Annotated in this window: 53 protein-coding genes and 1 riboswitch (2 of these 54 only partly in view); of the genes, 37 read left to right on the top strand and 16 right to left on the bottom strand. The window is 59.8% G+C overall.

What is annotated here, in order from left to right:
* Positions 1-79: riboswitch (cobalamin riboswitch) on the top strand (it extends 149 nt beyond the left edge of the window).
* 262 nt (positions 80-341) lie between these two features.
* From nrdH to LVY75_30355, 5 genes are all read left to right on the top strand, one after another.
* Entirely contained in the window at positions 342-563 is a 222-nt protein-coding gene (gene nrdH, locus LVY75_30375) for a glutaredoxin-like protein NrdH (GenBank protein ID XAZ23068.1), read from the top strand.
* 13 nt (positions 564-576) lie between these two features.
* Positions 577-978, top strand: a complete 402-nt coding sequence (gene nrdI / locus LVY75_30370) for a class Ib ribonucleoside-diphosphate reductase assembly flavoprotein NrdI (protein XAZ23067.1) — start codon at positions 577-579, stop codon at positions 976-978.
* Positions 957-3,125 (top strand): class 1b ribonucleoside-diphosphate reductase subunit alpha, encoded by a 2,169-nt coding sequence (gene nrdE / locus LVY75_30365; GenBank protein XAZ23066.1) that lies wholly within the window; start codon positions 957-959, stop codon positions 3,123-3,125. Before nrdI ends, nrdE begins: the two co-directional genes overlap by 22 nt.
* Before the next feature lie 16 nt (positions 3,126-3,141).
* The gene (gene nrdF, locus LVY75_30360) at positions 3,142-4,116 is read left to right on the top strand and encodes a class 1b ribonucleoside-diphosphate reductase subunit beta (protein XAZ23065.1); all 975 of its coding nucleotides are present in this window, start codon (positions 3,142-3,144) and stop codon (positions 4,114-4,116) included.
* A gap of 93 nt (positions 4,117-4,209) precedes the next feature.
* Positions 4,210-5,457: an adenylate/guanylate cyclase domain-containing protein gene (locus LVY75_30355; GenBank protein ID XAZ23064.1), complete on the top strand. Its 1,248-nt coding sequence runs from the start codon at positions 4,210-4,212 to the stop codon at positions 5,455-5,457.
* Here the strand turns inward: LVY75_30355 and LVY75_30350 are convergent.
* Entirely contained in the window at positions 5,454-6,506 is a 1,053-nt protein-coding gene (locus LVY75_30350; protein ID XAZ23063.1) for a LacI family transcriptional regulator, read from the bottom strand. The genes LVY75_30355 and LVY75_30350 overlap by 4 nt on opposite strands.
* Before the next feature lie 311 nt (positions 6,507-6,817).
* On the opposite strand from LVY75_30350, the gene LVY75_30345 reads away from it, so the two are divergent.
* The 4 genes from LVY75_30345 to LVY75_30330 all read left to right on the top strand — a co-directional run bounded on the left by LVY75_30345 (position 6,818) and on the right by LVY75_30330 (position 11,172).
* A complete protein-coding gene (locus LVY75_30345; protein XAZ23062.1) occupies positions 6,818-8,077 on the top strand; it encodes an ABC transporter substrate-binding protein in 1,260 nt (419 codons plus the stop codon).
* A 78-nt stretch (positions 8,078-8,155) separates the two neighbouring features.
* Complete coding sequence (locus tag LVY75_30340; protein ID XAZ23061.1) at positions 8,156-9,109, top strand: sugar ABC transporter permease; 954 nt, start codon at positions 8,156-8,158, stop codon at positions 9,107-9,109.
* Positions 9,106-10,053, top strand: a complete 948-nt coding sequence (locus LVY75_30335; GenBank protein ID XAZ23060.1) for a carbohydrate ABC transporter permease — start codon at positions 9,106-9,108, stop codon at positions 10,051-10,053. Before LVY75_30340 ends, LVY75_30335 begins: the two co-directional genes overlap by 4 nt.
* Before the next feature lie 3 nt (positions 10,054-10,056).
* Positions 10,057-11,172: an ABC transporter ATP-binding protein gene (locus LVY75_30330; protein ID XAZ23059.1), complete on the top strand. Its 1,116-nt coding sequence runs from the start codon at positions 10,057-10,059 to the stop codon at positions 11,170-11,172.
* Between the two features lie 25 nt (positions 11,173-11,197).
* Here LVY75_30330 and LVY75_30325 read toward each other — a convergent pair whose 3' ends face one another.
* The 3 genes from LVY75_30325 to LVY75_30315 form a co-directional block, all read right to left on the bottom strand.
* Complete coding sequence (locus tag LVY75_30325; protein ID XAZ23058.1) at positions 11,198-13,441, bottom strand: glycoside hydrolase family 2 protein; 2,244 nt, start codon at positions 13,439-13,441, stop codon at positions 11,198-11,200.
* A 104-nt stretch (positions 13,442-13,545) separates the two neighbouring features.
* Positions 13,546-14,544 (bottom strand): LacI family transcriptional regulator, encoded by a 999-nt coding sequence (locus LVY75_30320; protein ID XAZ23057.1) that lies wholly within the window; start codon positions 14,542-14,544, stop codon positions 13,546-13,548.
* Positions 14,545-14,554: 10 nt separating this feature from the next.
* Complete coding sequence (locus tag LVY75_30315; GenBank protein XAZ23056.1) at positions 14,555-15,559, bottom strand: Gfo/Idh/MocA family oxidoreductase; 1,005 nt, start codon at positions 15,557-15,559, stop codon at positions 14,555-14,557.
* A gap of 203 nt (positions 15,560-15,762) precedes the next feature.
* Between LVY75_30315 and LVY75_30310 the strand changes: the two genes are divergently transcribed.
* The 6 genes from LVY75_30310 (at position 15,763) to LVY75_30285 (ending at position 21,164) form a co-directional block, all read left to right on the top strand.
* On the top strand, positions 15,763-17,055 hold the full coding sequence (locus tag LVY75_30310; protein XAZ23055.1) for an extracellular solute-binding protein: 1,293 nt from the start codon (positions 15,763-15,765) through the stop codon (positions 17,053-17,055).
* Between the two features lie 87 nt (positions 17,056-17,142).
* Positions 17,143-18,030: a sugar ABC transporter permease gene (locus LVY75_30305; protein XAZ23054.1), complete on the top strand. Its 888-nt coding sequence runs from the start codon at positions 17,143-17,145 to the stop codon at positions 18,028-18,030.
* Position 18,031: 1 nt separating this feature from the next.
* On the top strand, positions 18,032-18,943 hold the full coding sequence (locus LVY75_30300; protein XAZ23053.1) for a carbohydrate ABC transporter permease: 912 nt from the start codon (positions 18,032-18,034) through the stop codon (positions 18,941-18,943).
* A 19-nt stretch (positions 18,944-18,962) separates the two neighbouring features.
* Complete coding sequence (ugpC, locus tag LVY75_30295; protein XAZ23052.1) at positions 18,963-20,045, top strand: sn-glycerol-3-phosphate ABC transporter ATP-binding protein UgpC; 1,083 nt, start codon at positions 18,963-18,965, stop codon at positions 20,043-20,045.
* A gap of 16 nt (positions 20,046-20,061) precedes the next feature.
* Positions 20,062-20,811 (top strand): ThuA domain-containing protein, encoded by a 750-nt coding sequence (locus LVY75_30290; GenBank protein ID XAZ23051.1) that lies wholly within the window; start codon positions 20,062-20,064, stop codon positions 20,809-20,811.
* 71 nt (positions 20,812-20,882) lie between these two features.
* Positions 20,883-21,164 carry a hypothetical protein gene (locus tag LVY75_30285; GenBank protein ID XAZ23050.1) on the top strand — a complete coding sequence of 94 codons (282 nt, stop codon included), beginning with the start codon at positions 20,883-20,885 and terminating at the stop codon, positions 21,162-21,164.
* A gap of 2 nt (positions 21,165-21,166) precedes the next feature.
* Here the strand turns inward: LVY75_30285 and LVY75_30280 are convergent, their stop codons facing one another.
* The 3 genes from LVY75_30280 to LVY75_30270 form a co-directional block, all read right to left on the bottom strand.
* Positions 21,167-22,078 carry an SMP-30/gluconolactonase/LRE family protein gene (locus LVY75_30280; GenBank protein ID XAZ23049.1) on the bottom strand — a complete coding sequence of 304 codons (912 nt, stop codon included), beginning with the start codon at positions 22,076-22,078 and terminating at the stop codon, positions 21,167-21,169.
* 108 nt (positions 22,079-22,186) lie between these two features.
* Positions 22,187-23,008, bottom strand: a complete 822-nt coding sequence (locus tag LVY75_30275; GenBank protein ID XAZ23048.1) for an SDR family oxidoreductase — start codon at positions 23,006-23,008, stop codon at positions 22,187-22,189.
* An 82-nt stretch (positions 23,009-23,090) separates the two neighbouring features.
* Positions 23,091-24,278, bottom strand: a complete 1,188-nt coding sequence (locus LVY75_30270; GenBank protein XAZ23047.1) for a phytanoyl-CoA dioxygenase family protein — start codon at positions 24,276-24,278, stop codon at positions 23,091-23,093.
* Positions 24,279-24,372: 94 nt separating this feature from the next.
* On the opposite strand from LVY75_30270, the gene LVY75_30265 reads away from it, so the two are divergent.
* Together LVY75_30265 and LVY75_30260 are read left to right on the top strand one after the other, a co-directional pair.
* Positions 24,373-25,395: a LacI family DNA-binding transcriptional regulator gene (locus tag LVY75_30265; protein ID XAZ23046.1), complete on the top strand. Its 1,023-nt coding sequence runs from the start codon at positions 24,373-24,375 to the stop codon at positions 25,393-25,395.
* A 71-nt stretch (positions 25,396-25,466) separates the two neighbouring features.
* Positions 25,467-26,684: an adenylate/guanylate cyclase domain-containing protein gene (locus LVY75_30260; protein XAZ23045.1), complete on the top strand. Its 1,218-nt coding sequence runs from the start codon at positions 25,467-25,469 to the stop codon at positions 26,682-26,684.
* Positions 26,685-26,769: 85 nt separating this feature from the next.
* On the opposite strand, the gene LVY75_30255 is transcribed toward LVY75_30260, so the two are convergent.
* The 4 genes from LVY75_30255 to LVY75_30240 form a co-directional block, all read right to left on the bottom strand.
* Complete coding sequence (locus LVY75_30255; GenBank protein ID XAZ23044.1) at positions 26,770-27,549, bottom strand: SDR family oxidoreductase; 780 nt, start codon at positions 27,547-27,549, stop codon at positions 26,770-26,772.
* A 77-nt stretch (positions 27,550-27,626) separates the two neighbouring features.
* A complete protein-coding gene (locus LVY75_30250) occupies positions 27,627-28,022 on the bottom strand; it encodes a DoxX family protein (GenBank protein XAZ23043.1) in 396 nt (131 codons plus the stop codon).
* 95 nt (positions 28,023-28,117) lie between these two features.
* On the bottom strand, positions 28,118-29,266 hold the full coding sequence (dgoD, locus tag LVY75_30245) for a galactonate dehydratase (GenBank protein ID XAZ23042.1): 1,149 nt from the start codon (positions 29,264-29,266) through the stop codon (positions 28,118-28,120).
* A gap of 61 nt (positions 29,267-29,327) precedes the next feature.
* A complete protein-coding gene (locus LVY75_30240) occupies positions 29,328-30,068 on the bottom strand; it encodes a FadR family transcriptional regulator (GenBank protein ID XAZ23041.1) in 741 nt (246 codons plus the stop codon).
* Positions 30,069-30,258: 190 nt separating this feature from the next.
* Here LVY75_30240 and LVY75_30235 point away from each other — a divergent pair, with 190 nt between their 5' ends.
* The 5 genes from LVY75_30235 to LVY75_30215 all read left to right on the top strand — a co-directional run bounded on the left by LVY75_30235 (position 30,259) and on the right by LVY75_30215 (position 37,916).
* Positions 30,259-30,690 (top strand): OsmC family protein, encoded by a 432-nt coding sequence (locus tag LVY75_30235; GenBank protein ID XAZ23040.1) that lies wholly within the window; start codon positions 30,259-30,261, stop codon positions 30,688-30,690.
* A gap of 148 nt (positions 30,691-30,838) precedes the next feature.
* Positions 30,839-31,447, top strand: coding sequence for a TetR family transcriptional regulator (locus LVY75_30230; GenBank protein ID XAZ23039.1), 609 nt, complete (start codon positions 30,839-30,841; stop codon positions 31,445-31,447).
* 50 nt (positions 31,448-31,497) lie between these two features.
* Positions 31,498-32,637, top strand: a complete 1,140-nt coding sequence (locus tag LVY75_30225) for an efflux RND transporter periplasmic adaptor subunit (GenBank protein ID XAZ23038.1) — start codon at positions 31,498-31,500, stop codon at positions 32,635-32,637.
* A 25-nt stretch (positions 32,638-32,662) separates the two neighbouring features.
* Positions 32,663-35,809, top strand: coding sequence for an efflux RND transporter permease subunit (locus tag LVY75_30220; GenBank protein ID XAZ23037.1), 3,147 nt, complete (start codon positions 32,663-32,665; stop codon positions 35,807-35,809).
* A gap of 193 nt (positions 35,810-36,002) precedes the next feature.
* Complete coding sequence (locus LVY75_30215) at positions 36,003-37,916, top strand: family 20 glycosylhydrolase (protein ID XAZ23036.1); 1,914 nt, start codon at positions 36,003-36,005, stop codon at positions 37,914-37,916.
* A 52-nt stretch (positions 37,917-37,968) separates the two neighbouring features.
* Here the strand turns inward: LVY75_30215 and LVY75_30210 are convergent, their stop codons facing one another.
* Complete coding sequence (locus LVY75_30210) at positions 37,969-38,880, bottom strand: ROK family protein (protein ID XAZ23035.1); 912 nt, start codon at positions 38,878-38,880, stop codon at positions 37,969-37,971.
* 261 nt (positions 38,881-39,141) lie between these two features.
* On the opposite strand from LVY75_30210, the gene LVY75_30205 reads away from it, so the two are divergent.
* The 9 genes from LVY75_30205 (at position 39,142) to LVY75_30165 (ending at position 49,036) form a co-directional block, all read left to right on the top strand.
* Positions 39,142-39,720, top strand: a complete 579-nt coding sequence (locus LVY75_30205) for an exopolysaccharide biosynthesis protein (protein ID XAZ25860.1) — start codon at positions 39,142-39,144, stop codon at positions 39,718-39,720.
* 98 nt (positions 39,721-39,818) lie between these two features.
* Positions 39,819-40,772 carry a sugar-binding transcriptional regulator gene (locus tag LVY75_30200; protein XAZ23034.1) on the top strand — a complete coding sequence of 318 codons (954 nt, stop codon included), beginning with the start codon at positions 39,819-39,821 and terminating at the stop codon, positions 40,770-40,772.
* 145 nt (positions 40,773-40,917) lie between these two features.
* Entirely contained in the window at positions 40,918-42,228 is a 1,311-nt protein-coding gene (locus LVY75_30195; GenBank protein XAZ23033.1) for a sugar ABC transporter substrate-binding protein, read from the top strand.
* 134 nt (positions 42,229-42,362) lie between these two features.
* Positions 42,363-43,235: a sugar ABC transporter permease gene (locus LVY75_30190; protein ID XAZ23032.1), complete on the top strand. Its 873-nt coding sequence runs from the start codon at positions 42,363-42,365 to the stop codon at positions 43,233-43,235.
* 1 nt (position 43,236) lies between these two features.
* On the top strand, positions 43,237-44,067 hold the full coding sequence (locus LVY75_30185) for a carbohydrate ABC transporter permease (GenBank protein ID XAZ23031.1): 831 nt from the start codon (positions 43,237-43,239) through the stop codon (positions 44,065-44,067).
* Between the two features lie 18 nt (positions 44,068-44,085).
* On the top strand, positions 44,086-45,084 hold the full coding sequence (locus LVY75_30180; GenBank protein XAZ23030.1) for an ABC transporter ATP-binding protein: 999 nt from the start codon (positions 44,086-44,088) through the stop codon (positions 45,082-45,084).
* Between the two features lie 106 nt (positions 45,085-45,190).
* Entirely contained in the window at positions 45,191-46,672 is a 1,482-nt protein-coding gene (locus tag LVY75_30175; GenBank protein XAZ23029.1) for a mannitol dehydrogenase family protein, read from the top strand.
* 91 nt (positions 46,673-46,763) lie between these two features.
* Positions 46,764-47,453 (top strand): HAD family hydrolase, encoded by a 690-nt coding sequence (locus LVY75_30170; GenBank protein XAZ23028.1) that lies wholly within the window; start codon positions 46,764-46,766, stop codon positions 47,451-47,453.
* Positions 47,453-49,036, top strand: a complete 1,584-nt coding sequence (locus tag LVY75_30165; protein ID XAZ23027.1) for an FGGY-family carbohydrate kinase — start codon at positions 47,453-47,455, stop codon at positions 49,034-49,036. Before LVY75_30170 ends, LVY75_30165 begins: the two co-directional genes overlap by 1 nt.
* 1 nt (position 49,037) lies before the next feature.
* Here the strand turns inward: LVY75_30165 and LVY75_30160 are convergent, their stop codons facing one another.
* Positions 49,038-49,892 carry a MurR/RpiR family transcriptional regulator gene (locus tag LVY75_30160; GenBank protein ID XAZ23026.1) on the bottom strand — a complete coding sequence of 285 codons (855 nt, stop codon included), beginning with the start codon at positions 49,890-49,892 and terminating at the stop codon, positions 49,038-49,040.
* 233 nt (positions 49,893-50,125) lie between these two features.
* Here LVY75_30160 and LVY75_30155 point away from each other — a divergent pair, with 233 nt between their 5' ends.
* Positions 50,126-50,839, top strand: coding sequence for a sulfate transporter family protein (locus tag LVY75_30155; GenBank protein ID XAZ23025.1), 714 nt, complete (start codon positions 50,126-50,128; stop codon positions 50,837-50,839).
* 50 nt (positions 50,840-50,889) lie between these two features.
* Here LVY75_30155 and LVY75_30150 read toward each other — a convergent pair whose 3' ends face one another.
* Positions 50,890-51,315 (bottom strand): VOC family protein, encoded by a 426-nt coding sequence (locus LVY75_30150; protein XAZ23024.1) that lies wholly within the window; start codon positions 51,313-51,315, stop codon positions 50,890-50,892.
* An 82-nt stretch (positions 51,316-51,397) separates the two neighbouring features.
* On the opposite strand from LVY75_30150, the gene LVY75_30145 reads away from it, so the two are divergent.
* Positions 51,398-51,982, top strand: coding sequence for a TetR family transcriptional regulator (locus LVY75_30145; protein XAZ23023.1), 585 nt, complete (start codon positions 51,398-51,400; stop codon positions 51,980-51,982).
* Here LVY75_30145 and nth read toward each other — a convergent pair.
* Positions 51,947-52,729: an endonuclease III gene (gene nth, locus LVY75_30140; protein XAZ23022.1), complete on the bottom strand. Its 783-nt coding sequence runs from the start codon at positions 52,727-52,729 to the stop codon at positions 51,947-51,949. The genes LVY75_30145 and nth overlap by 36 nt on opposite strands.
* 22 nt (positions 52,730-52,751) lie before the next feature.
* Between nth and LVY75_30135 the strand changes: the two genes are divergently transcribed.
* Positions 52,752-53,249, top strand: coding sequence for a DUF2244 domain-containing protein (locus LVY75_30135; protein ID XAZ25859.1), 498 nt, complete (start codon positions 52,752-52,754; stop codon positions 53,247-53,249).
* A 69-nt stretch (positions 53,250-53,318) separates the two neighbouring features.
* Positions 53,319-54,191: a bifunctional helix-turn-helix domain-containing protein/methylated-DNA--[protein]-cysteine S-methyltransferase gene (locus LVY75_30130; protein XAZ23021.1), complete on the top strand. Its 873-nt coding sequence runs from the start codon at positions 53,319-53,321 to the stop codon at positions 54,189-54,191.
* A 20-nt stretch (positions 54,192-54,211) separates the two neighbouring features.
* On the opposite strand, the gene LVY75_30125 is transcribed toward LVY75_30130, so the two are convergent.
* A complete protein-coding gene (locus LVY75_30125) occupies positions 54,212-55,195 on the bottom strand; it encodes a sugar-binding transcriptional regulator (GenBank protein XAZ23020.1) in 984 nt (327 codons plus the stop codon).
* Between the two features lie 446 nt (positions 55,196-55,641).
* Here LVY75_30125 and tal point away from each other — a divergent pair, with 446 nt between their 5' ends.
* Positions 55,642-56,607, top strand: a complete 966-nt coding sequence (gene tal / locus LVY75_30120) for a transaldolase (protein XAZ23019.1) — start codon at positions 55,642-55,644, stop codon at positions 56,605-56,607.
* A gap of 97 nt (positions 56,608-56,704) precedes the next feature.
* Positions 56,705-57,156, top strand: the 5' portion of a protein-coding gene (locus LVY75_30115; protein ID XAZ23018.1) for a DUF1345 domain-containing protein. The gene runs 217 nt beyond the window's last position; the window shows 452 of its 669 coding nt (coding positions 1-452); it begins with the start codon at positions 56,705-56,707; the stop codon falls past the right edge of the window.

Genomic DNA, 57,156 nt, shown 5'->3' with positions numbered 1-57,156 from the left:
GCATGAAGCTTTGGGAAGGCTGGGGGCAGGGTGCTTCGACCCGCGAGCCAGGAGACCTGCCTTGAACGAGGTATCCACGGGCGGGGTGTCCGGAAGGTCGCGTATACGCAGGCGGATCAAATCCGCGCCTGTTGCGCTGCCCCCGAATGTCCGCTGAACACTTCGGGGTTGAAGTCATGTTGAAAGCATTAAAACCGCCGCCCGCCCAGATCGTGCGGGGAAGAGTGTTCGGCGTGTAAAGCGCCAACTTTGTCAGATCAATACCAAGCGTTGCCTCGGACGCCGCAAGGCGCCCGATCCCAGTATTGCGTCCGGAATCCATTGACATCACGAGGAACATGATGAGCGTTACCGTTTACAGCAAGCCTGCCTGCGTACAGTGCACCGCTACCTACCGCGCCCTCGACCGTCTGGGCGTCGATTACCAGATCATCGATATCTCCGAGGATGCCGAGGCGCTCGATCGCGTGCGCGGCATGGGCTACATGCAGGTTCCGGTCGTCGTTGCCGGCGAGAACCACTGGGCGGGCTTCCGTCCCGACATGATCAGCGCGCTCTCCTGACCGGAGAAAAGCGGTGGGCCTGATCGTCTATTATTCCAGCCGGTCCGAGAATACCCATCGTTTCGTCGAGAGGCTGGGACTGCGCGCGGCGCGCATTCCCGCTGGCGCTGAAGACATCCACATTCGCGAACCCTATGTGCTGATCTCGCCCACCTATTGCGGGGACGGCGGAAAAGGGGCCGTGCCCAAGCAGGTGATTCGTTTCCTCAACGATGCGGAAAACCGCTCCAACATCCGCGGCGTCATTGCTGCGGGCAACAGCAATTTCGGCGAGACCTACGGGCTTGCCGGCGACGTGATCTCGCAAAAATGCCAGGTGCCTTACCTCTACCGGTTCGAGCTCCTGGGGACTGCCGAGGATGTCGCCAATGTCAAAGACGGGATGGGACGATTTTGGACACGGGGACAAATCTGACGCGGGATGCGGGCGTCAAGCCGCTCAAGGCCGCGGAAGCGCTGGATTATCACGCGCTGAACGCGATGCTGAACCTCTATGACGATGAGGGCAAGATCCAGCTCGACAAGGACCGCATGGCGGCCAAGCAGTATTTCCTGCAGCATGTGAACCAGAACACGGTGTTCTTCCATAATCTCCGGGAGAAGCTCGATTATCTGGTAACTGAAGGCTATTACGAGCGGGAAGTGCTCGACCAGTATTCCTTCAATTTCGTCCGCGACCTGTTCGACGAAGCCTATGCCAAGAAGTTCCGGTTCCCGACCTTCCTCGGCGCCTTCAAATATTACACCAGCTACACGCTGAAGACCTTCGACGGAAAGCGCTACCTGGAGCGTTATGAAGACCGTATCTGCATGGTGGCGCTCGCGCTTGCCAGAGGCAATGAACAGCTTGCCCGCGATCTGATGGAAGAGGTCATCTCCGGCCGTTTCCAGCCGGCAACGCCAACCTTCCTCAATGCCGGCAAGAAGCAGCGTGGCGAACTCGTCTCCTGCTTCCTTCTGCGTGTCGAAGACAATATGGAATCGATCGGTCGCTCCATCAATTCGGCGCTGCAGCTGTCCAAGCGTGGCGGAGGCGTTGCGCTGTCCTTGACGAACATCCGCGAGGCCGGTGCGCCGATCAAGCAGATCGAAAACCAGTCTTCCGGCATCATTCCCGTCATGAAGCTGCTGGAAGACTCGTTCTCCTACGCCAACCAGCTTGGTGCACGGCAGGGGGCAGGTGCCGTCTATCTCAACGCGCACCACCCCGATATCATGCGCTTCCTCGATACAAAGCGCGAAAATGCCGATGAGAAGATCCGCATCAAGACGCTATCGCTCGGCGTCGTCGTGCCTGACATCACCTTCGAACTCGCCAAGAACAATGAGGATATGTACCTCTTCTCGCCCTATGACGTGGAGCGGGTCTATGGCGTCCCCTTCACCGAGATATCGGTGACGGAAAAGTATCGCGAGATGGTGGCGGATGCCCGTATCACCAAGAAGAAGATCAAGGCCCGCGAATTCTTCCAGGTGATCGCCGAAATACAGTTCGAGAGCGGCTATCCCTACATCATGTTCGAAGACACGGTGAACCGGGCAAACCCGATCGCCGGCCGCATCAGCATGAGCAACCTCTGCTCGGAAATCCTGCAGGTGAGCGAGGCCAGCGAATTCAACGACGACCTTTCGTACAAGACGATGGGCAAGGATATTTCCTGCAATCTCGGCTCGCTGAATATCGCCATGGCGATGGATTCATCCGATTTCGGCAAGACGATCGAAACCTCGATCCGCGCGCTGACGGCCGTTTCCGACATGAGCCATATCTCTTCGGTGCCTTCGATCGAGAAGGGCAATGACGATAGCCACGCGATCGGCTTGGGACAGATGAACCTGCATGGCTATCTTGCCCGCGAGCGCATCCACTATGGTTCCGAAGAAGGCGTCGATTTCACCAATATCTATTTCTACACGGTGACCTATCACGCTCTGCGTGCTTCCAACCGCCTGGCGGTCGAGCATGGCGCAAGTTTCAAGGGCTTCGAGAATTCGAAATATGCCTCAGGTGACTATTTCGACAAATATACCGGGCAGGAGTGGAAGCCGGCGACCGAGAAGGTGCAGGCGCTGTTCGACGATGCCGGCATTCATATCCCGACGCAGGAAGACTGGCTGGAATTGAAGAAGGTCGTCATGTCCTCCGGGCTCTATAACCAGAACCTGCAGGCGGTGCCGCCGACGGGCTCGATCTCCTACATCAATCACTCCACCTCCTCGATCCACCCGATCGTCTCGAAGATCGAGATCCGCAAGGAAGGCAAAATCGGCCGCGTCTATTATCCGGCACCGTTCATGACCAACGACAACCTCGACTATTACGAAGATGCGTACGAGATCGGCGCGGAAAAGATCATTGATACCTATGCGGCTGCCACCCAGCATGTCGACCAGGGCCTGTCGCTGACGCTGTTCTTCCGCGACACGGCAACGACGCGCGACATCAACCGCGCCCAGATCCATGCCTGGAAGAAGGGCATCAAGACGATCTATTACATCCGTCTTCGCCAGATGGCGCTATCCGGCACCGAGGTGCAGGGCTGCGTCTCCTGCACGCTATAACCGACCGGAGAAAACCATGAACATGCAAGTCAAGCCGGTCAGCCGCGTGCGCGCCATCAACTGGAACCGCATCGAGGACGACAAGGATCTCGAGGTCTGGAACCGTCTGACCGGCAATTTCTGGCTGCCGGAAAAGGTGCCGCTGTCGAACGACATTCCGTCGTGGGGAACGCTGACGCCGGTCGAGCAGCAGCTGACGATCCGCGTCTTCACCGGGCTGACTCTGCTCGACACGATCCAGAACGGTGTCGGCTCCGTGAAGTTGATGGCGGATGCGGTCACCCCGCATGAGGAAGCAGTGCTTTCCAACATCTCCTTCATGGAAGCGGTGCATGCACGCTCCTATTCCTCGATCTTCTCCACGCTCTGCCTCACGCCCGATGTCGACGATGCCTATCGGTGGTCGGAAGAGAATGAGTTCCTGCAGAAGAAGTCGGCGCTGATCATGGAGCACTATGCGTCCGGCGATCCCTTGAAGAAGAAGGTCGCGAGCGTCTTCCTCGAGAGCTTCCTCTTCTATTCAGGCTTCTATCTGCCGATGTACTGGTCAAGCCGCGCCAAGCTGACCAACACCGCCGACATGATCCGCCTCATTATCAGAGACGAGGCCGTGCATGGCTATTATATCGGCTACAAGTTTCAGCGCGGACTGGAAAAACTCTCAGAAGAGCGCCGGCAGGAGATCAAGGACTTCGCCTTCGATCTGCTCCTCGAACTCTACGACAACGAGGCTAAATATACCGAAGCGCTCTATGATGGCGTTGGGCTGACGGAGGACGTCAAGAAGTTCCTGCATTACAACGCCAACAAGGCGTTGATGAACCTCGGGTACGAAGCGCTGTTTCCGGCCGAAGCCTGCAAGGTCAATCCGGCAATCCTGTCTGCGCTTTCGCCGAATGCCGATGAAAATCACGACTTCTTCTCGGGTTCCGGCTCCTCCTATGTCATCGGCAAGGCGGTGGCGACCGAGGACGAAGACTGGGATTTCTGAGGTTTATCTTTACGAAGCCTCTTATCATTCGGCCCGCTATCGCCCACATTCAGCCCGATGTGTTCGTTGAATGTGGCGTAGCGGGAGTTTTTCATGAGGCCCTCTTTCGAAGCGACTGATCCGGCAAGTGAAGATGCCGAAGGTGTCTGGCCAATCCGCAGGCGCCGAATTCTCGATTGGCTGATCAATGAGACCCGCGGCGAGCGTTTCATCGACAATATCCTGGTGGAGATGTGCAAGCGGCTGCTGGCAGCTGGCGTGCCGGTGAACCGCTCCAGCCTGCATTTCCGCACCAACCATCCGCAATGGATCGGCGCCCGCATCCTGTGGGTGGAAGGCATGGAAGAGGCGAAGATCAACACCTTTGCCTACGGGGTGGAAACCACGCCGCAATTCCTCAACAGCCCGGTCAACGAGATTCATAACGGCGCCAACGAGGTGCGGAAGAACCTGGAGGATTTGTGGGAGGGCGACGATTATCCCTTCTACCAGGAACTACGCGACGACGGCTATTCCGAATATATCGCCTGGCCGATCGATCATACGTTCGACAAGCGTCACGTCGTTACGTTCTCCACCAATAGGCCGGGCGGTTTTACCGGTGAGCACGTGGATTTCCTGCGCGATCTGCTGCCGGCTCTCACTCTCGTCAGCGAGATCAGGCTCAAGAACATCATGGCGCGCACTCTGCTGCAGACCTATGTCGGGCCGCATGCGAGCGAACAGATTCTCTCCGGCGTCATCACCCGCGGCAGCGGCACGACCGTCGGCGCGGCGATCATGATCTGCGACCTGCGCGATTTCACTGCGATCTCCGATCTCTGGCCGCGCGACGACGTCATCCAGTTGCTCAATGACTATTTCGATGCAATGTCCGATCCGATCGAACGGCACGGCGGCGAAATCCTGAAGTTCATGGGCGATGGACTGCTCGCCATCTTCCCGCTGTCGAAGCCTTCTGCCTGCGAAGACCTGCTGACGGCGATCCGTGAAGGGCAGGAGGCGATGGCGAAAGTGAATGAGCAACATCAGCGCCTGGGACGTGATCCACTGCGCTATGGTGTCGGCGTCCACGTCGGCGACGTTATGTATGGTAATATCGGTTCGCGCCGGCGGCTGGATTTCACGGTCATCGGCCCGGCAGTCAACGTCGCTTCGCGGCTTGAAACCTTGACCAAGGAAGTCAGGCGGCCGGTCCTGTTGTCTCGCGCTTTCGTTGAGATGGCGACCTGCACGGAAGAGATGGACAATCTCGGCACTTTTCCTCTGCGCGGGCTTGGGGAGCCGGTGGAAGTCTTCGCTTTCCGCGAAAAGCCGACAGCCGGTCGTGACGCAGCTTAGGCTACCGGAAAATTGATCTGCGGCGGCAGGAGCAGGCTCTGGCTCTCTGCTGACGGATTGCCGATGCGCTGAAGAAGCATCTGGCCGAGATGTTCGCCCGCCTCGACCAGATCCTCGTATATGGTCTCGATCTTCGGCTGCAGATGCGTGAGGAGATGCGACGTCTCCTTGGCGACGATGTCATAGTCCTCGGCCAGAATACTGCCCGCATCACCCATTGCGCTGACGAGCGCGAGCGCAGAAACCTCACCCGGACAGACGAAGCCATCGGGAACATCGGGTGCGGTGGCGCGCGCGCGGAAGAAATCTCTAATTTCATTGGCCGGTGAATCGAGCGTAACGGCTTCCGGTATCTCGTAGGCCACGCCAGCCTCGCGCACAGCGGTCATGAAGCCATGAAGGATATGCTGGCTGAAAGTCAGCCGCTTCGGCGGCATGACGACTGCAACCTTCTTCCTGCCCTTGGCGATCAGGCGCCGGGTGGCTTGGTAGGCGAAAGCATAATTGTCGTAATCGACATAGGCATGCGGTGTCGAAAACTCCGTGCGCCCGTGAGACACGAATGGGAAGCCGACCTCCTGCAGCATCCGCACCCTCGCATCGAAGGGTTCCGTCCGTGTGAAGATCAGGCCATCGGCGAAATTGTTGCGGACGATATATTCCGCCGCTTCGAGATCCGTCGTCGACAGGAAGTTCGGGGCGACGACGAGGTGATAGGATGTCTCCTTCAACACCTTGGCGATGCCGTACATGATGGCGGTGCCGAAGCCGACGACTTCCTGATGCGGATCGAGAAGGATGCTGATGACGTTTGTGCGGCCCGTCTTCAGGCGTTGGGCAGCCCGGTCCGGCAGGTAACCGATCTCGCGGGCAATGCGATGAACGCGTTCGCGGGTCTCGACCGATATTTGCGGAGCGTCGCTTAGTGCGCGCGAAACTGTCGTTACCGCGAGACCGGTCAATGTTGCGATGGTACGCAAGGTCGGCTTGCCGCGCTTTTGCGCGCCATCCGGATTTTCACCGCGTTGCAGTTGGGACGATTCGGTCACTGAGGACATTCCGTGCTGGATCGCGGCTACCATAACACGATGAAACCGGCATGCAATCGATCAATGCAAACGATTTAAATTTTTACAATTTGTTAGGCATTGGAAAAAAGTATAATAAAAACAACGGTGCTGTGAGTTAATCATATTTTTCTCGGGAGTCGAGGAAGGGCTTGACGTCGCTGCGTTTATAACGTTTTAAATTGTCAATCGCGCTGGGAGGCGCGGTGCGGTGTTTGATCGTCATTACGGGCGGAAGACATCGGGGTGGCTGAGGAGGGTCTCGCCGCCCACTTACGAACGGGAGGATATTCATGCGCAAGTTTTTGAGCTCGGCAGCTCTTGCTGTCGTGATGATGGCTGGTTTCGGCAGCGCCCATGCGGCCGATGTCAAGGAAGTTCAGATGTTGCACTGGTGGACGTCCGGCGGTGAAGCCGCGGCGCTCAACGTGCTGAAGGGCGACCTTTCCAAGGAAGGTTACGCCTGGAAGGACGTCCCGGTTGCCGGCGGTGGCGGTGACGCAGCCATGACCGCGCTGAAGGCGATGGTCGCGGCCGGTACCTATCCGACGGCATCGCAGATGCTCGGCTATACGGTGCTTGACTACGCCCAGGCTGGCGTGATGGGCGACCTGACCGAGACGGCGAAGAAGGAAGGCTGGGACAAGTCTGTGCCGGCGGCACTGCAGAAATTCTCTGTCTATGACGGCAAGTGGGTCGCAGCACCTGTCAACGTTCACTCCGTCAACTGGCTGTGGATCAACAAGTCCGTCATGGACAAGATCGGCGGCACGCAGCCGAAGACCTTCGACGACCTGACCGCCCTGCTCGACAAGGCGAAGGCAGCCGGTGTCATTCCGCTCGCACTCGGCGGTCAGAACTGGCAGGAAGCCACGATGTTCGACTCCATCGTGCTCTCGACCGGTGGTCCGGAATTCTACAAGAAGGCTTTCAACGACCTCGACGAGGCTTCGCTGAAGTCCGACACGATGAAGAAGTCGTTCGATAACCTTGCCAAGATCATCCAGTATGTCGACCCGAACTTCTCGGGCCGCGACTGGAACCTGGCAACCGCGATGGTCATCAAGGGCGACGCTCTGGTGCAGGTCATGGGTGACTGGGCGAAGGGCGAATTCGTTGCCGCCAAGAAGACCCCTGATACCGACTTCCTGTGCTACCGCTTCCCGGGCACCGACGGCAGCGTGATCTACAACTCCGACATGTTCGGCATGTTCAACGTTCCTGACGACCGCAAGGCCGCTCAGGTAGCGCTCGCCACGGCAACGCTGTCGAAGAGCTTCCAGTCCGCTTTCAACGTCGTCAAGGGTTCGGTTCCGGCCCGTACCGACGTTCCGGATACGGATTTCGACGCTTGCGGCAAGAAGGGTATTGCCGACCTGAAAGCTGCCAACGAGGGCGGCACGCTGTTCGGCTCGCTGGCACAGGGTTATGGCGCGCCTCCGGCTATCGCCAACGCCTATAAGGACGTTGTCTCGAAGTTCGTTCATGGTCAGATCAAGACCTCCGACGACGCTGTTACCCAGCTCGTCCAGGCCATCGACGACGCCCGCTAATATTCCCATCGACAACGGCTTTCCCGCGCGATGCGCGGGAAAGCCTCAGCCCCTGCGGGTGCTGGAGGAGATGATTTCATGAGCACAGTTGCGACCACAGACCCGATACTGACGTCGAAGTCCTCAAGCCGGACGTCCATTCGTGGCCGGCTGCAGGATGCGCTGCCGAAGATCGTGCTGGCGCCAAGTTTTCTCATCACGGTGATTTTCGTCTACGGCTTCATCGTCTGGACAGCCTATCTCTCCTTCACCAATTCCAAGACCTTTCCGTCCTATGCGCTAACGGGCACGCGTGCCTACGAGCGGCTCTGGCGCTGGACTTTCGAGAGCGACCCGCCGTCCTCGTGGTACACGTCGATTACCAATATGGGGATCTTCGGCTTCCTCTATATTTTCATCTGCCTTGGGCTCGGGCTGATGCTGGCGATTCTTCTCGATCAGAAGATCCGCGGTGAAGGCATCTTGCGGCCGATCTTCCTCTATCCGATGGCGCTGTCCTTCATCGTGACAGGCGTTGCCTGGAAATGGTTTCTCGATCCGGGCCTCGGGCTCGAGCAGACGCTGCACCATTTCGGCTGGACGAGCTTCCATTTCGACTGGATCAAGAACAAGGACTTCGTCATCTACACCGTCGTCATCGCCGGTGTCTGGCAAGCCTCCGGCTTCGTCATGGCGATGTTTCTTGCCGGCTTGCGCGGTATCGACGGCGAGATCATGAAGGCTGCCCAGATCGATGGCGCCTCGCCTTTCCAGATGTACCGCCGGATCATCATTCCGCTGCTGCGACCGATCTTCCTGTCGGCTTTCATCGTGCTCGCCCATATGGCGATCAAGTCCTACGACCTTGTGGTGGCGCTGACCTCCGGCGGCCCCGGTGGCTCGGCCTGGCTGCCGTCCAATTTCATGTACGAATACACGTTCAAGCGGAATGAAATGGCTGTCGGTTCTGCAAGCGCCATCATCATGCTGATGACCATCTCGGCCATCATCGTTCCCTATCTCTATTCCGAATTGAGGGAGAAGGGACGATGAGCAGCATTGCCTCTTCCGAAATCGCAACTTCGCATGGCGGCACTAGCGGTCGCTGGATCGGCCGTGTCGTCATCTACGGCCTGCTGTTGATCTTTGCCGTTCTTTACCTGATGCCGCTTTTCGTCATGCTGACGACCTCGTTCAAGACCATGGACGAAATCCAGAACGGCAATATGCTGGCGCTGCCGCAGTCGCCGACACTCGATCCGTGGTTCAAGGCCTGGGGCGAGACCTGTGTCGGCCTCACCTGCGCCGGCATCAAGGGCTACTTCTGGAATTCGATCAAGATGGTCGTGCCGGCCGTCGCGATCTCCACCATTCTCGGCGCGCTCAACGGCTACGTACTGACCAAGTGGCGCTTTCCTGGCGATACGCTGGTTTTCGGCCTGATGCTGTTTGCCTGCTTCATACCGTTCCAGTCCGTGCTGCTGCCGATGGCCACCATTCTCGGTTTTCTCGGCCGTTTTGGCACGACCCTTCAGAACGCGACCGGATTCAGCTTCGGCTTCGGCAATCCGACGGTGAACCTGGTTTTCGTGCATGTCGTCTACGGTCTCGGCTTCACGACGCTCTTCTTCCGCAATTTCTACGAAGCCTTCCCGACGGAGTTGGTGAAGGCAGCGCAGGTCGATGGCGCGAGCTTCTTCCAGATCTTTCGCCGCATCATGCTGCCGAACTCGCTGCCGATCATCGTCGTCACGGTCATCTACCAGTTTACCAATATCTGGAACGACTTCCTCTTCGCTTCGGCCTATGCCGGCACGGGCGAATCGATGCCGATGACGGTGGCGTTGAACAACGTCGTCAATACTTCGACCGGCGTCGTCGAATACAATGTCAACATGGCTGCCGCGATGATCGCGGCCGTTCCTACGCTCATCGTCTATATCCTCGCCGGCCGCTATTTCGTGCGCGGTCTGATGGCGGGCGCCGTCAAAGGGTGATCCATGGCTTTCCTTGAAATTTCCGGTCTCAAGAAGCGTTTCGGCGCCGTCGATATTCTCAAGGGGATCGATCTGGAACTCGAAAAGGGCGGCTTCCTGGTGCTGGTCGGTCCGTCCGGTTGCGGCAAGTCGACACTGCTCAACACGATTGCCGGGCTCGAGGCGATCACCTCTGGCGAAATCCGTATCGATGGCCGTGCGATCAATGATCTGCATCCGTCCAAGCGTGATATCGCCATGGTCTTCCAGAGCTACGCGCTCTATCCGAACATGACGGTTGCCGGCAACATCGCCTTCGGCATGGAAATCCGCGGCGTGCCGAAGGAAGAGCGCGAAAAGGCGATCAAGCAGGTCTCCGACATGCTGCAGATCGGCCATCTGCTCGACCGCAAGCCGTCGCAGCTTTCGGGCGGACAGCGTCAGCGCGTCGCAATGGGTCGCGCGCTGGTGCGCAATCCGCAGGTCTTCCTCTTCGACGAACCGCTCTCCAACCTCGATGCGAAACTGCGCGTCGACATGCGTACGGAAATCAAGCGCCTGCACCAGCGCATGGGAACGACGATCGTCTACGTCACCCACGACCAGATCGAGGCGATGACGCTCGCGACGAAAATCGCGGTGCTGAAGGATGGCGTGCTGCAGCAGTTCGGCACGCCGGCCGAGATCTACAACAGCCCAGCCAATGTGTTCGTGGCGGATTTCATGGGATCGCCGGCGATGAACCTGGTGAACGCCACCGTCGAGAATGGCGCCGGCGGGCTGCAGGTGTCGCTGGAGCGGCCGAATGGCGAGCCGCTGAAGCTGCCCGTCAATACCGGCAACAACAGCCTGACAGGCTATACCGGTAAGCAGGTCATTTTCGGGATCCGTCCGGAAGCACTGACGGATATTGACGGAGCTGACCGCAAGGCAAAGTCGGTCGTCCATGGCGATTGCGCCATCGAGGTCGTGGAGCCGGCCGGTTCAGATACATTTGCCGTCACCAAGCTCGGCGGCAAGTCGGTAGTGGCGCGCCTTGGAGCGGATACCGGCATCCTGCCGGGCCAGAATACCCGCCTTGCCTTCAATCTCGACAAGGCGGTCTTCTTCGATCCGGCCAGCCAGTTGCGGATCGCTTAGCCAGCAAAATATTCTCTGGCGGCCGTCAGACGGCCGCCACGGAAATCGTGACTGGTGCGAAGTGGCTCGAGGTCGCTTCGACGGTGATTTCGCCCGTCAGGCCTGTTGCCTCCAGCCAGAAGCCCGTCGTTCCGCCCTGGAGCGGTACGGCCGCTGGCCCGACGATCTTGCCAGGCCCCTTCACGGTCAAGGTTGCAACATCGTTGAGGAACGGCAGCCGCTGGCCGCGCTGGTCGAGCGCGCGGATGATGACGCGGGTCGTGTCGCGTTCGCGCGCCTTCAGCGTGGTGCTGTCGGGCACGACTTCCAGTGCGGTCGGCAGGGGATCGGCCGCGAGCGTTAGGCTGGCTACAGGCTCGCCGTTGACGAAGCCGGTGAATTCGCCGTCGATCCATTCCAGGCCCCAGCGGCCGAGTTCGTCCTGGGTGAAATGGCGGTGGTCGAGCACCACGGGCGGATGCGGCAGGTGCGGGTAGTTTTCGTGGTCCGGACCGATGCGCTTCGTCAGCGAACCGTATTTGAGCTCTACCTCATCGCAATTGGTCAGGATGATCAGTGGCAGCACGCCGCCGATGCTGCGCTCGCCGCGCGCCCAGAAGGTGACCGGCTTCATGATGACGTCTTCCGAAGGGTCGCACTGGCTGGCATAGACATAGGCCGCGAATTTCGGTTCGCGGAACATATCCATGACGCCGTGATAGCAGATGCGGTCGCCGGAGCCGAAATCCTTGTGCGTGTTATAGTCGAACATGCACCAGCCGATCGCGCCAGAAATATCCGGATCGCCATAGGCGGCGTTCAGCACTTCCAGATGGCGGCGCACATGCTCGGCCTGGCGCTGCTCTGCATCATACATCTTGGTCGGATGCATGTGGCCGTTGAATTCGGTGATGATGTACGGGACCTTGTAGGACAGGCCGGTATTTTCCTGCTGGCTGCGAAGGGCCGTGCGCGGACGGTTTGCACCCGGGAGTTCCTCATTACCGAGGATGAAGTCGTTCATCGTGTAGACGTCTTCGAGCAGCTCGCTTTCCGTCAGGTAACGAACGCCGCCGGTCTGGCGGGTGGAATCGAGTTCGTGGGCCAGGCGGTTGGTGGCGGTATAGAAGTCGTGATTGTCGAGCGATTCATTGATACGCACGCCCCAGATGATGATCGAGGGGTGGTTCCAGTCGCGCTCGATCATGCGGCGAACATTCTCGATGGACTCCTGCTGCCAGTCGAGATCGCCGATATGCTGCCAGCCCGGGATTTCCTCGAAAACGAGCAGGCCGATGCGATCACACTGGTCGAGGAACCATTTCGACTGCGGATAGTGCGAGGTGCGCACGATATTGCACTTCAGCACCGTCTTCATGATATCGGCATCGCGCTCCTGCGCGGAGCGGCCGGCGGCGTAGCCCACATAGGGATAGGCCTGATGGCGGTTGAGGCCCTGGAGCTTTACGGGGCGACCGTTCAGCAGGAAGCCTTCCGGGGTGAATTTGGCGGTGCGGAAACCGAAATGGCCGGTGGTCCGGTCGGCGCCATGTTCCGTCTTCAGTTCGACGGAGACTTCATAGAGCGCCGGGTTCGACAGATCCCAGAGCTCGATGTCGGTCAGGCCGCCGAAGGAAAGAGTGGTGCTGGTCCCGATCGTCTCGCCGGCAGCACTCGCCAGAATGTTGCCATGCGCGTCCCGCAGCGATCCGGTGACGGTCGCCGCATAGGTGAGGCCCTGCGGGTTGGCGATATCGACACGTACTGTCGCCGATTTCCTGTCCGAGAGGACATCATGCGTCTCGATCTTGATATTGCGGATCGAAATCCTGTCGGTGACCTTCAGCCAGACGTCGCGATAGATGCCGGCATAAGTCAGATAGTCGATACGGCCGCCGAAGGGCGGGATCGCCGGGTTCTCGCTGCCGTCGATCTTAACGGTGATCAGGTTGTCGCCCTTGATCAATTTGCCGGTAAGACGAGCTTCAAACGGCGTGTAGCCGTCCTTGTGGGCGATGATCTCTTCGCCGTTCAGATAGACGACGCTGTCAGCCATGGCGCCGTCGAAGAGGATGGAAACTTCGCGGCCTTCGAATTCCGGCAGCCAGCGCAGCACCTTCTGATAGGTGAAGGCGCGCTGATAACGCTTCTCGTCGAAATAGTTGAAGGGCAGCTCGACGGCGGTGTGCGGCAGATGGACCATCGCGGCGCCATCGAAGGCTTCCGTCAGGTTCTGGCCGAAGCCCTCGTGGAAGCTCCAGGATTCATTCAAGGAAACGACTGAGCGCATCTCATTCTCCCCGGCAGGCGGCAGAAGAGAGGTGGCGCCTGCTAGCGGCGCGGCAAAGGGTGATCATCGGTAGTCCTCCTCGAAGCGAATGAATGAACCGCCCCTCAGGCGGTCGAGCCCCAGCGGGGCGTGCAGGCAAGCGTGATGCTGTGCGGGCCTTCGTCGCCGGCCTCGTGGCGTTCGATCACTTCGACGACCGCATCCATGAAGGCTGCGTGGTCGAGGCTCAGCGTCGTCAGGTCGTTGCAATCCCAGGCGGCCATGGCGATACCGTCCTGACCGACAATGGCGATATCCTCGGGCGTATTCTTGCCGAGGACGCGGCGGGCGGCATCGCGCGCGCCGATCGCCATGACGTCATTGCCGCAGATGATGGCATCGACTTTCGAGCGGTGCAGCAGCAGGACGGCTTCCTTGAAGCCGGAATCATAGGAATAGTCGCCGAAGGCTTCCGCTTCGAAAGACAGGCCGTGACGCGCGAGCGCATCGGCAAACCACTTGCGGCGCAGCTTGTCGATCCAGCTTGACTTGGTGCCGGAGAGATAGGCGAAGCGCTTCTTTCCGTCGCCGACAACCTTGTCGATGATCTCGCCGGCGCCGACCGCGCCGTCGATGCGGATGTTGGATACATCCTCGTTTTCCAGCGGCTCGAAGGAAACGATGATCGGCTTGGTCGTGTGGAAAATATCGACCGCATCCTGCATCGAGACCATGTCGGAGAAGATGACGACATGATCGACCTGGTAGGTGGAGGCGAGTCGCATCAGCTGCAGGCGATCGGAGTGGTCGGCGCAACAGAGCAGGATCGGCAGGAGCTGGCGGGCCTGCAGGCGGTGGACGAGGAGCTGCTGCTCCTCGGCCTCGCAGGGGTTGCCGATGGCGTTGACGACGAGGGCGACCAAGCGCGAGCGCTGGTTGTTCAGCGAGCGGGCGATCGCATTCGGCTGGTAGCCATATTCGCGAGCAACGGCGAGGATGCGGTCGCGCGTGGCGCTTCCGATCCTGGAATCCGGCGAGAAAGCCCTCGAAATCGTCGCCGAGGACACACCAGCGAGTTTCGCCAGTTCCTTCGAGGTGATCCGCCGTCTGTTCGTTCCGCTCATTATTTTGCGCCTATCCGGCGATCCTGACGGGGGTGCCGTCGGCTGCTGCCGATTCCTTGATTGCATCCCAGAGCCTAGCGAATCTGAGACCCATTTCAACGGAGCCGGAGTTTTCCATCGTTCCGGCACGGATGGCGAGGAAATTCTTCATCGGATTGCCGAGAATCTCGGCTTCTTCGCGCGGTTCGCTGGTGCGTCCGATGCTGATTTCCCGCCAGCCGCCCCAGGCGTCTATGCGGACGATCGCCTTGGAATAGAAGAAGGTGATGTAGGATGCGCAGCCGGGAGGGCCTTCGCCGGCGGCCGTCAGCGTCGCCAGCGCGCCATTCTTCAGGCGGGCGGAGACGGCGGTGGCGATATCCACCTTTTTGCCGTGGTTGTTCATATAGGCGGAAACGCTGTCGAAATCGGAATTGGCGAGCAGGCAGACGGTGTTCATCATGTGCGCGCCGGTATCGAACATGAAGCCGCCGCCGGAGATTTCCGGCTGCTGTTTCCAGTGGCCGTCATAGTTGGAAGACCAACTTTCCCAGATCATGCCGGAAATGGCGATGAGATCGCCGAATTCACCGGAGAGAGCCCGTTTGCGGGTATCGAGCACAAGCGGCGAGAGGCCGCCCTGGAAGGCGGTGACGATAGTGACGCCGCTTTTCTTCTGCGCCGCGATCAGCGTTTCGGCCTCGGCGACGGTCGTCACCATCGGCTTTTCGAGGAAAAGATCGAGGCCGGCTTCGGCAACGGCAGTCGCCTGCTCGGCATGGAACGCGTGCGGGGTGGAGACGTAGATGATGTCGAGTTCATCGCGGCATTTTACGAGCATGTCGCGGTAGTCCTCGAAGCTTTTCGGCTCCGGTGCTCCGGCTGCGGTGCAGACGTCGATGAGGCGCTTTCTCGAGGTTTCCGTCGTGTCGGCGAGCGCTACGAATTCGATTTCCGGCATCTTCGCCCAGCTCTGAGCATATTCAGCCGCCTTCAAGCCGGCGCCGATGACGCCGAGGCGCAATTTCTGAGACATCGAAATCCTCCCTGATATCGTTGTGCAAACGATTACACAAACGTCACCATTGGTGCAAGTTATAAATAACTCAATAAAATCAATATTGTATATTTGAGTTGGTTGCGGCTTTAAAAAATCATCTTGTCAGCATTCAGAATGCGTGTACATTTTCCTCGCCGGTGCTGGAGGGCGCCGTGGCTCTAAAAAAGGGAGGACTTCCGTTGAAGAAGACGGTTATCGGTGGCCTGTGCGCCATCCTGCTCAGCGCGGTTTCGACGCTGGCCCATGCTGAAACAATTCGTATCGCCAATCACGGTCAGGCCGGCATCGACGCGATGAAGTCGACCGTCGAGCGGATCGAGAAAAAATATGGCGTAACGGTTGAGGTCGTCGAATATCCGGCGCCCGACAAGGATTATCTCACCAAGCTCCTGACTGAGCTTGGCGCAGGCAACGCACCCGACCTCTTCTCCATCCCGACGACGGCTGCCGTTGCCGACATGGTCGAAGCCGGCTACCTCGCGCCTGTTTCCACCGAGTTCAAGGCCTGGGATGGTTACGCCAACCTCTATGACGTCGCCAAGCAGCTTGCTGTCAGCCCTGACGGCGAAACCTATGTGATGCCGTTCATGCTCGGCATTCAGGAAATCTATTTCCGCAAGGACGTTCTCGAAAAGGCTGGCATCTCCACCGAGCAGCCGAAGACCTGGCAGGAGCTCCTGGATCGCGCCGCCGAAGTCAAGCAGAAGACCGGTTCCTACGGCCTACTCTTCCCGGCCGGCGTTTCCTGGGGCAGCGGCGCCTTCGACGAAGGCTTCCAGCACCTGCTCGTCGGTTCCAAGACGCCGCAGCTCGTCGGTGCCGATGGCAAGCTCGACCTGAACGGCGAAGGCGTCAAGGATGTCTTCAACGTCTACAAGACGCTGATCGACAAGGATCTGATGCCGGTGCAGCCGCTGCTCGGACCGGAACCCTGGGTCGTGCCGAAGTATGAAATGTTCCCGGCCGGCAAGCTTGCCGCCACCACCTGCGGCTCCTGGTGCTACATTTTCGACTGGGGTCGCGAGAGCAAGAACCCGATCCCCGACGTGACCAAGATCGTCGGCACCTGGACTGTTCCGGGTCAGAGCGGTGGCCAGTACGTGCTTGCCAACCTCGCTGCTCCGTGGGCCGTCAACTCCAAGTCCGCCAATGTGGAACTGGCCAAGAAGGCGCTGATGGAAATCGGCTCGGTCGAAACGCAGGTTTCCTATGCTGCCCGCATCGGCAACATTCCGGCCAGCAAGGATGCTGCCAAGGATCCGGAATTCCAGAAGCTGACGGAACTCGTTCCGATCCATGCGGCTGCCGGAAACGGCGTCTTCCTGAAGCAGGCTTCCGGCTTCGGCACGGTTGCCGAAGGTGTGGCGCGCGCCACCGAAGCCCTGCTGCGCAAGGAAACCGATGCGGCCGGCGCCCAGAAGATCCTTGTCGACTACGTCAAGGAAACGCTCGGCGACGACATGGTCAAGTAAGCCACTGATATCTTCCTCCCGCCAAGACGGGGACGCGGCATTCTCGCCGCGTCTTCCCGATTTCATTCGATAAGGTTGTGAGCTTCAATGGCCCGAAACTCTCATGAAAAGCGAACCGAGCGCCAACTCCTGCTGGTTCTGCTGCCGTCGCTGGTCCTGCTTCTGGCCTTTGTGATCTATCCCGCCCTTTATTCCGTCTACCTGAGCTTCACCAATGAGGCGCTGACGGGAGCTGCGGCCCTGCGGCCGCGCTTCGTCGGTATCCGCAACTATGTGCGCCTCTTCAACGATGCGAAGTTCTGGAATTCGCTGTTCGTCACCTTCGTCTTCGTCATGGGTTCTGCCGTCATCGGGCAGTTCGTGCTCGGGCTGATTTCGGCAATGGCGCTGCGCCGGCCGATCCGTTTCCGCCAGTTCTTCTCTTCGATTATTCTTCTGCCGAATGCCGCCCCGGAAGTCGTTGCCGGCTTCATGTGGATCTCGATGCTGGCGGGCGGCGAACATGCGACGCTCTCGCGCATCGTTGCCTTCTTCGGCATTGATCCCGCTGACTGGCTGAACGCCTTCCCACTGTCGATGATTATCATCGTCAATACCTGGCGCGGTATCGCGACCGCGATGATCCTGCTGACGGCGGGCCTCAGCACCATCCCCGCCGAGATCTACGAGGCGGCGCGCATGGATGGCGCGACACCGTCGCAGATGTTCCGCCGCATCACCCTGCCGCTGATGATGCCGACAATCCTGCTCTACATGCTGATCTCGGCCGTCTCCACCATCGCCGTCTTCGGTCTCGTCTACGCGCTAACGCGCGGCGGCCCGGGCGGGGCGACGGAGGTCGTCAGCATCTACATCTACAACCAGTCCTTCACGGCCTTCCAGCTCGGTTACGGTGCTGCGGTCGCGGTCGTCGCGCTCATCATCTCGCTGATCCTCGGCATCGGCTATGTCCGAGCCATGAAAGTGGAGGTCTGACATGACCGCTATTTCCCCGAGCGAAGGGGCAAACAAGACCCGCTCCGACCTGCTTGCCTACGCAACATTGACGATCATCTCGATCTTCTGCGCTGTGCCTTTCTTCTGGGTGCTGCTTGCCTCCTTCGACGGCAATGCGCAGCTCTTCCTGCGCTGGCCGGAGCAATGGACGCTTGCAAACTATGTGCGCGTCTTCACCAAGGAGGATGGGGCGAAGTGGCTGTTCAACTCGCTCTTCGTGGTCGGCGGAGCGACGCTTATCGTCATGGTTCTGGCGGGGCTCGGCGGCTATGCGCTGTCGCGCACGCGGGCCTGGTGGAAGCTGCCGTTCCTTTACGCGATCCTGCTCATCCGCGTGCTGCCGCCGACCGCGCTCGTCGTGCCGCTCTACAAGTTCCTGCTGACGCTCAACAATGCGGAAGGCGCGATCCTGCGCCCGATCTTCGGCAGCTATGCCCGCGATATCATGCGCTGGACCGGGTTCATCGACGGCTATCTCGGTATCATGCTGGTGCTCGCCACCATGCAGTTGCCGCTGGCGCTCTGGATCATGAAGACCTTCTTCGACGGCCTGCCGCGTGACTATGAGGAAGCGGCCGTCATGGACGGGGCGACGATGATGCAGCGCATCCGCCGGGTGCTGATCCCGCTTGCCATGCCTGGGCTCGCGGCCGCCGGTCTCTTCGCCTTCATGTCGGCCTGGGGCGATTTCCTGCTGCCGCTGATCTTCCTGTCGTCGCCAGAGCTGCAGACGCTGCCGCTCGGCCTCTTCCGCGCCTTCCTGCGCATCAACGAGATCGATTACGGCCTGCTGACGGCGCTCGCCTTCATTTACCTGCTGCCTGCCGTCGTCGCCTTCGGCTTTGCGCGGCGCTTCCTCGTCCAGACCTTCTCGGGCGGTGTGAAGGGCTGAGATCAAGAAAGAGAAACGAATGATCAATCTCAGAAACGTTCGCAAATTCTACGGCGCGCTCGAAGTCATCAAGGGCGTCGATATCACGGTGGAGGATGGCGAATTCGCCGTGTTCGTCGGCCCGTCGGGCTGCGGCAAGTCCACGCTGTTGCGTATGATCGCCGGCCTCGAAGGCATCGATGAGGGCGATCTGGTGCTGAACGGCCAGCGCATCAACGACGTGCCGCCGGACAAGCGCGGCATCGCCATGGTATTCCAGTCCTATGCGCTCTATCCGCATATGACGGTCGCTGAAAATATCGGCTTTTCGCTGAGCCTCAAGAAGGTGCCGGAAGCCGAAATCAAGAAGCAGGTCGAAGGCGTCGCGGAGATCCTGCAGCTGACTGACTATCTCAGCCGCAAGCCGGGAGCACTGTCCGGTGGCCAGCGCCAGCGCGTGGCGATCGGCCGCGCGATCATCAAGAAGCCGTCGCTGATCCTGTTTGACGAGCCGCTGTCGAACCTCGATTCTGCGCTGCGCGTGCAGATGCGCGCTGAGTTGCAGCGCCTGCATCGCGAGCTGAAGGCAACCGTCGTCTATGTCACGCACGACCAGGTCGAGGCGATGACGATGGCCGACCGCATCGTCGTTCTGAACAAGGGTCTCGTGGCTCAGCAGGGCGCGCCGATGGAACTCTACCATCAGCCCGAAAACGAGTTCGTCGCGACCTTCATCGGATCGCCGAAGATGAACGTGCTGCCGATGACAGCAACACGCCGGGATGCCGGCAAGGTGCATCTGGAAAGCCCGCTCGGGCTTGCGATCGATTTGACGGATGCAAACGGTTCCGTGCCGCAGGGTGAGGCGAAACTCGGTATCCGGCCGGAGCATCTGAAGCTCGCGCCGCAGGGGCAGGGCGATTTTTCGGCCGAGGTCGTCATCGTCGAGCGGCTTGGTGTCGAGACCTATCTGACGGTCGGGTCGCAGCAGCAGCCGATCGTCGTGCGCACAGAAGGCGACATGACCATTCGGCCCGGCGATCGCGTTTCGCTCACAGCGGAACGCGCCGCTTGCCATCTGTTCGATTCCGCCGGCCGGGTTCTCCGTTCGGCTCAAATTTGAAACATCGAGGAATAGCATGACAATCAAGGTCACGATCTGGAACGAAGGACGCCACGAGCAGGTCCACAAGGAGGTCCAGGATATTTATCCCGATCGTATCGACGGCGCGATCGCTGCCGGTATCGCCCATCCCGATTTCGATATCCGCCGCGGCACGCTCGACGATCCGGACGAAGGCCTGCCGGATTCGGTGCTCAACGATACCGACGTGCTGCTCTGGTGGGGCCATATGGCGCATGAGGAAGTCAGCGACGGGCTGATCGACCGAGTGCAGCAGCGGGTGCTGAAGGGGATGGGCCTTCTGGTCCTGCATTCCGGCCATCACTCAAAGCTTTTCCGCCGGCTGATGGGCACCAATGCCAATCTCTCGTGGCGCGAGACGCCTGAGGGAGATCTGGAGCGCGTCTGGGTGGTCAACCCCTCGCATCCGATCGCCGAGGGCCTGCCGCCCTATTTCGAGGTCAATGCCTCGGAAATGTATGGCGAGCCCTTCGACATTCCGCAGCCGGACGAGCTGGTCTTCATCTCCTGGTATTCGGGTGGTGAAGTGTTCCGCAGCGGCTGCACCTTCCAGCGCGGCCGCGGTCGCATCTTCTTCTTCAGCCCCGGCCACGAGACCTATCCGATCTATCACGACAAGACCGTGCACAAGGTCATCTCGAACGGCATCCGCTGGGCGCAGCAGAAGCACACCGACGGCCGCATCCTCGAAAACTGGCACCGCAAGGAGCCGCTGCACGGGCGGCCGGACAAGGTGAAGGCTTAAACAGTTCCTCCCGTGGGGGGCTGGGCCATGATGATCCTGGCCTCCACGGGCGGTAAACGATGGAGGCTGGAATGCAGACTGTTTCGATGAAGGCCGACGGAGATGCCTTTCTCAGCAAGGCATTCTGGGTTTCCATCCATCGCGATCTGCCGCAACGGCTGGATGCGCTGGCGCGGCTCGCCGCCGAGAGGCCCGATGTGTTCGCTTTCGAAAGCAGCCAGAAGATCGCCGAGCGCTGCAATGTTTCGCAGACCAGCGTCATCCGCTTCGCGCATCATCTCGGCTTTGATGGTTTTGCCGAGATGAAGCAGGTTTTCCAGCAGGCACTCAGAGCGGCAGCGCGCAAGGCATAGGCTTACGGGTACTGCGCGCCGTTCGTCGTCGTGTAGATCGAATAGAGCGATTGCGTCGCGGTGATGAAGAGACGATTCTTCTTCGGGCCGCCGAACGTGACGTTGGAGACGGTCTGCGGCACCTTGATCTTGCCGAGCAGCGTCCCGTCTGGGGCAAAGCAGTGCACACCGTCGGCGGCACTGGTCCAGAGATTCCCCGAGACATCGAAACGGAAACCATCCGGTATGCCGTTGTCAATCGAGCAGAAGTAGCGGCTGTTTGTCAGCTTGCGGCCATCCACGACGTCGAAGACGCGGATGTGCCGCGGGACATCGTGATTGGCAGAACCGGAATCGGCGATGAAGAGCTGGCGCTCGTCCGGCGAAAAGGCCAGCCCGTTCGGCTGGATGAAGTCGGTGACGACAGCTTCGATATCGCCGGTTGCGGCATCGATGCGATAGACGTTGCGGCTTTCCTGCTCTTCCGGAGATTTGTGGCCTTCGTAATCCGACATGATGCCGTAGCTCGGATCGGTGAACCAGATCGAGCCGTCGGACTTCACAACGACATCGTTCGGGGAGTTCAGCCGTTTGCCATTGAAGCTGTCGGCCAGCACGGTGATGCGTCCATCAGGTTCGGTGCGGGTCACACGGCGACCGCCATGTTCGCAGGAGACCAAGCGGCCCTGCCGGTCGCGGGTATTACCGTTGACATAGTTGGACGGTGAGCGGAAGACGGAGACCGAGCCATCCGGTACCCAGCGCATCAGGCGTTCGTTCGGAATGTCGCTCCAGATCAGGCAGTTCAGATCGGAAAACCAGACAGGTCCCTCAGCCCAGCGGCAGCCCCTGTACAATTCCTCCAGCACCGCGCTGCCGGCGATCAGCGCTCCAAAGCGCTCATCCCTGATGTCATAAAGCTCGCTTCCAGCCATGCCCGATTCCTCCCAGATCGATATTGTTTCTTCGTAGCGGGAAACGAAGCAATCTGCCAGAGCCCGGAGGCGGAAAGGCGCCGGGCTCTGGAGCGTCACAAAGGCACGTCAGAGCGCGGCGACTGGATGCGGCGAGCCGTCATAAGCGCCCCAGATCGACTGATCGAAGCAGATGACGGAGCCGGTCATCAAGCCAGATTCGCCGGACGAGAGATAGGCACAGGCGCGGGCCACTTCTTCGGGATCGACAAGCCGGCCGAAGGGCTGGCTTGCGGCAGCCTTGGTGAGCCAGTCGTCGTCGGCCTTGTGAAATTCCCTCTGGATGCGATCTTCACCTTCGGAGGCCATCCAGCCGATATTCAGGCCATTGACCCGGATACGATTGCGCAGCAGCGCGTAGGCGGTGTTCTTCGTCAGCGTTTCCAAGGCGCCCTTGGAGGCGCAATAGGCAGCGATGAAGGGCTGGCCGGCCTTGGCGGACATGGAGCCGATATTGACGATCGTGCCTTCGATCTTCTCGCGGCGCATGACCTTCACCGCCTCCTGCATGAGGAAGAAGGGGGCGCGGACATTGATGGCGAACATGGCGTCGAAGAGCTCGGGGCTGGTATCGAGGATCGTGCCGCGGTCGGTGATGGCGGCGGCATTGACCAGCGCATCGACGCGGCCGAAGGTCTGGTCGCAGACATGGACGACATTCCTGGTATCCTCGACCTTGGCGAGATCGGCCTTGACGTAGACGACCTTCGCGCCGGTCTTTGCCGATATCTCCTCCGCCTTCGCCTTGCCCTTGGCCTCGTTGCGGCCGCAGATGATGATGCCCTTAGCGCCGCGTTCGGCAAAGAGGCGGGTAATGGTGGCGCCGAGGCCCTGTGTGCCGCCGGTGACGATGGCGATCTTGCCGTCGAGGCGAGCGTAATCCGTGCTCATGTGTTTTTTCCTCCTGATGACATGCGAATGGCCCCTTACCAGCGGCAAGGGGCTCTTGGATGATGGTATTGTGATGGCCGCGTCAGCTCAGCTTCCTGGCTGCCTGTTCGGCAAGGGCTTTGCTGAAGGCGTCGTCGCTCCAGTTTTCGGCGAGTGCCTCGTGCATGAGCTGGGCCTGGGTCTTCGGCGCGAGGCCACCGAGTGGCGGATCACGATCGAGGTTGGTCGGGAAGGAATAGCCTTCGGCGCAGGAGGCGACGGCATTGGCGATCTCGCCGGCTGAAAGCTTGGCTTTCAGTGCCTTGAGGGCGGGGAAGAGCCTTGCGCTCATGCGTTCGCGGTTGACGGTTTCCATCGCCCGGCCGAAAGCCGAGGAGACCTGCAGCAGGTTTGCGACGCGCTTGATGTCTTTCGAGCGGTTGGTACCGGCGGCATGGAAGAGGGCGGGGTTGAAGAAGACGACATCGCCCTTTTTCAGCGACAGCTGGATATGGTTCTGGTCGAAATAATCCTTGAATTCCTGGCGCTTGAGCGCGAGGTAGCCGGGCTCATAGGTCTGGCTGTGCGGCAGGAAAAGCGTCGGGCCGCTCTCGAGCGGCATGTCGCAATGGGCGACCGCACCCTGCAAGGTCAGCACCGGCGAAAGGCGGTGAACATGGGCTGGGAACTGTTCGATCACCTTGGAGGACTGGAAGCCGAGGTGATAGTCGCGGTGGGCCGATTGCGCGGCACCGCCCGGGTTCACCCGGTTGACCTGCGCCGTCATCTGGTAGTGCGGGCCGAGCCATGCCTCGCTTGCCAGCGCCACGATGGCATTGCCGTAGTAGCGGGCGAAATTCTCGGGGTCGGTAAGGCAGTGCTTTTCGAGCGAGTTCCAGATGCGGTCGTTTGCGCCAGGCTTGGCGAAATGGTCGCCGCCGCCGGTCGAGCTGCGGTGCTGCTCCTCGATGATCTCGTCGAAGATCGTGCTCGCCCTGTCGATGATGCCGGTGTCTTCGTAGGCATGTTTGAAGACGACGACGCCGGGGCCGATGCCGAAGGCTTCGCAGATTTCGGCGAGAATGGCGCGGCGGCCTTCCGGCGTCGAGGCTGCCTCGATCACCTTGCGGCTGTCATAGATCAGCACGTTCTTCTCGACGGCTGAGGCCGAGGGATAGTCGGCAAGGGCCGTGGTCTTTTCGGCGAGTGCGCGGAAATCGTTGAGATCGCAGGCGTCTTCGGTGAGCCAGACGCGGTTGGCGCGCAGTTTTTGCTGGTTGTCTGATTTCATCGGGTGCTCCTCCATGTCCGATGAAGGGACTATACGCCGCCGGCGATCCTGATATAGATCAGGAATCCATCAAAAATCCATCAGAACAGCAAGCATGGCTCATCCCTTTCTCGTCAAGGATATCGCTTTTCAGGCAGGTCTCAGCACTGCCACAGTCGATCGCGTGCTGAACGGCAGGCCCGGTGTGCGGCGGCAGACCGAGATGCGGGTCAAGGCGGCAATCGCCGAGCTCGAGAAACAGGCGGGTGCCGATGTAGCCGGTCGCAAGCTCACGATCGATATCGTCATGGAAACGCCTGACAGGTTCAGCACGGCGGTGCGGGCCGCCTTCGAAGCGGAGGTTGCGACCTTCCTGCCGACCGTCTTCCGCTGCCGGTTTCATTTTGCCGAGGTGATGCGGGCGGCGGAGTTGGTGCAGCTTCTCGACCGGATCCGACTGCGTGGCACACATGGCATCGTGCTGAAGGCGCCCGACGTGCCCGACATCGTCGCGGCCGTCGCAAGGCTCGATGCCGCCGATATCCCGGTCGTCACGCTCGTCACCGACCTGCCGAATTCCGCCCGATCGGCCTATGCCGGCGCCGATAACCGAGCGGCGGGGGAGACGGCAGCCTATCTCATTGGCCGGCTGCTCGGGGCCTCCGGTGGCAAGGCGCTGGTGACGCTGTCAAGCGGCCGGTTTCGTGGCGAGGAGGAGCGGGAGATCGGCTTTCGCCGGGTGATCCGTGCGCATTATCCTCTAATCGGCATTATCGAAGTGAGCGAAGGGCATGGCACGGATGCCGCGACGGGTACGCTCGTTGCCAAGGCCCTTGCCGATGATCCCTCGATCAATGCGGTCTATTCGGTCGGCGGCGGCAATCGCGCGGTGCTTGCGGCTTTCAAGGCTGCCGGCAGGCCGGTCTCGGTCTTCGTGGCGCATGATCTCGATGCCGACAACCGCGCTTTACTAGCCGAACGGCGGATCGATTTCGTGCTGCATCACGATCTCAGAACCGATGCGCGCGCCGCTTTCCGTGCAATCATGGCCTATACCATCCCCGTCAGCCGGACGGCGCCGGTGTCATTTTCGGCCGTCGAAATCGTTACGCCCTATAATATGCCGACAAGCCAATAGTCTGTTCGGGTTGATTGTCTTTTCATCTGCGGCAGATTCACGTTACAGCTTGCGGATCGTGAGGAGAGCGCATGGATCACAGCGACGTCGGCACAATCGCAGCATGGGTGACAGAACAGGGCTTGAACGGTGCGACCGAAGCGGAGCTGCTTGCCGGCTTCTGCGAAGCTTGCCGCAATGCCGGCATGCGGCTCGATCGCGCCATGGCGCTGATGGACACGCTTCATCCCGTGCATGAAGGCCGCGCATTTCGCTGGGATAGCGTTGAGGATTTTGAGGGCGAGTTCGAATATGGCCCTTCGGGTGAGGGCCAGGGGCTGGATACCTGGCGTCGTTCGGCCTTCTACCATCTCTGGACCAGTGGCGATCGAGAGGTGCGGCGCCGGATCGGCTTCGGCGATCCGACCGATTTCATCATGCTGGACCAGATCTACAAGCTCGGTCATACCGATTACGTCGCCATGGCGCATCGCTTTGCCGAGGCCGGCACGATTGGCGAGATGGATTGTTTTTTCTCGCATTTCTCGACGAAACATCCCGAAGGCTTTTCCGACCAGGATCTTGCGATCCTGCGCAAACTTGTGCCGGTGCTGGGACTGGCAATCAAATGCGTGGCTCTTGCCCGTATCGCCCGCACGATCGCCGAGGTCTATCTCGGTGAGGATGCAGCCCGCCAGGTGATGGACGGCAAGATCTCGCGCGGCAAAACCGAGCGCATTTCGGCAGCGCTATGGTTCTCCGATCTGTTGAACTACACGAAGATCTCGGACAATTCGCCGCCGGAAGAGATCATTCCGTTGCTCAATGAATATAGCGAGGCGGTGATAACAGCGATCCATGAAGCCGGTGGGAATGTTCTGAAGCTGATCGGCGACGGGGTGCTTGCTATCTTCAAGGGCGAGGAGCCGGCGGAAAGCTGTTCTGCCGCGTTGACGGCAGAGCGCCTGCTCCGCCAGAAGCTTGCAGTACTCAACGCTGCACGCGAGGTGGACAGGCGGCCAACAACTGATGTCTATATCGGACTGCATATCGGCGATGTCTTCTACGGCAATATCGGCAGCCAGGACCGTCTGGACTTCACGGTCATCGGGCCGGCGGTCAACGAGGTGAGCCGCATCGCCTCGATCTGCCGTTCAGTCGATCTCAATGTGCTGATGTCGTCGGATTTCGAAGCGGCAATCCCTGAAGCTGAGCGCAACGTCCTCGCTTGTATCGGCCGCTATGCTCTGCGCGGTGTCAAACGGCCGCAATTGCTTTACACGCTGGAAAGCGCGCGGCTAAACGGGTGACCGGCAGGGCCGTTGCTGCAACTGCATATATGCGCGCTGATGATCTGGTCGAGCAAAGGCAATCGTCGCACGACGCAGAAGCGGCCTAACGCAGCAATCCCTGTCCACCGTCGATCCAGACAGGCGTGCCGGTAATATGCCGGGCGCGCTCGGAGGCAAGGAAGAGGATCGTCTCGGCTACATCGTCACTAGACCCTGCCTTGCCGCCAGTGATCGGGATTTCGCCCTTCGGCCAGATGACGGGCACTTCGGTTTCCTCGCGATGGCGCGACGTTGTGTTGGCGGAAATGCTGGTGTCGATCGCGCCGGGGCAGACGGCATTGACGCGAATGCCATGTTTGCCGAGTTCGAGTGCGAGCTGCTGAACCATGGCAACCTGGCCGGCTTTGGTCGCGGTATAAGCGGTGGCGCCTGGCGTGGTAAAGGTACGCGTGCCATTGATTGACGAGACCACGACGATCGAGCCGCCTTTCATCTTCAGATAGGGCACGGTGAGATGCAGGGTCATGTATGTGCCGCGCAGGTTGACGGCCATGGTCCGATCCCATTCGTCGGGCTTAAGGTCATCGATCGGCGCCCAGACGCCATTGATGCCTGCATTGGCCACCACGATATCGATGCCGCCGAAATTCTCTGTCATCTTGTCGACGGCCGCGCGCATTTGGGCCTCGTCGCTCGTATCGGCGGTCAGTTCGATCGACTGACCGCCAGCGGCGATGATCTCCTGGCAGGTTTCTAGCACCTCGCTCTCGGTGCGGCTCAGCACGGCGACCCTGGCGCCTTCAGCGGCGAGCTTCAGCGCAGTCGCCTTGCCGATCCCGGAGCCTGCGCCGGTCACCAGTGCGATCTTTCCCTGCAACTCCATGAGCCGCTCCTCTTTGCGGTTGCCGGTAAAGGCAATGATCGGGGCGGCTCTTGGTTCCGGAGCGTGTGGCGTTGAGGTTATTTCAGGAGGCTATGGCGAAGCGCCCACCGTTCCGGTCCATGAACGGCGGCGACGAGCAGACCGGCCAAGAAGGTGAAGTGATCGACGAAGAAGCCGAATTCAGCCTGGTTCTGCTGCCATTGCGACGGGCCATGGAAGGCAAAGGCCAGGAAGATCACGTAGATGCCGGCAAGCAGGCTCGCCTCTGTGAAAAAGGCGCCGGATATGAAGGCAAGCGCCAGTGCGATTTCGAAAAAGGCGGCGATCCAGGCAAGGAATGTGGCCGCCGGAAAGCCTGCCGCGGTGATGTAGGCGGCCGTCGCGCCGATATCGGCGAACTTGAAGCCGGCGGCCATGAAAAAGATGAAGCTGAAGATGATGCGGGCAATAATGATTGCGATTGCTCTGGCCATGTGAAATCTCCTCCTTGAGCTTTCACAATGACGAATGAAGTGTCCGATATCCTACACGGAGAATGTAAAAAGGGCCGCTTTCGCGGCCCTTTCGCTTACCATTCGGCAAAGCTGCCATCCTCGTGGCGCCAGATGGGATTGCGCCAGCGGTGGCCTTCCTTGGCACGCTCGATGACATAGGCCTCGTCCACTTCGACGCCGAGGCCAGGCCCCTGCGGAATGGAGACGAATCCGTCCGCATACTGGAAGACTTCCTTGTTTGAGATGTAGTCGAGAATGTCGTTGCCCTTGTTGTAGTGGATGCCGAGGCTCTGCTCCTGAATGAAGGCATTGTAGGAGATGGCGTCGACCTGCAGGCAAGCGGCAAGCGCGATGGGGCCGAGCGGGCAATGAGGTGCCAGTGCCACGTCATAGGCTTCAGCCATGGCGGCGATCTTGCGGCATTCGGTAATGCCGCCTGCGTGGGACAGATCCGGCTGGATAATATCAACATAGCCGTCCGACAGGACCGACTTGAAGTCCCAGCGGGAATAGAGGCGTTCGCCGAGCGCGATTGGCGTCGAGCAATGGTTGGCGATTTCCTTCAGGGTTTCGCGGTGTTCGGAGAGAACCGGCTCCTCGATGAACATCAGCTTGTAGGGTTCGAGTTCCTTGGCAAGAACCTTTGCCATGGGTTTGTGGACACGGCCGTGGAAATCGACACCGATACCGACATGCGGGCCGATCGCCTCGCGGATCGTCGCGATGGTCTCGACCGCCTTGTCGATCTTCTCGTTGGTATCGACGATCTGCATTTCCTCGCAGCCGTTGAGCTTGATCGCCTTGAAGCCGCGGGAAACGACGTCCTTGGCGTTGCGGGCGACGTCGGAGGGGCGGTCGCCGCCGATCCAGGAATAGACCTTGATGCGGTCACGCACCTGGCCGCCGAGCAGCGAATGGATCGGCTGGCCGAGCGCCTTGCCCTTGATGTCCCAGAGTGCCTGGTCGATGCCGGATATCGCCGACATATGGATGGCGCCGCCGCGATAGAAGCCACCGCGATACATCACGGTCCAATGATCTTCGATGAGGAAGGGATCCTTGCCGATGAGGTAGTCTGCGAGTTCGTGGACGGCCGCCTCGACGGTCAGCGCGCGACCCTCGACAACGGGTTCGCCCCAGCCGACGACGCCTTCATCGGTTTCGATCTTCAGAAACAGCCAGCGCGGCGGGACGATATAGGTGGTCAGTTTGGTGATCTTCATGACAGTCGCACTTTCGTTTCGCTTCGTGTTCCCATCGACGGCCGTGGCCGCTGATATCTTATCATTTCGTCCGGCCGGCGGCGGTCAGGTCGCGTTTGGCGAGGTCGAGAATCCGGTTGACGCAATCGCGCGCGCCAGCGGCATCGCGCAGGCGCAGGGCTTCGACCACCTTGCCATGCAGGGCCAGGGCCTCGCGGTGATCGGGCATGGCGACGTTGGAGGCGTGCAGCGCGTATTTGAGCGCAGCGTGGATGGCGCTGGAGAGACGGCGAAAGACCTGGTTGTGGCTGGCCTTGAGCAGCACGGTATGGAAGAGCAGATCGGCCTCGGTGAAGGCCTCGGCATCATCGCTCGCCGCTTGCATGCGCTGCCAGGCCCCTTCGAGATCGGCGATTTCCTGCGTGCTGGCGCGACTTGCGGCATATTCGGCCGCTGCTGGCTCGATCGTGCGGCGGGCTTCGAGGATGCTGGCAAGCAGGTCGAAATCGCCGAGATGCGGCCCCATCCATTCCAGTAGGTCCTGATCGAGAATGTTCCACTCGTCCTTGTCGCAAACTGTGGTGCCGATGCGTGGTTTGCCGCGTACGAGCCCCTTGGATTCCAGAACCTTCAGGGATTCGCGGATCACGGTACGGCTGACGCCATAGAGCTCGCAGAGGTCGTTTTCGCGTGGCAATAGCGTGCCTGCAGGGTAGCGGCTGGCGCAGATATCCTCGGCAATCGCCGCCGTAACGCTACGGCGGACGCGCGGCCGGCGCTCGGCCGCTGCGGTTTTCTCATCGCGTCTTGTTGCGGGCTGCATCTGAAAGTTCCTCTTGGTCAAGTCTCTTAACTTAATCATCATACACAGGCAATCTTCTTGTATGATGATTTGCCTTCAATCTGGTGTCGTCTTCCGCGGATAGAGGACTATATTGCCGGTCGGAAGGGCAGAACGCTCTTCGCGGCGGAGCGGCGCAACGCTTCAAAATTCAATCGAGCAGGAGGACGGCATGCAGATCAATCGTACAGCTTCGGCCCATTGGTCAGGTGGTCTCAAGGACGGAAAAGGTCAGATCACGACCCAGAGCGGCGCGCTGAGCAATTATCCCTACGGCTTTGCAAGCCGCTTCGAAGGCGTTGCCGGTACCAATCCGGAAGAGCTTATCGGTGCTGCCCATGCAGGCTGCTTCACCATGGCGCTGTCGCTGATCCTCGGCGAAGCCGGACTGAAGGCTGACCATATGGAAACCTCCGCCAAGGTGACGCTGGAAAGCGTGGAAGGCGGCTTTGCCATCACCGCCATCCACCTGTCGCTGTCGGGCAGCATTCCCGGCGCCGACCAGGCAAAATTCGAAGAACTGGCCGGGATGGCAAAAGCCGGCTGCCCGGTTTCCAAGGCTCTTTCTGCGGTTCCGATCACGCTCGACGTCAAGCTCGTCTGATCCTTCCAGCCTTTCTCGATCTGATGCCGCAGCCTGCCCGGGCTGCGGCATTATTGTTTGCATCGCAAAATCATTGACAAGTGAAGGATGATATTTTACGACTGACGAAATTCAAAATTCGTCAGTCGTAAATATCGGGCCTGAAACCATGAATGACCTCGCGGAAACCACGCTGGACGTCACACGGCAGGAAAATATCACCCGCATCCTGGATGCGGCCGAGCGGCTTTTCCGCCACTACGGCTATTCCAAGACGACCGTCGCGGATGTGGCCCGCGACCTTGGCATGTCGCCTGCCAATATCTACCGTTTCTTCGCCTCCAAGGTTGAGATCCACCAGGCGATCTGCGGACGCATGCTGGCGATGAGCTATGAGCTTGCAGCCAATGTCTGCCGTCAGAAGATCAGCGCTTCCGACCGGTTGCGCCAGTACGTGCGCAGCCAGTACCAGCTGACGCTCGACACCATGCTCGATCAGCAGAAAGTGCATGAGATGGTGATCGTCGCGATCGAACGCGACTGGCATGTCATCGAGAAGCACATCGACTCCATTCACGCATTGATTGCCGACGTTATCCGCGAAGGCATCGCCTCCGGTGAATTCGCCGACCAAGACCCCGAGGTCGCCTCCCGCTGTTTCGGAGCGGCGACCATCAATCTCTGCCACCCGCAAATGGTTGCCCAATGTCTTGCCAAGACAAACCGTGCGGCCGTGGACGAACTGATCGAATTTGCGATCAGGGCACTTAGAAAATAAGCGCGGCCAACGTCGCCCAAGAAAACCCTAGATAATCAGGAGTGCGAAAGATGTTTTCGCTCAAGACCTTCAGCAATCGCGTGCCGTCCGTCATGAGCCTCGCGCTCCTTGGTGCGGTCGGGCTCGGCGTTGCCGGCTGCACGGAAGAAAAGGCAGAGGTCAAGGAAGTCATCCGTCCGGTCAAGGTGGTCGAGATCGCCAAGGCCGGTGATACCCGTACGCTCGATTATTCCGGCTCGGTGAGGGCGCGTACGGAAATGAACCTCGGGTTTCGTGTCAACGGCAAGATTACCGAACGTCTCGTCGATATCGGCGAACGGGTAAAGCCCGGCGATATCCTCGCCCGCATGGACTCGACCGATTACGAACTCGCCGTGAAGACCGCCGAAGCCAATCTCACTGCTGCCGAAAAGGCGGTTGAAACCGCCGATCTCGTCAATCGTCGCGCCGAACAGCTCTTCGACAAGAACGTCGCGCCGAAATCGCAGGTCGAGCAGGCGTCTCTCAGCCATGATCAGGCAATTTCGACTCGCGATGCTGCCGTCTCTGCGCTCGATCAGGCGAAGAATCAGGTGAGCTATACCGAGCTCAAGGCCGACCACAATGGCATCGTGACCACCATCAATGCCGATGTGGGTCAGGTCGTCGGCTCGGGAACGCCTGTCGTCACCGTCGCTGTCGACGGCGAGAAGGAAGTGCAGATCGCGGTGCCTGAAAACGATATCGCCCAGTTCAAGCCGGGCAAGACCGTGAAGGCGGGTTTCTGGGCCGATAGCAAGCTGGTGCTTGACGGCACCGTTCGCGAAGTCTCCGGCAGCGCCGACCAGCAGTCCCGCACCTTTGCAGTACGTGTCAGCCTGCCGAATGATCCTCGTGTACTACTCGGCATGACGGCGTCCATCGAGGCCAACGTCAGCAATAGCGATAGCTATGTTTCCATTCCGCTGAGCGCATTGGCGCAGAAGGACGGCAAGCAGGTCGTCTGGACTGTCGATCGTGGTACGGAAACTGTTCACGTCAGGGACATCGAGGTCGCGGATTTCACCGGCGATGGCGTGCGCGTCACCAAGGGGCTCGATAGCGGCGATCTCGTCGTCGCCGCCGGCACGCAATTCATGAGCGAAAACCTGCAGGTCAAGCTTCCCGACCAGCAATCGGCTTCGGCTGAAACGGACGCAGCCGTCCGCTGAACGGCCAGGGAGAGGGGACAGGATCATGGACAACGCCACTACGGAAAAGCGCCCGTTCAACCTTTCGCGCTGGGCAATCGGTCATCCGAGCATTGCGCGCTTCCTTTTCGGGCTGATCCTCATCACGGGTGTGCTCGGCCTGACCCGCATGGGCCAGAAGGAAGACCCGGATTTCACATTCCGCGTTATGGTGGTGCAGGCGCTCTGGCCTGGAGCATCGCTGCAGGACATGGAAGATCAGGTCACCAACAAGATCGAGCGCAAGCTGCAGGAAACCCCGCATCTCGACTGGGTGAAGTCCTATACGCGGGCAGGCAGCACGATCATCACCGTGCAGGTGAAGGGTGATACGAATTCGGCTGATGTTGCCGACGCCTTCTATCAGGTGCGCAAGAAGGTCGGCGACATCAACAGCGATTTGCCGCAAGGTCTGCTCGGCCCTTATTTCAACGATGAATTCGGCGACACGTTCATCACGCTGCATTCGATCAGCGGCGATGGCTATTCCTATCCGGAACTGAAGAAGTTCGCGATCCAGGCGCGCGACATGCTGCTGACGACGCCCGGTGTAGAGAAGGCCGTCATCATCGGCGACCAGCCGGAAAAGATCTATATAGACGTCTCCTCCAAGGCGCTTGCCGAACGCGGCCTGACGATCCCCGATCTGCAGAACGCCATCAAGGGCCAGAATGCCGTCGATCCGGCAGGCAATGTCGATACGGGTCTGCGCTCGGTGCGCATCTCGGTCGAGGGCAATGTACACAAGGTCGAAGACATCAGGGAACTGCGCCTGCGCTCCGGCAATCAGGTGACACGCCTCGGCGATATCGCCACCGTCACGTCCGGGCTCGAAGACCCCTATCAGCGCAAATATCGCTTTAACGGTCACGATAGTGTGCAGGTCGGCGTCGTCATGGCCAAGGGTTACAAGGTCACCGATGTCGGCAAGGATGTTGAAGCGACCTACAAGCGCTTCGAGGACTCGCTGCCCTACGGTGTCGCCGTCGATCAGATCTCCAACCAGCCCGATGTCGTGACAGATGCGGTCAGCGAGTTCATGCATGCGCTGGGCGAAGCCCTTGCCATCGTGCTCGTCGTCTCGTTCCTGTCGATCGGCTGGCGCTCGGGTCTTGTCATCGCCATCGCCATTCCGCTGGTCCTGGCTGCGACGTTTGCCATCATGTACGAGCTCGGCATCGACCTGCAGCGCATTTCGCTCGGCGCGCTCATCATCGCGCTCGGCCTGCTGGTCGATGATGCGATGATCGTCGTGGAAATGATGGAGCGAAAGCTCGAGGAAGGCCTTGTCAAGATCGATGCAGCGAGCTTTGCCTATTCCTCGACCGCCTTCCCGATGCTGACGGGTACGCTGATCACGACCGCCGGCTTCATTCCGGTCGGCTTTGCGGCATCGACGGCCGGCGAATATGTGCGTTCGCTCTTCTATGTCGTCGGCATCGCGCTGGTGACCTCATGGTTCGTGGCGGTCTATTTCACGCCGTGGCTCGGCTACATGATCCTGAAGCAGCGTCACCATGCGGGCGAGCATCACGACGTGTTCGACACGCGCTTCTATCGCGGCCTGCGCCACACGGTGGGCTGGGCGGTGCGCCATCGCGTCATCGTGCTTGCGCTGACGCTCGGCACGTTCGTCGCGAGCCTCTGGAGTTTCCAGTTCATTCCCCAGAACTTCTTCCCGCAGTCCTCGCGTCCGGAAATCCTCGTCGATCTCTGGCTGCCCGAGGGGACCAGCATCAAGGAAGTGGAAGTCCAGGCCAAGGCGCTGGAAGCCAAGATGATGGACGATCCGGACAAGAAGTTCATCGCCACCTATATCGGCGAAGGCGCGCCGCGCTTCTTCCTGCCGCTCGACCAGCAACTGCGCAACCCGAACTATGCGCAGCTCCTGATCATGGCGAATGACGAGCCAGCGCGTGAGCGTCTTATTACCAAGCTCCGGACGATCCTGGCGGAAGACTTCCCGTCCGTCCGCGGCAAGGTCGACCGTCTCTTCCTCGGTCCGCCGACGGGCTGGCCGGTGCAGATGCGCGTCATGGGTCCGGATCGTGCGGAAGTGCGCAAGATTGCCGATCAGGTGAAGGACCGCTTCACCAGGGATCCGATGCTCGGTGCCATTCATGACGACTGGCTCGAGCCGGTGCCTGCCATGAAACTGGTCATCGATCAGGATCGTGCCCGTGCTCTCGGCGTCACTTCGCAGCGTGTCCGCCAGATGCTGCAGGCCGCCATGTCCGGCGCACCGCTCGACGATTTCCGCGATGGCGAGGAAACGGTTTCGATCGTCGCTCGCGAGCCGGATGCGAACCGATCACTGCTCTCTGCCGTCAATTCGGTTTATGTGCCGACGGATTTCGGCGGCTTTGTCCCGGTCTCGCAGATCGCCAAGGTCGTGCCGTCGATGGAGCAGGGTGTCGAATGGCGGCGCGACCGCCTGCCCACGATCTCGGTGCGGGCAACGCTGCCTGACGGCGTCCAGTCGAACGACGTTGTGACCAAGCTCTACAACGACATGAAGGACCTGCGCGACAGCCTGCCGGCCGGGTACAAGATCGAGATCCAGGGCGGAGCCGAGGATTCGGCTGAAAGCCAGGCCTCGATCGCCGCCAAGGCACCGATCATGCTCGTCGTCATCATGATCCTGCTGATGGCCCAGCTGCAGCATTTCGGCAAGGCGATGCTGGTCTTCGCCACCGGTCCGCTCGGCATCATCGGCGCGGCTTCGGCCCTGTTGATCAGCGGTGCGCCCTTCGGCTTCGTGGCGATCCTCGGTGTCATCGCGCTGCTCGGCATCATCATCCGCAACTCGATCATCCTCGTCGACCAGATCGACCAGGATATCAAGGCGGGCATGCACCGGCAGGAAGCGATCGTTGGTGCTGCGGTACGCCGCTTCCGGCCGATCATGCTGACGGCGCTGACGGCCGTGCTGGCGCTGATCCCGATCTCGCGTGGCGTCTTCTGGGGTCCGCTCGCCTACGCCATGATGGGCGGCATCCTCGTCGCCACGGTACTGACCATCCTCGTACTGCCGGCCGGCTATGCCCTGTTCTTCGGCCGCGAACCGAAGGCCAGAAATGACGAACATGCCAATGCCAACCAGGAAGAGGCGGATGGGACCATTCATCATCCGCCGGCATTGGCAGCCGAATGAGACAATGGCGCGGTCGAGGCCGCGCCATTTTTTGTTTCAGCTCATCTTTTATTTCAGACCACTAGTTTCGTCAGGTTGCCGGTTGTCTCCGGCGGCCTCGACGTCTGCGGCAGTAGCGCGAAGGCGCGCGAGAAGACGATGGCCTGAACGGGAGTAAAGATCGCCCTATATTCATTGGAGGGAGGATCTGACTGTGGCCGATTACCGTTTGGAAGCGAGCTGGAGTCCTGTCGAAGGAAGCTTTGGACGCTTTACCTTCACGCTCTTCAATCTTTCCGCCGAACCGCTCTCCGGTTTTACGCTCGCCTGTACGTCCCTCACCCGCGTGGCGGACGTGCACGTGGCTGAAGGCGCCACGCTCAAGCGGCGCGTTGCAAATTTTCACGAATATTCTCCGCCCGAGGGTCTCATCGTCAAGCCGGGCGGCAGCTGGCGGTTCACAATGGAAGGGCTGACGAATGGCCCGAAGCATGTCACGGCCGGCATCAAGTCCGCCTACCTCACACTTGGCGATGGCCGGCATGCACCCGTCAGTTTTGGCGATCTGATGCTTGATGGCATGGAACAGGGGGCGTTGCCGGAGCTTCTGCCGAAGGGTGAAGTGAGCGAGCCATATTCGCTGCTGCCCTGGCCCTTGCACCAGGCGTTACGGCCGGGCGATATGCCGCCCATCGCACTCTATCCGGCAGCCGGCACCAGTGCCAAGAATACCAGGGCCGTGGCGAAAGTGCTCGCGCTTTACCAACGGCTCTTTCCTGACGACGACGTGCCTTTCGCGCTTCAGCCGGTTGAGGGGGGACGGCAGATCCGCTTCAAAGGGGAATCCTCGATCATGGATGCGGCCTACGAACTGCGTTTCACGGGGAAGGAGATTATTCTTGGCACCGACGATGCGAGCGGCCTGCTTTATGGGTTGATCAGTCTTGCGCAACTGCTGCACGGAGCACGTCACGAGCCGGAAACCTTCCAGTTTCCGGTCTTCGGCACCATCGCCGATCAGCCGCGTTACGAATGGCGCGGCTGTCATCTCGACGTCAGCAGGCATTTCTACCCGGTTGCAGATGTCAAACGGCTGATCGATATCCTTGCCTGGAACAAGCTCAATATTTTCCACTGGCATCTGACCGACGACGAAGCCTGGCGGCTGGAGATCAAGGCCTATCCTGAGCTTACAAAGATCGGTGCCAAGCACGGACCTGACGAAGTGCTTCTACCGCAATTCGGCGACGGCGCGGAGCCTCATTCGGGATTTTACAGCCAGGATGATGTCCGGGAAATCGTTGCTCATGCGGGCATGTTGCGTGTCGACGTCGTGCCGGAGATCGATATACCCGGTCACAGCACCGCAGCACTGCTCTCCCTGCCACAACTCGTCGAGCGACAGGAAGCGCCGGGCGGCTATCGCCCCGAGCCGAACAATCCCAACAATGCGCTCAATCCGGCGGTCGAATTCACCTACGAGTTCCTCGGCAAGGTGTTCGACGAGATGCTCCAGCTCTTTCCGTCCCAATATATCCATATCGGCGGGGATGAGGTGCCGCACGGTTCCTGGCTTGCCTCGCCGCTCTGCAAAATGCTGATGGAGCGTGAGAAGCTCGCAGATACGGCCGAACTGCAATCCTATTTCCTCCGGCGGATCAAGGCGATGCTTGCCGAGCGCGGCAAGAAACTTGTCGGCTGGAACGAGGTCTCACATGGCGGCGGTGTCGATCGCGACGGCACGCTGCTGATGGCCTGGGAGAAGCCGGAGGTCGGTATCGAGCTTGCGGGTGAGGGCTATGATATCGTCATGACGCCTGGGCAGGCCTACTATCTCGACATGGCGCAGGGCGAAGACTGGGGAGAGCCCGGCGCGGGCTGGGCCGGCTTCACGCCACCGGAAAAGACCTATGCCTACGAAGCCGAAGGCGAATTGCCGGAGGAGCTCAGGGAGCGGATGCACGGTATCCAGGCCTGCATCTGGGGCGAGAATTTCGCCTCGCGGAGCTATTTCAACCGGCTGGTCTTTCCGCGGCTGTCGGCCGTCGCGGAAGCAGCCTGGACGCCCTTTCTGCGAAAGGATTGGCTGCGCTTTGCCGCGATCGTCCGGATGTGGCCGACGCTTTAGAAATCTGTTCTGCCGCAATCCAAAGTCGCGGCAGGATTTTATTGGAATTGCGCTATGCGGCTTCGGCCTTGAGGCCCAAAAGGGCAGCACCGATCAGGCCCGGCTCGATACGGCATTCGCTACGCACGATCAACGGGCGGTCGAATTTACGCAAGATGCGGGCGCGCACCGCATGATCCAGTTCCGCCAGAAGCGGCTCGACATTCGAGAGGCCGCCGCCCACGGGCACGATGGTTGCGCCTGTGATGTTGATCGCGAGCGCCAGCGGCGAGGCGACGAGATCAACATAGACGTCGATCGTGCGATTGGCCTTTTCCTCGCCGTTACGCCAGTCGGTGATGATTTCCTCGCTGGAGAAATCGCGGTCGTGCAGCGTTTTATGCAGGCGTTCCAGACCCCGAGCACCGCCGACGGTATCGACACAACCTTTCTGGCCGCAGCCGCAGGCATAGGCGGGGATGGCGACCGGCGGAGTGCCGGCATGTGATGCGATGATCGGGCCATGGCCCCATTCGCCGGCAAAGCCGCCTGAGGCATTGATGAGACGACCATCCGAGACGACGCCGCCCCCGACGCCCGTGCCGAGAATGGCGCCGAAGACGATGCGGTGGCCGCGACCGGCGCCAAGTTCGGCTTCCGCCATGGCGAAACAATCGGCGTCATTGGCGATCAGTACGGGCAGGCCGAGCTCGCGCTCCAGGTCGGCGGCAAGGTTGCGGTCGTGGATGCAGGGGATATTGGCGACGATGAGGCGCTGCGTATCCGGGTCGACAACACCGGCAATCGAGAGCGCAATACGCGAGGGGCGCTCGCCAGCCTCGGCGATGAAGCTCCTCAGTGTCTCGACGAAGGCCGGGAAATCATCCTTCGGGGTCGGGCGGCGGCCAAGCGGTACGATGTCGGATTCCGAACGCGCAATCCCGCCCTTGATGGCGGAGCCTCCGATATCGAATGAAATAATCATCTGATGCCTGCAAATTGTCTGTGCTTGGCGTCTGCTCGCACTCCTGGCGGCGAATTACAAGGATTATTCGATAAATGAATTAAGGCTGATCCCCATCAGGCGACAATTTCGTCCGACAAGGTCATGCTATTGGCATATTGCATGGGCAAGCTCTGCACCATTCACCCTTCCGACGCCGGATTCATGACAATCGAAAATACCGAAACTCGCAGAACCACCGCCCGCAGGCCGCGTCCGAAAGGCCGGCGCCTGTCCTCTATCCTGCGACAGATGGCGGCGGATCGAAGCCGCGAACGCGTGTCGATCGGCGACCTGTTCCAGACGATGGGCGACCGGGCGATCGGCGCGCTGATGCTGATTTTTGCGCTGCCGAACGCTTTTCCGACGCCGCCGGGCACCTCGTCGCTGCTCGGAGCACCGCTGATCTTTCTTGCCGCCCAGCTTACCTTCGGCCTGAAGCCGTGGCTGCCGAAGGCGATTGCGGCGCGCTCCATGCGGCGGGAGGATTTCGAGACGATCGTCGGGCGCATTCACCCCTGGCTCGCCTGGGCAGAGCGCATGCTGCAGCCACGATTGAGCATTTTCGTCGAGCCGCCGGCGGAATATCTGGCGGGCTTCTGCTGTCTGGTGCTGGCGATTGTTCTCGTGCTGCCGGTGCCGCTTGGCAATATCCTGCCGGCGATTGCGATTTCGCTCTTTGCCTTTGCGATTCTCGGTCGAGACGGACTGTTTTCACTTCTCGGTTTTGCGGTGACAGCCATCTCGCTCGTCGTTGCCGGCGGGGTGATCTACGGTCTCGTCAAGGCGGCCATCTACATCGTCATGCGGTGGTTTGGATAAGGAAGCGACTGCTTGCTTTTTCAACGCCCTCGACATTTGCCCGATTTTTGTTTTGATCTGCGCCAGATAGACTCAAAAAAATTAATTGGCGGCGATAGATGGTAAAAAGATCGGAGACATCAGGGCGGCTGGACGATGCGGCGCGCGCCGGCTGGCTTTATTATGTCGCCGGTCGCACACAGGATGAAATTGCATCCGCCATGGGTATTTCGCGCCAGTCGGCGCAGCGGCTCGTTTCGCTTGCCGTGGCCGAACGGCTGATCAAAGTGCGGCTCGACCACCCGATCGCCGCCTGCCTCGAACTTGGAAATCAGCTGCGCAAGAAATTCGGTCTGAGGCATGTCGAGATCGTTCCCAGCGATCCGGGTTCATCGTCGACGACGGTCGGAATTGCCGAGGCGGCTGCCTCCGAAATCGAGCGCTGGCTGAAACGTCCAGATCCGATCGTACTTGCCGTCGGCACGGGGCGGACGCTGAAAGCGGCTGTCGACCAGCTGCCGGCGATCGAATGTCCCAACCACCGGATCGTGTCCTTGACGGGCAATATCGCCCCTGACGGTTCGGCCGCTTACTACAACGTCATCTTCAGCATGGCCGACGCCGTCAAGGCGCGGCACTTTCCGATGCCGCTGCCGGTTCTCGTCACCTCGGCGGAGGAGCGGGAGCTTCTTCACGGCCAGCAGCTCGTGCGCTCGACGCTGGCAATCAGCGCGCAGGCGGATGTAACCTTCGTCGGTATCGGCGAACTCGGCATCGATGGCCCGCTCTGCGTCGATGGTTTCCTGGAAAAAGACGAGATGATGGAGCTGATGCGTGGGGGCGCGGCAGGCGAGATCTGCGGCTGGATTTTCGACGCCGACGGAAAGCTGCTCGACAACCCGATCAATGAACGCGTCGCATCCGCTCCGATCCCGCCACGCGATTCCTCGACTGTGATCGGGATCGCCAAGGGAAAACGCAAGTTCAAGGCGATCCGAGCTGCCATCACTGGCCATCAGGTGAACGGTTTGATTACCGACGAAGAGACTGCTGAGTTTTTGCTCACTAGCTGAGCAAAAATATTTCCTTTTTGGTTCAATAACATAACTCGATTGTTCGGCATCGCAGCAACGATTGCCAATTGACAAATTTTTCCCTTTGATGAGTAATTGCCCATGAGCAAAGCGAATGCTCACACTCATCTTCTGGGAGGAAGATATGACATTGAGAACTCTCCTGCTGGGCGCCTGCTCAGCAATGGCGTTTGCCGGCATGGCTTCGGCCGAGACGCTGACGATCGCGACCGTGAACAACGGCGACATGATCCGGATGCAGAAGCTGACGGATGATTTCAAGGCGAAGAATCCCGGCATCGACCTTGAATGGGTAACCCTCGAAGAAAACGTACTGCGCCAGAAGGTCACGACCGACATCGCGACCAAGGGCGGCCAGTACGACGTGCTCACGATCGGCACCTATGAAGTTCCGATCTGGGCGAAGAAAGGCTGGCTCCTGCCGCTCGACAACCTCGGCGCCAATTATGACGTGGACGATCTGCTGCCGGCCATCCGCAGCGGCATCAGCCAGGACGGCAAGCTCTATGCAGCTCCGTTCTACGGCGAAAGCTCCATGGTCATGTACCGCAAGGACCTGTTCGACGCCGCCGGCCTGAAGATGCCCGACGCGCCGACCTGGGACTTCATCGCAGATGCTGCGAAGAAGGTGACCAACAAGGACAAGGAAATCTACGGCATCTGCCTGCGCGGCAAGGCCGGCTGGGGCGAAAACATGGCCTTCCTGACGGCTATGTCGAACTCTTTCGGCGCTCGCTGGTTCGATGAACAGTGGAAGCCGCAGTTCGATCAGCCCGAGTGGAAGGACACGCTGACCTTCTACGTCAACCTTATGAAGGAAGCCGGCCCTCCCGGCGCTTCTTCCAACGGTTTCAACGAAAATCTGGCGCTCTTCCAGACCGGCAAGTGCGGCATGTGGATCGACGCAACGGTTGCTGCTTCGTTCGTAGCCGATCCGAAGCAGTCGCAGGTTGCCGACAAGGTCGGCTTTGCGCTGGCTCCGGACAAGGGCCTCGGCAAGCGCGGCAACTGGCTCTGGGCCTGGAACCTCGCCATCCCGGCAGGCTCGCAGAAGACTGAAGCAGCAGAGAAGTTCATCGCCTGGGCAACGAGCAAGGACTACACCAACCTCGTCGCCGAAAAGGAAGGCTGGCTGAACGCACCTCCCGGCACCCGCACCTCGCTCTATGCGAATGCCGACTACCAGAAGGCCGCTTCCTTCGCGAAGATGACACTCGATAGCATCAACTCCGCTGACCCGACCAAGCCGACTGTCAAGCCGGTTCCCTATGTCGGTGTCCAGTTCGTGGCGATCCCGGAATTCCAGGGCATCGGCACGGCCGTCGGCCAGCAGTTCTCCGCGGCTCTCGCCGGCCAGATCTCGGTCGACCAGGCTCTGCAGAGCGCGCAGCAGCTGACCACCCGCGAAATGACCAAGGCGGGCTACATCAAGTAAAACCTCCTGAGAACGTACGGAATGTCTGACATTCCGCACCTCTGGGTCGCCGATTGCCCGAACTGCATCGGCGGCCGCTTTTTTCAAAGCTGTTTCTCAGCCGTTTCCGCTTCAGATCAGACCGGTGGTTTGCCATGGCAACGTTTCACACTCGCTCCGCAGCACGTTTTATGATTGCACCGTCCGTGGTGCTGCTCTTCGCGTGGATGATCGTCCCGCTCGCGATGACGATTTACTTCTCCCTGCTGAACTACAATCTGCTCAACCCGGGTATGGAGAGTTTCGTCGGTCTCTTAAACTACCAATACTTCCTCACCGACCCTGCCTTTTTCGCCGCGCTCATCAATACGCTGGTGCTGGTTGCCGGCGTACTGGTCATCACCGTGGTCGGCGGTATTCTCTTTGCACTCCTGCTCGATCAGCCGATTTATGGCCAGGGCATCGTACGCATCCTGGTCATTGCGCCCTTCTTCGTCATGCCGACGGTGGCGGCCCTTGTCTGGAAGAACATGTTCATGAACCCGGTCAACGGTCTCTTCGCCTATATGGCAAAGGCTGTCGGCCTGCAGCCGATCGATTGGCTGGCCACCGTGCCGCTATTCTCGGTCATCCTGATCGTCGCCTGGCAGTGGCTTCCCTTCGCCACGCTCATCATGCTTACCGCGCTGCAGTCGCTCGATGAAGAGCAGAAAGAAGCCGCGGAAATGGACGGCGCCGGGGCGATCTCGAAATTCATCTACATCATCCTGCCGCATATGGCCCGCGCCATCACGGTGGTGATCCTGATCCAGACGATCTTCCTGCTTTCGGTCTTCGCCGAAATTCTGGTCACCACCAATGGCGGCCCCGGCACGCAGAGCACCAACCTCACCTATCTCGTCTATGCGCAGGCGCTGCTGCAGTTCGATATCGGCGGGGCTTCTGCGGGCGGTATCGTCGCGGTCGTGCTTGCCAATATCGTTGCGATCTTCCTCGTGCGCCTCGTCGGCAAGAATCTGGAGGCTTGAGATGGCTAGAAAGGTTACCACCCAACGCAAGGTCATCATGACCGCGATCGCCTGGGCGCTCGGCATCCTGATCTTCTTCCCCATCCTCTGGACATTCCTGACGAGCTTCAAGTCGGAGGCCGATGCCATCGCCTCGCCGCCGCAGTTCCTGTTCTTCCACTGGACCACGGAGAATTATTCGGAAGTGCAGAGCCGTTCCAACTATCTCAGCCACTTCATGAATTCCGTCGTGATCTCCTTCGGCTCAACGCTGATCGGTCTCATCATCGCCATTCCTGCCGCCTGGGCCATGGCCTTTGCGCCGACCAAGCGGACGAAGGACGTGCTGATGTGGATGCTGTCGACGAAGATGATGCCGCCGGTCGGCGCGCTCATCCCGATCTACCTGCTGTTCCGCAATTCCGGCCTGCTCGATACGCGCACCGGCCTGGTGATCGTGCTGACGCTCATCAACCTGCCGATCATCGTCTGGATGCTCTATACCTATTTCAAGGAAATTCCCGGCGAAATCCTCGAAGCCGCCCGCATGGACGGCGCCTCGCTCGTCAAGGAAATCGTCTACGTGCTGACGCCGATGGCCGTGCCCGGCATTGCCTCGACGCTGCTCTTGAACATCATCCTTGCCTGGAACGAAGCCTTCTGGACGCTGAACCTGACGGCCTCCAAGGCCGCACCGCTGACGGCGTTCATCGCTTCCTATTCAAGCCCGGAAGGCCTGTTCTACGCCAAGCTTTCGGCGGCTTCGACCATGGCGATCGCGCCGATCCTCATCCTCGGCTGGTTCAGCCAGAAACAACTTGTCCGCGGCCTGACCTTCGGCGCGGTGAAATAAGATCATAGGGAGAGAAACATGGGCAGCATTACCCTTCAAAAGGTTTCGAAGGTCTTCGGCGAAGCCAAGGTCATCCCTTCGATCGATCTCGATATCCGGGATGGCGAGTTCGTCGTCTTCGTCGGCCCGTCCGGTTGCGGCAAGTCCACTCTGTTGCGGCTGATAGCCGGCCTCGAGGATGTCTCGGGCGGCAAGATCGTCATCGACGGCAAGGACGCGACCGAGAAGGCTCCGTCCGAACGGGGTCTGGCGATGGTCTTCCAATCCTACGCGCTCTATCCGCATATGAGCGTGCGCAATAACATCGCCTTCCCGCTGAAGATGGCGGGCATGGACAAGGCAGAGATCGACCGCAAGGTGGATGATGCCGCCCGCGTGTTGAATCTCGGCGACTATCTGGATCGCAAGCCGCGCCAGCTTTCGGGCGGCCAGCGTCAGCGTGTCGCCATCGGCCGCGCTATCGTGCGCCAGCCTTCAGCCTTCCTCTTCGACGAGCCACTGTCGAACCTCGATGCTGCGCTGCGCGTCAACATGCGCATTGAAATCAGCGAGCTGCACCAGCAACTCAAGACGACCATGGTCTACGTCACCCATGATCAGGTGGAAGCGATGACCATGGCCGACAAGATCGTGGTGCTGAACAGGGGTAATATCGAGCAGGTCGGTTCGCCGCTGGAGTTATACCGCAGCCCGCGAAACCTCTTCGTTGCGGGCTTCATCGGCTCGCCCAAGATGAATTTCATCAAGGGGCAGAATGCTGCGCAGATGAATGCGCACACGATCGGCATCCGTCCCGAACATGTGCTGCTGTCGACCGAAAGCGGCGACTGGAAGGGCAGGGTGATGGTGGCCGAACATCTCGGCTCCGACACGTTCCTGCATGTCGATGTCGAAGGTATCGGGATGGTGACGGCGCGCAGCAACGGCGATTTTGCTTCCAAGGCCGGCGACACGGTCTACCTGACGCCGGACAAGACGCGTATCCATAAATTCAATGAGAGCGGCCTTGCTATCTGAAGCGACCGCCGGCTGGGGGCAGACATGCGGAGCGGACAATCTCGTCCGGCCCGTGCTAACGGGAGGGCTTAGGGCTCTTTCGAAAGACCTTCAAGAGGACTGAAACATGACGTGCAAACTATCGCTGGCAACGCTCAACGAGGCGGCAAAGACCGCGGCCATTCCGGCTTACGATCGGGCGTCGCTGAAAGCCGGCATCGTGCACTTCGGCGTCGGCAATTTCCATCGCGCCCATCAAGCGATCTATCTCGACGATCTCTTCAATGCCGGCAGCGACCATGATTGGGCAATCATCGGCGCCGGCGTTCTGCCCTCAGACGCGGCCATGCGCGACAAGCTTGCCGCGCAGGATTTCCTGACGACCGTCGTCGAGCAGGACAATAACAGGACGGCGGCGCGTGTGACCGCGCCGATGATTGATATCCTGCCCGTCGGCGAACCCGACGTCATCATCGCCAAGCTCGCCGATCCCTCCATTCGCATTGTCTCGATGACGATCACCGAGGGCGGCTATTTCATCGACGCCTCGGGCAAGTTCAATCCAGCGCATCCGGCGATTGCCGCCGACGGGCAGAACCCGTCTGCGCCGCAGACCGTCTTTGGACTGATCGTCGCGGGTCTCAAGGCACGCAAGGAAAAGGGTATCGCACCCTTCACCGTCATGTCCTGCGACAACATTCCTCATAATGGTATCGTCACCGCGAATGCGGTTGTTGGCACGGCGAAGCTCTCCGATCCGGCTTTTGCGGACTGGATCAAGGCAAATGTCTCCTTCCCGAACGGCATGGTCGACCGCATCACGCCGGCCACCAGCCAGCGCGAGATCGATTTCTTGAAGGAGAATTTCGATATCGAGGACAACTGGCCGGTCTATTGTGAAGAATTCAAGCAGTGGGTGCTGGAAGACAAGTTCCCGATGGGGCGTCCGGCACTCGAAAAGGTCGGCGTCACTTTCGTACCTGACGTCACGCCCTATGAGCACATGAAAATCCGCATCCTCAACGGCGGCCACGCGGCGATCGCCTATCCGGCGGCGCTGATGGATATTCATTTCGTGCATGAATCGATGGAAAACGATCTGATACGTGCCTTCCTCGCCAAGCTCGAAAATGAGGAAATCATCCCCATCGTGCCGCCGGTGCCGGATACGTCGCTTGCCGATTATTTCAAGCTGATCGAGCGCCGCTTCCTCAATCCCAAGATTGCCGACACGATCCCGCGTCTGGCGCAGGACGGCTCCAACCGTCAGCCGAAATTCATCCTGCCGTCGACGCTCGACAATCTCAGCCAGGGCCGGGATGTCGTCGGCCTTGCGCTCGTCTCTGCGCTTTGGTGCCGCTACTTCTTCGGCAAGAGCGACAGCGGCAAGGAGATCGTCTTCAACGATGCCAGCGCCGATCGCCTGCATGAGGCGGCCGTCAAGGCAAAGGACGATCCGGCCGCCTTCCTCGTCTTCGACGATATTTTCGGCGAAGTGGCGAAATCCGATGTTTTCCGCAAACGTTTCGCCCATGCGCTGAAAACCCTGTGGGAAAAGGGCACGAAGGAAACGTTGCAGCTCTATCTCGACGGCAAGCTCGCGGTGTAAGAAATCCTGATGGCGGCGTTTCAGCCGCCATCCCGGCCTTGCGTACAAAGCAGGACGGTCTCTTCCGAACTGAACTCAGGTTGGGTCTTCCATGGCTGATGCGGAACCACGGCTGGTCATTTTCGATTGCGACGGCGTACTCGTCGACAGCGAGCCGATTTCGATCTCCGTTCTCGTCAAGGCGATGGCCGATCTCGGCGTGACGATTACCGAGGACGAGGCCTATGAGCGTTTCCTCGGCAAGAGCCTGGCAACTCTGATCGACATATTGGAGACGGAGTTCAACGTGCATGCCCACGAGGAATTCCTGGAAGGCATCCGCACCAGTCTCTACGCCCGATTCCGCACCGAGCTGAAAGCCATGCCAGGCATTGGCGAGACGATCGATGCACTTGGCATTCCCTGCTGTGTCGCCTCGTCCAGCCAGGTCGAACGGATCAGGCTGTCGCTCTCGGTCACCGGGCTCTTGCCAAAGTTGCCGAACATCTTCAGTGCCAGCATGGTCAAGCGCGGCAAGCCGGCGCCGGATCTCTTCCTTTATGCTGCCGACCAGATGCGTGTGGAGCCGCGTGACTGTGTCGTTATCGAGGACAGTCCGGCAGGTATTGCTGCAGCCAAAGCGGCGGGCATGACGGTCTTCGCCTTCACTGGCGGCTCGCATGCAAATTTCGCTGGATATCGCGAGGAACTCGATCGTCTTTCGCCGGAAGTCGTGTTTGACGCCATGCCGGAATTGATACAACTTGTCCGCAAACAAAAGCTGGACGGGACTCAGCATTGATGCGTGATCATGTGGTTGCGGTGGATATCGGCACGAGCAGCGCACGCGCCGGTGTCTTTGACACGCATGGCCGCCTGCTTGCCAAGGCTGAACATCCAATCCTCATGAACCGGCCGCGCGAGAACCATGCCGAGCATGATTCCGAGGATATATGGTCGGCCGTTTGTATTGCCGTGCGTGCAGCCTTGGGCCAGTCCGGCATTGAGGCTGCCGCAATCGGCGCGATCGGTTTCGACGCCACCTGTTCGCTTGTGGTGCGCGATACCGAAGGGAGGCAGATCAGTGTTTCCACCAGCGGTGAGAGGCGCTTCGATACGGTCGTCTGGCTCGATCACCGGGCGCTGAAGGAGGCAGATTTCTGTACGGCGACGAAGCATGAAGTGCTGGAACATTCCGGCGGCGTCATGTCGCCGGAAATGGAAATGCCGAAGCTGATGTGGCTGAAGAAGGAGCTGCCGGCGACCTGGGCGAACACCGGATACCTTTTCGACCTTGCCGATTTCCTGACGTGGAAGGCAACCGGCTCGCTTGCCAGATCCCGCTGCACGCTGACGGCCAAATGGAATTATCTAGCCCATAAGGAAAGGGGCTGGCAGGGAGACTTCCTGAAGCAGATCGGTCTTGAGGATTTGCTGCTTCGTGGCAGGCTGCCGGAAGACACGGTGGCGGTTGGAGAAAGCGTCGGCAAACTGACGCCGGATGCTGCCGAAGCGTTGGGCCTGACCACCGATTGCCATGTTTCGGCCGGGATGATCGATGCCTATGCCGGCGCGCTCGGTACACTCAGCGGTTATGCCGGCGATCCGGAGAAGCTCGAGCAGCAGCTTGCGCTCATTGCCGGGACATCGAGCTGCGTCGTTGCCTTTTCCCCCGAGCGAAAGCCAAGCCAGGGAATGTGGGGCCCTTATTACGAAGCGGTTTTTCCGCAATCGTGGCTCGTCGAGGCCGGTCAATCCGCGGCCGGTGCACTCCTTGATCATATCGTGCGCATGCACGCGGCCGGCGCTGAGCCAACCGCGGCGCTGCATCAGAAGATCGTCGCCCGCATCGCGGAACTGAGAGCAGAGGCGGGTGACTCACTCGGCGCACGGATCTTCGTCCTTCCGGATTTTCACGGCAATCGGTCGCCATTGGCTGATCCGCATGCTGTCGGCGTCGTCAGCGGGCTGACGCTCGATACGTCCTTCGACGGTCTCTGTGCGCTCTATTGGCGGACCGCCATTGGCATTGCGCTCGGTATCCGTCACATTCTCGAAAAGATGAGAGATCACGGTTACATGCCGGATACGCTGCATGTGGCTGGTGGGCACGTGAAGAACCCCATTCTGATGGAGCTCTATTCGGATGTGACGGGTTGCAAGGTCATCGTGCCTGACATGAACGAGGCGGTCCTGCTTGGCACCGCGATCGCTGCATCAGTTGCCTGCGGCTCGCACAAGGATTTGGCGGCGGCGGGGAGGGCGATGTATCCCGGCGGCTCCGAGCGTCTTCCCAACAGGAGCAAACAGGCGCTTTACGACCGCGACTATCGCCGCTTTCTCGCGATGTACCGCCACCGGGCTGAACTGGAAGCGGTCGAATAATTCAGCGGTTAGCCGTTTCCCCAAGGATGGTTGCAAATTCCACCATGCGCCGGCGGCGTTGGCTTGCCTCTTCGCCGGCGTTCAAAATAACTGCCTCGGACAGGCAGTCGAGCAAGGCGATCAGCGGCGGCAGGTTATCCATATCAGGCGCGCGGGCAGGCGGTAAGGGCAGGACGACATTCGATTGTTCCGGCAGCCAATCTGCATGCTGAGCGGAAATCAGAATCACTTTGTAACCGTAACGCCGGGCAGTGCGCGCAAGCAGCCGTGACCTGGCGAAGCGCCGACAATCGATGATGACGAGCACGGCATCCTCGACGAAGGCACGGGCGAAAAGCTCCGCGAAGCGATTACCTGCGCCATCGATCGCACGCACACTGTCGCGAGCCTGGGTCAGTCGCTGGCAGAAATGGCTGGAGAAGCCCGACAGTCTTGCGTGGGTGGCGACGAAGACCTCTTTGGATGCGCCGATCATCGCGACGGCTTCGCCCCAATGCGGCTGGGCGGTCAGATGATAGATGTGATGCAGTGCCTGTATCTGCTCCGCCACCAGAACGGCGAGCGGCTTACCATCCGATGCGTCGGTTTGCAGTTCCGTCATCGAGCTCTGGAACTGGACCGGAGAGGTCGTTGCCGTTTCGCGGATTTCCACCTTCACGCTGTCCAGTCCCTGGTAGCCGAGCGCTCGCAAAAAACGGCCCACCGTCATCGGTGAGAGATCAAGCCGGTCGGCAACCGATGCAGCGGTTTCAAACGGCAGGTCGTTCAAATGTTCAGTAAAATATTTCGCGATGCGTCGTTCGGCGGGCGTGCCGGACTTCGCGTATTGCCTAAGCTTGTCTACAAAATCTTCCACGTCGCAGCCTCCCCCATATCCTCAGAGGCTTCCCGTGGATTCGTGGAGCCGAATCCCTGTTTTTTAATATTGTCCGGAAGCTCTTCTTAGGCCCACACGTATATCGAACGTTACGAACTATATATTAGCATGTAATTTTCGACAAGTTTTCTATTCAAGCATGTAATTTTCAACCGACTTGCCGCGAGACCGCGGGCTTCCTACATCACGCTGCGTAACGGAGACGCCAGAGAATGATCCTTGACGCCGCTCGCCTTTCTCTCCTCAACCTTTTTGCGCCGGAGACCCGGTCGGCGTTCTGGAAGGTTCTGGGGCTGACCGTGCTGGTGCTGATCGGCTTGTGGTTCGCCTTGCGCGGCCTGTTCATCAGTCTCGTATTTCCCTGGGTGACCGGGTTCTTTCCCGAGATGCCCGACTGGGCCGGCTGGCTCAGCTTCGTTTTCCTTGTCGCCGCCGGGATCGGACTTGCGCTCGCGCTGGCGCTGCTGCTTTCGCCGGTGACTGCGCTGATTGCCGGCCTCTTTCTCGACGATGTCGCCGAGGTGATCGAGAAGCGGGACTATCCGCAGGATGTGGCCGGCAAGGCCATGCCGCTCGGGCCTGCGATGGCAAGCTCAATCAAGTTCCTGGGGGTGGTGATCGTCGGCAATATTATCGCCCTCTTGCTGCTCTTCATTCCCGGCGTCAATCTCGTGGCCTTCTTTCTTGTGAACGGCTACCTGCTCGGGCGGGAATTCTTTGAATTCGCGGCCATGCGCTTCCGTTCTCGTCCGGAGGCGCGACTGTTTCGCGCCAAACATGGTCCGACGGTCTTTCTCGGTGGCCTGGTGATTGCACTCTTTCTGGCGATCCCTATCGTCAACCTGCTCACGCCTCTCTTTGCCGCCGGCATGATGGTGCACCTGCACAAGTTGATCTCCGCGCGCGATCCCGATTTCCGAGCCTAGCTTTCACGCAGATCCGAACGAAAACCGCGCTACACCGTTGGTGAATTGCTTTAGCCGGGCAGCGCTGCCGCTTCATACAAGGCCGCATATTCGGCGCTTGGCGGGATCGGCTTGATGACGTCGATCAAGACGCCGTTGGGATCGGCGGCAATGAAGTGGCGCTGGCCGAAATCCTCGTCCCGGATCGTGCGCAGGATCGGCAACCCTGCCTCCGCGCAAATGGCGTAAATCGCGTCCACATCCTCGACCTCGAAATTCAGGAGAAGGCCGGAGATCTTTCCGCGGCCGGCGGCCGGGATGGTTTCGTGGCTACCGTCGAGCACGGCAAGCGTCACATGCTCATCCTCGATCGATTGCAGATGGACATACCAGTCGCTTTCGAAGAGAGGCTGGAAACGGAAATGACGGCAATAGAAGGCAGCCGTCCCGGCAACGTCATCCGTCATGATTACGGGATAATAGCTCGTCGATTTCATCGCGTTCCTCTTTCTGGGTTTTACGTACATTCTGTATGTTTTTGTTATTAACATACATGCTGATTGTATGTAAACAGAGATCATGAGTCGCAGTAACCGCGAGAGAACCGAGCAAACGAGACAGGCGCTGATGGATGCCGCGCGCCGGCTTTTCGTCAAGAAGGGATATGCCGAGACGGCGACGCCCGAGATCGTGACAGAGGCTGGTGTAACGCGCGGTGCGCTCTATCATCACTTCGAAGACAAGAAAGCGCTTTTCCGGGCGGTGATCGAAAGGGAGGCGGCCGGTGTCGTCGATGAGATCGAGCGGCGCGCAACGCGGCAAACCGCATCGCGTGAAGCACTGCTTGAAGGCGCTGCGGCCTATTTCGATGCAATGGAAGTGGAAGGGCGAACAAGGCTGCTTCTGCTCGAGGCGCCGGCCGTGATCGGCCTGCCCGCGACAGCACAGATCGACGCGGAGAATGCCGAGGCGACATTGCAGGCTGGGCTCGAAGCCTTGTTGCCACAGGCCAGTGCCAGCGCTTTGCTCGGGCCATTGACGGCCATGCTCTCGGCAGCTTTCGATCGCGCTGCGATCGCCATCGAAGCAGGCGGCAGTCGTGAAGACTATGAGCGGGGAATAGCTGCCCTAGTCGACGGCCTCGCCGATCAGCTGCGGCGGTAGCTCGACCAGCGGCGCCGGGATATCGCTGCTCTTTTCCGGCGATTTGCAGATATCGGCAATCACGCAGCGCTCGCATTCGGGGCGACGGGCCTTGCAGGTATAGCGGCCGTGTAGGATCAGCCAGTGATGAGCGTGGTAGAGATATTGTTTCGGCACCACCTTCATCAGCCGGTCTTCAACCTCGTCAGGCGTCTTTCCGGGTGCGAGCCTGATGCGGTTGGCGATACGGAAAATATGGGTGTCAACCGCCATCGTTGCCTGACCGAAGGCCATTGACATGACCACATTGGCGGTCTTGCGGCCGACGCCCGGCAGGCGCACCAGTTCCTCGCGCGTCTCCGGCACCTTGCCGCCGAACTCGTCGACCAGCATTTGCGAGAGCGCAATGACGTTCTTTGCCTTGTTGCGATAGAGACCGATCGTCTTGATGTAGTCGCGGACCTTTTCTTCGCCGAGATCGAGCATCTTCTGTGGCGTATCGGCGATTCTGAACAGCGCGCGGGTTGCCTTGTTGACACCGGCATCCGTCGCCTGGGCGGAGAGGGCGACCGCCACGACGAGCGTGAAAGGATTGGTATGTTCCAGCTCGCCGCGCGGTTCCGGCCGCTGGACGGAAAAGCGGCGAAAGATCTCTTCGCGCTCGGCCAGCGAGTAGGCTGTCTTGACCGGCACCGCCGGCTTGCGGCGGGTGATCACATTCGAGTTTAGCGACGGTTTGGTATTGGATTTGAGTTTCGGATTGGCCATGGAAAATCTATACTCAGTCGCCATGATGGAAAGCAACGCCGACAGCCGAAACGAGCAGCCTGTTTTTGCGGCCGAACTCTTTCCCTATCGCTCGCTTGGGCGGAAGGGTTTCAAGCTATTGCTCGCCATATCGGGCGCGATCTGCTTCATGTACGGCATGTTCTTCATCGTCACCGGCGCTTGGCCGATCGGCTTTTTCTTCGGCCTGGACTTCGTACTTCTCTACGGGGCTTTCTGGCTGAACTATCGCTCCGGCAGGGTGCGGGAAGAGGTAACTGTTTCGCGTACGGATGTCTCGGTGCGCAAGTTTTCTCCGTCCGGCCGCATGATCGAGCATCATTTCAATCCGTTCTGGACGCGTTTCCTCGTGCGCCGGCATCAGGAGATCGGTATTCTCTCCATGCATATTTTCGGCGAGGGCAAGCGCACGGATGTCGGCTCCTTTCTCAATCCTGACGATCGCGAAAGTTTCGCCAAGGCCTTCAAGGGCGCGCTGGCAACGGTAAAACAGCGTCTCTGAGAGATCACGCAAGAAACGGGTGGTTTGGTTCGCCGGCCTTGATTATCTCCTTTGTAAAGGAGAAAAACGATGAACATGATCGCGAAGCTCGAAACAGACATCACCCCTGATGGACCCGACTACGACACCGTCCGTCGGGTCATTGAACTGATCAGCGAGGAATATCGCGACCAGCCGTCGCTGGAAGCGATCGCCGCGCGGCTGAACCAATCGCCGACGCAACTCCAGAAGACCTTTACCCGCTGGGCCGGCCTTTCGCCCAAGGCCTTTCTGCAGGCCGTCACGCTGGACCATGCCAAGCGGCTCTTGCGCCAGGAAGAAATGCCGCTGCTTGAAACGTCGATCGAGGTCGGTCTGTCTGGCCCGAGCCGCCTGCACGACCTGTTCGTGACGCATGAGGCAATGTCGCCGGGCGAATGGAAGGCGAAGGGTGGCGGACTGACGATCCGCTACGGGTTCCACACATGCCCCTTCGGCACGGCGCTCGTCATGGTCACGGACCGCGGCCTTGCGGGTCTCGCCTTCAGCGATTCCGGTGATGAGAAGGCCTGCCTGGAGGATATGACCTGCCGTTGGCCAAATGCGGAATATGTGGAAGACCGCCAGGCGACGGCGCCTTATGCCGAACGCATCTTCCAGCCGGGCCGCTGGACGTCCGACCAGCCGTTGCGGGTCGTGCTGATCGGAACGGATTTCCAGGTCAACGTCTGGCAGAGCCTTCTGAAAATTCCCTTCGGTAAGGCCGTGACCTATAGCGACATTGCCAAGGACATCGGCCGGCCGACTGCCATGCGCGCCGTCGGTGCGGCAGTCGGGGCCAATCCGATTTCCTTCGTCGTGCCCTGCCATCGCGCACTCGGGAAAAATGGCGCGTTGACCGGTTACCATTGGGGTCTGACCCGCAAGCGGGCCATGCTCGGCTGGGAATCGGCACACGCCTGAACGAGATATACCGAAGCCGCTCAGGCGGCTTCGGCGAGCTCCAGCAATGCCTTTGCGGCACTTTCATCCGTTATGAGCGTATTGCAGCCGATGCGCTTGATCGTTGCACGGATCGCGACGGCACGATGGGCGCCGCCGGAGGACAGCACGATGTGTTTTGCTTCCTTCAGTGTATCGAGATCAACCGACATCACCCGCTGATTGATCGAGTGATCGACGGAATTGCCGTCCTTGTCCAGAAAGTTGAACATGGTGTCGCAGACGCAGCCGGCATCGATCAGCTGCTGCAGCTCGGCCTTTGAAATCCACCCCTCGGAGAGCGAGGTCGAATGCGGACCGATATCGCCGCAGCTGACGATTGCGAGATCAAGGTTTTCCGCCAGCCGGTAGATCGTATCGAGCCCGCATTTTTCGATGAGATTGCGTTTGGTTTCGATAGAATCGACGAGCAACGGGGCGAGAAACATATAGCACTCCGCGCCGAGTTGATTGGCGAGGCGCCAAGTGTAGTCGATTGGATTCGTCTGGTGAACGGCGACGATACCGCCGAGCAGGGAAACGATCTTGCAGTTGTCGCGGCGCGGCGGGCGGAAGCTTGCAAGAGAAGCCGTCATCGTGCGGCCCCAACCGACGCCTATCGTATAATCGTCCGGAATGGCCTCCGACAGGAACTGGCCCAGCGCCAGCCCGACATTCTTTGCCAGTGAATTCACATCACATTTGGCGGGCTCCGGCACGACGATCGCCTCGTCCAGGCCATAGGCCCGTTCCAGCTTGACCGAAAGCTCCACACAGTCGCCGATCGAGTCGTTGATCCAGATCTGTACTTCGCTGCGCTTCATCGCCTCATCGAGCAGCCGGATGACGGTCGTGCGGCTGATCCCGAGCTGTTCGGCAACATCCTTCTGGGTCAGGCCCTCGTTGTAATAGAGCCATGCCGCCCGCAGCCGGAGTGAGGAGGCTTCGGAATAAGCAGTGTGCGTGCCGCGTTTCAGCTTGACCACATCTCCTCCCGCGCCGATTTCGCCCTAGATCTTTGCCATCGATGGCATAAGATTGGGGCATCGGCTTTGTTCCCGCGATAATGCCGGGTGTGACACTTATGTCAATTGAAATGCACAAATGTCCTTGACTTTTCGTTGCGGGAGCGGCGATAGTCATGGTCGACAATGTCGTTCTTGTCCGTCCGAGGAGGGCAATGTGCGGGCATGCGGAAAGTCACGATCGGCCCATCAGCCGTACGCGACAGCGCTTGCAAGGCGCTTGTCGTTTTCCGGCGGTTGGAGCAACGCGCCTGGGAACACCGCCAATGTCTCTCACGTTTATGACTCATCCGTGACGGTGGCGCGTCTTTTCGCCTGCAGCATGCAAACCATCGGTCCTCAGATCACCTCTTTGCCGGGCGGAACTCGCGCCGGTCCGCAGTCCAAGTTCAAAAAGGATTTTGACCATGACATCCAAGCTTGACCAACTCCGCGAGATCACAACCGTCGTTGCCGATACCGGTGACATTCAGGCTGTTGCTCGCCTGAAGCCGGTTGATTGCACGACCAACCCGTCCATCGTTCTCAAGGCACTCGGTACCGAGATGTTTGCCGATGACATGAAGGAAGCGATCGCCTGGGGCAAGAAGATCGGCGGTGACGCCGATGCAGCGGCCGCAGCCGTTGCTGATCGCCTCGCTATCTCCGTCGGTTCTGCCCTCGTAAAGCTCGTTCCCGGCCGCGTTTCGACTGAAGTCGATGCCGACCTCTCCTTCGATACCGAAGCTTCGCTCAAGAAGGCGCGCAGCATCATCGCCGCCTACAAGGAGCGCGGCATCGAGAAGGACCGCATCCTCATCAAGCTCGCTTCCACCTGGGAAGGCATTCGCGCCGCCGAAATCCTTCAGAAGGAAGGCATCGACTGCAATCTGACCCTGCTTTTCTCCAAGGCCCAGGCCATTGCCTGCGCTGACGCCGGCGTGTTCCTGATCTCGCCCTTCGTCGGCCGCATTCTCGACTGGTACAAGAAGTCGACCGGCAAGGATTTCACTGCCGAAGAAGATCCGGGCGTTCTGTCCGTTCGCGACATCTACAATTACTACAAGGCCAATGGCATCAAGACCGTCGTCATGGGCGCCTCCTTCCGCAACACCGGCGAAATCGAAGCGCTGGCCGGTTGCGACCGTCTGACCATCGCTCCGAACCTGCTCGATGAACTGTCCAACGACCAGGGTAAGCTCGAGCGCAAGCTATCGCCCGAAACGATCAAGCCGGCCCCGAAAGTCACGGTCGACGAAAAGACCTTCCGCTGGATGATGAACGAAGATGCGATGGCGACGGAAAAGCTCGCAGAAGGCATCCGCGCATTCGCAAAGGATCTCGGTACGCTGCGCAGCCAGGTCCGCAAGGAACTGCAGCTCGCTGCTGCATAAGGCTGCCAAGCCGCACTTTGATGAAAGGCGCGGGTGCCGATGGCATCCGCGCCTTTTTCATTTTGATATCAAGGACATAGAGGCTCGGAGGATCGAAGTGGCTGACGAGGATGACGGAAATTCGCTGGTGTCGCTCGCCTACAAGCACGCAAGCTTCATCCTTTCGGTGCTCGGTGGTCTGATCGTCTTTCTGCTGCTGACCTCGCGGGAGGTCAGCGCCAGCAATATCCTCTTTGGCTGGAATGCCTCGGCGATCATCTTCATCGGGCTGAGCTGGCGCAAGATGCTTCGGGCGACGGTTGAAAGCATCAGGAAACGGTCCGAAGATCTCGACTTTTCCGATACTTTCCTGCTTTTCCTATCGATTGCAGCGGCTCTCGCCAGCATTGCCGGGATCGGCATCGAGCTTCATTCGATCAAGGATGCACCGGCGGATGTCGCGCTGTGGCGCGCCGCTGCTGCGATCCTGACTATCCTGATCTCCTGGTTTTTCCTGCACACGCTTTTCACGATCCACTACGCCCACTATTTCTATGGCGGTTCGGAAAA

This window comes from Sinorhizobium sp. B11 (genome assembly GCA_039725955.1).
Taxonomy (GTDB): Bacteria; Pseudomonadota; Alphaproteobacteria; order Rhizobiales; family Rhizobiaceae; genus Rhizobium.
Note: the sequence above shows the minus strand (reverse complement) of the source record. Positions and strands in the feature narration are given on the sequence as shown.

What these genes read in the sequence shown, in the direction of transcription:
- LVY75_30275 (XAZ23048.1), bottom strand. Translation starts at nt 23,008, where the DNA reads ATGAGCACGGATTACGCTCGCCTCGACGGCAAGATCGCCATCGTCACC.
- nrdH (XAZ23068.1), top strand. Translation starts at nt 342, where the DNA reads ATGAGCGTTACCGTTTACAGCAAGCCTGCCTGCGTACAGTGCACCGCT.
- LVY75_30260 (XAZ23045.1), top strand. Translation starts at nt 25,467, where the DNA reads ATGGATCACAGCGACGTCGGCACAATCGCAGCATGGGTGACAGAACAG.
- LVY75_30225 (XAZ23038.1), top strand. Translation starts at nt 31,498, where the DNA reads ATGTTTTCGCTCAAGACCTTCAGCAATCGCGTGCCGTCCGTCATGAGC.
- dgoD (XAZ23042.1), bottom strand. Translation starts at nt 29,266, where the DNA reads ATGAAGATCACCAAACTGACCACCTATATCGTCCCGCCGCGCTGGCTG.
- LVY75_30250 (XAZ23043.1), bottom strand. Translation starts at nt 28,022, where the DNA reads ATGGCCAGAGCAATCGCAATCATTATTGCCCGCATCATCTTCAGCTTC.
- LVY75_30345 (XAZ23062.1), top strand. Translation starts at nt 6,818, where the DNA reads ATGCGCAAGTTTTTGAGCTCGGCAGCTCTTGCTGTCGTGATGATGGCT.
- LVY75_30255 (XAZ23044.1), bottom strand. Translation starts at nt 27,549, where the DNA reads ATGGAGTTGCAGGGAAAGATCGCACTGGTGACCGGCGCAGGCTCCGGG.
- LVY75_30185 (XAZ23031.1), top strand. Translation starts at nt 43,237, where the DNA reads ATGGCTAGAAAGGTTACCACCCAACGCAAGGTCATCATGACCGCGATC.
- LVY75_30330 (XAZ23059.1), top strand. Translation starts at nt 10,057, where the DNA reads ATGGCTTTCCTTGAAATTTCCGGTCTCAAGAAGCGTTTCGGCGCCGTC.
- LVY75_30335 (XAZ23060.1), top strand. Translation starts at nt 9,106, where the DNA reads ATGAGCAGCATTGCCTCTTCCGAAATCGCAACTTCGCATGGCGGCACT.
- LVY75_30300 (XAZ23053.1), top strand. Translation starts at nt 18,032, where the DNA reads ATGACCGCTATTTCCCCGAGCGAAGGGGCAAACAAGACCCGCTCCGAC.
- LVY75_30290 (XAZ23051.1), top strand. Translation starts at nt 20,062, where the DNA reads ATGACAATCAAGGTCACGATCTGGAACGAAGGACGCCACGAGCAGGTC.
- LVY75_30145 (XAZ23023.1), top strand. Translation starts at nt 51,398, where the DNA reads ATGAGTCGCAGTAACCGCGAGAGAACCGAGCAAACGAGACAGGCGCTG.
- ugpC (XAZ23052.1), top strand. Translation starts at nt 18,963, where the DNA reads ATGATCAATCTCAGAAACGTTCGCAAATTCTACGGCGCGCTCGAAGTC.
- LVY75_30325 (XAZ23058.1), bottom strand. Translation starts at nt 13,441, where the DNA reads ATGCGCTCAGTCGTTTCCTTGAATGAATCCTGGAGCTTCCACGAGGGC.
- LVY75_30340 (XAZ23061.1), top strand. Translation starts at nt 8,156, where the DNA reads ATGAGCACAGTTGCGACCACAGACCCGATACTGACGTCGAAGTCCTCA.
- LVY75_30200 (XAZ23034.1), top strand. Translation starts at nt 39,819, where the DNA reads ATGGTAAAAAGATCGGAGACATCAGGGCGGCTGGACGATGCGGCGCGC.
- nrdF (XAZ23065.1), top strand. Translation starts at nt 3,142, where the DNA reads ATGAACATGCAAGTCAAGCCGGTCAGCCGCGTGCGCGCCATCAACTGG.
- LVY75_30280 (XAZ23049.1), bottom strand. Translation starts at nt 22,078, where the DNA reads ATGGCTGGAAGCGAGCTTTATGACATCAGGGATGAGCGCTTTGGAGCG.
- LVY75_30135 (XAZ25859.1), top strand. Translation starts at nt 52,752, where the DNA reads ATGATGGAAAGCAACGCCGACAGCCGAAACGAGCAGCCTGTTTTTGCG.
- tal (XAZ23019.1), top strand. Translation starts at nt 55,642, where the DNA reads ATGACATCCAAGCTTGACCAACTCCGCGAGATCACAACCGTCGTTGCC.
- LVY75_30230 (XAZ23039.1), top strand. Translation starts at nt 30,839, where the DNA reads ATGAATGACCTCGCGGAAACCACGCTGGACGTCACACGGCAGGAAAAT.
- LVY75_30190 (XAZ23032.1), top strand. Translation starts at nt 42,363, where the DNA reads ATGGCAACGTTTCACACTCGCTCCGCAGCACGTTTTATGATTGCACCG.
- LVY75_30155 (XAZ23025.1), top strand. Translation starts at nt 50,126, where the DNA reads ATGATCCTTGACGCCGCTCGCCTTTCTCTCCTCAACCTTTTTGCGCCG.
- LVY75_30150 (XAZ23024.1), bottom strand. Translation starts at nt 51,315, where the DNA reads ATGAAATCGACGAGCTATTATCCCGTAATCATGACGGATGACGTTGCC.
- LVY75_30180 (XAZ23030.1), top strand. Translation starts at nt 44,086, where the DNA reads ATGGGCAGCATTACCCTTCAAAAGGTTTCGAAGGTCTTCGGCGAAGCC.
- LVY75_30265 (XAZ23046.1), top strand. Translation starts at nt 24,373, where the DNA reads ATGGCTCATCCCTTTCTCGTCAAGGATATCGCTTTTCAGGCAGGTCTC.
- LVY75_30320 (XAZ23057.1), bottom strand. Translation starts at nt 14,544, where the DNA reads ATGAGCGGAACGAACAGACGGCGGATCACCTCGAAGGAACTGGCGAAA.
- LVY75_30195 (XAZ23033.1), top strand. Translation starts at nt 40,918, where the DNA reads ATGACATTGAGAACTCTCCTGCTGGGCGCCTGCTCAGCAATGGCGTTT.
- LVY75_30270 (XAZ23047.1), bottom strand. Translation starts at nt 24,278, where the DNA reads ATGAAATCAGACAACCAGCAAAAACTGCGCGCCAACCGCGTCTGGCTC.
- LVY75_30175 (XAZ23029.1), top strand. Translation starts at nt 45,191, where the DNA reads ATGACGTGCAAACTATCGCTGGCAACGCTCAACGAGGCGGCAAAGACC.
- nth (XAZ23022.1), bottom strand. Translation starts at nt 52,729, where the DNA reads ATGGCCAATCCGAAACTCAAATCCAATACCAAACCGTCGCTAAACTCG.
- LVY75_30210 (XAZ23035.1), bottom strand. Translation starts at nt 38,880, where the DNA reads ATGATTATTTCATTCGATATCGGAGGCTCCGCCATCAAGGGCGGGATT.
- LVY75_30315 (XAZ23056.1), bottom strand. Translation starts at nt 15,559, where the DNA reads ATGTCTCAGAAATTGCGCCTCGGCGTCATCGGCGCCGGCTTGAAGGCG.
- LVY75_30240 (XAZ23041.1), bottom strand. Translation starts at nt 30,068, where the DNA reads ATGCAGCCCGCAACAAGACGCGATGAGAAAACCGCAGCGGCCGAGCGC.
- LVY75_30130 (XAZ23021.1), top strand. Translation starts at nt 53,319, where the DNA reads ATGAACATGATCGCGAAGCTCGAAACAGACATCACCCCTGATGGACCC.
- LVY75_30305 (XAZ23054.1), top strand. Translation starts at nt 17,143, where the DNA reads ATGGCCCGAAACTCTCATGAAAAGCGAACCGAGCGCCAACTCCTGCTG.
- LVY75_30165 (XAZ23027.1), top strand. Translation starts at nt 47,453, where the DNA reads ATGCGTGATCATGTGGTTGCGGTGGATATCGGCACGAGCAGCGCACGC.
- LVY75_30220 (XAZ23037.1), top strand. Translation starts at nt 32,663, where the DNA reads ATGGACAACGCCACTACGGAAAAGCGCCCGTTCAACCTTTCGCGCTGG.
- LVY75_30235 (XAZ23040.1), top strand. Translation starts at nt 30,259, where the DNA reads ATGCAGATCAATCGTACAGCTTCGGCCCATTGGTCAGGTGGTCTCAAG.
- LVY75_30285 (XAZ23050.1), top strand. Translation starts at nt 20,883, where the DNA reads ATGCAGACTGTTTCGATGAAGGCCGACGGAGATGCCTTTCTCAGCAAG.
- LVY75_30355 (XAZ23064.1), top strand. Translation starts at nt 4,210, where the DNA reads ATGAGGCCCTCTTTCGAAGCGACTGATCCGGCAAGTGAAGATGCCGAA.
- LVY75_30170 (XAZ23028.1), top strand. Translation starts at nt 46,764, where the DNA reads ATGGCTGATGCGGAACCACGGCTGGTCATTTTCGATTGCGACGGCGTA.